Below are 56,645 nucleotides of genomic sequence, written 5' to 3'. Positions count from 1 at the left end.
GCTGACGGTCGATCCAGGGCTGGCAACGCTGCGCCTTGCTGCGCCCGGCCCAGTGGTTCTCCAGGCGCGCGAGGATGGCCGCATCGAGTACGCCATCGGCCAGCGCTTCCCAGGTCTTGACCTCCGCGCGTTCACGTCCCATCACGGGAATCAGCTTGCCCACCGGAGACAGCGTGTCCAGGTATTCGACGATCACGCGCGAATCGAACAGCGCCTCGCCGCCTTCCATCACCAGGCAAGGCACCTTGCCCAGGGGATTGGATTCGGAGATCGTGGTCTCGGTCGCCCACACGTCCTCCTGCACGAACTGATAGTCCAGCTTCTTCTCGGCCATCACGACACGCACCTTGCGCACGTAAGGGCTGGTCACCGCTCCGATCAGTTTCATGGGACTCTTGCTGTTGGGGGGCACGCGCAGATTCTAGAGGTTCGCGATGCTGCCGCTGTGGCAGCGCGACTACAGCGCGGGGCGCCGGATCGACCCGAAAACGCACGCCTACAATCCGCGTTCCCATGACGCTATCGACCATTTCGGCGCTCTCGCCGCTGGACGGCCGCTATGCCGCGCGGCTGTCCGCGCTGCGGCCGCTCATGAGCGAGCAGGGCTACATGCACCGCCGCGTGCAGGTGGAAGTCTGCTGGTTCATCGCGCTGTCCGACGCCGGCTTCTCCGAGTTCAAGCCGCTGTCGCCGGGCGCGCGCACCTACCTGCTCGGGCTGGTGAAGAACTTCTGCGAGGCCGACGCGCTCGCGATCAAGGAGATCGAGAAGACCACCAACCACGACGTGAAGGCGGTGGAGTACTGGATCAAGTCCCGCTTCGACGCGCGACCCGAACTGCGCGCGGCCAGCGAGTTCGTGCACTTCGCCTGCACCAGCGAGGACATCAACAACACCAGCCACGCGCTGCAGCTCAAATACGCCCGCGAGCAGGTGCTGCTCCCGAGCCTGGACGCCGTGATCATCCGCATGCGCGAGATGGCGCACGCGTACGCCGACGTGGCCATGCTCAGTCGCACGCACGGCCAGACGGCCAGTCCCACCACCGTGGGCAAGGAGATCGCCAACGTCGTCGTGCGCCTGGCCGTCGCGCGCGACCGCATCGCGAACGTGCAGCTGCTCGCCAAGATGAACGGCGCGGTGGGCAACTACAACGCACACCTGGCCGCCTGGCCCGCCTTCGACTGGGAGGCCTTCGCGCGCAAGGTCGTGGAGACGCCCGAGCCGCTCGGCCTGGGCCTGACGTTCCAGCCGTACAGCATCCAGATCGAGCCGCACGACTACATGGCGGAACTGTTCGATGCCGTGGCGCGCGCCAACACCATCCTGGTCGACTGGGCCCGCGACGTCTGGGGCTACATCAGCCTGGGCTACTTCAAGCAGAAGCTGCGCGAGGGCGAGATCGGCTCTTCGACCATGCCGCACAAGGTGAACCCGATCGACTTCGAGAACGCCGAAGGCAACCTGGGACTGTCCAACGCGCTGCTGCGGCACCTGTCCGAGAAGCTGCCGGTCTCGCGCTGGCAACGCGACCTGACCGACTCCACCGTGCTGCGAAACATGGGCGTCGCGCTCGGCTACGCGACCCTCGCCTACCACTCGATGGGCATCGGGCTGGCCAAGCTCGAACTCAATCGCGAGGCGATCGAAGCCGACCTCGATCAGTCCTGGGAAGTGCTGGCCGAACCGATCCAGACCGTGATGCGCCGATACGGCGTGCAGGGCGCCTACGAGAAGCTCAAGGAAGTCACGCGCGGCCGTTCGGTGCGCGCCGAGGACCTGCATGCGCTGATCCGTTCGCTGGAAATCCCGCCCGCAGAGCGCGACCGGCTGCTGGCGATGACGCCCGCCAGCTACGTGGGCAAGGCCGCCGAACTGGCGCGACGCGCCTGATGGCGCTCAAGTCGACGGTTTTCAAGGCGCAGCTGGCGGTCGCCGACATCGACCACGGCTACTACGCCGACCATGCGCTCACGCTCGCCCGTCATCCGAGCGAGACCGACGAACGCATGATGGTCCGGCTCGCGACGCTGGCGCTCAACGCGCACGCGCTGCAGACCGAGTGCAACGGCGACGGCACGCTCTCCTTCGGCGCGGGCCTGTCCGACCCGGACGATCCCGACGTGTGGCTGCGCGACTTCACCGGACGCAGCCGCTTGTGGATCGAGGTCGGCCAGCCCGAAGACAAGCCCCTGGTTCGCGCCTGCTCGAAAGCCGACCGCGTGCTGGTGTACGCCTTCTCGCATGCGGCCGAAGTCTGGTGGCGCGGCATCGAAGGCAAGCTGTCGCGGCTGGACAGGCTGCAGGTCTGGCGCATTCCCGCCGTTTCGTCGCAAGCGCTCGCGGCGCTCGCGGAGCGCAGCATGCAACTGCAGGCCACGATCCAGGAGGGCGCGTTGATGCTCTCGGGCGGCAGCGGCAGCGTCGACCTGGAACCGGTGCGCTGGAAGTGAAGCCTCAGGCCGGCATCGGCCGGCCGCAGTTCCAGCAGCTCTCGAACCCGCCTTCCACGATCTCGCCGCACGCGCAGGCCCAGCGCCGCTGCGGCGCGGACTGCAGCTGGTGCAGCAGCTCGCGCGCGCCCGCCTCCTGCGCGCTGTCGGAGATCCAGACCTCGGGCAGGCACTGGTCGGGCGGCAGTTCGCCGGCGGCAGCGCCGAGGAAATAGCGCTGGACCGAAGCGTCGTAGCCCGCCTGGCGGAGCATGTCGGCCCACAGCGTCGCGATCGCGATGTTGGGGGCGCGGGCCAGGCGCAGCATCAGCCCTGCTCTTTTTTCTGGCCCGGCGCCGCTTTCTCGGCGGCGCGCTCGGCGTAGCGGTTGAAGCGCCAGGCGTTGCCCTGCAGTGTGATGCGCCGCCAGGTCTGCCGCTTCGCCGCGGGGCTCATCTCCGGCCAGAGCTGCACTTCCTCGAAGGTGCGCCCGCATCCCTTGCAGATCTCGTCGCCCTGGCTGGTGGAGCAGATGGCGATGCACGGCGTGTCGGGCGTGCTGTCGTACCACGCCTTCCAGGCGGCATAGGCCGCGGGCGGGAAGCCGCGCTCGTCGGCCTCGTCCTCGTGGTAGTACACCATCAGCGCATACACCTCCGCCAAGGCGCGCAGCTGCGGCGCCAGCGTCACCCCGTCGGGCGAGGGCGCGCGATCGCGCCACCAGTTGATGGCGGACTCGATGTCGGTGATGTGGATTCCGGCCATGGCTGCGGGTGGGCAGGCATGATAGCCCCGGCTCGTCGGCAGCGCGGGCGAGGCGAACCCGATGCTATCCTCGGCCGCGATGAAGCTGATCACCAAGTGGCTGCTCAGCGCGATGGCGCTGCTCTTCGTGGCCTACGTGTACACCGGGGTCGAGGTCCGGAACTTCACCGCGGCCCTGGTCGCCGCCTTCGTGATCGGCCTGTTCAACATGGTGGTGCGGCCCGCGCTGGTGGTGCTCACGCTACCCGTCACGGTGCTGACGCTGGGGCTTTTCCTCTTCGTGATCAACGCCCTGATGTTCTGGGCCGCGGCCACCGTGCTCGAGGGCTTCAACGTCAAGGGGTTCCTGCCGGCCCTGGTGGGCTCGGTGATCTACTCCGCCATCGGCGTGGTGATCGATTCAGCGCTCGAGCGCCTGTTCCCGAAGAAGTGATTCCACCTGCCGCGTGCGGGTGTCGATGATCGACGCCTCGATGTGGTCGCCGCTTGCGGCGCCCCGGCGCATCAGGTCCTGTGCGGCCTTGAGCCGGTCCACCGCCGCCGCGTAATCGAGAAGCGCGACCTGCGCCTCCGCCTCCGCGCGGACGGCTCGCAGCGTCTGCCCCTGCGAGTGGTAAGCGGCGGCGAGCACCTGCCAGGCCATCGCATCCCGCGGCTGCGTCGCCACCCAGGACTGCAGCAATTGCGCGACTTCGCTCGCGCCGCCGGACGCCAGTCGCGCCTGGGCGCGCAGCAGCAGCTCCGGACGTGAACGCGAGACAGCATCCAGCAGCGTCAGCGCGCGTTCGGTGCGCCCGCCCGCCAGGGACACTTCGGCAAGGAGCAGGCGGGCCTGGCGAGCCGCGGCCGGAACCTCGCGCTGCTCGTCGAGCAGCCGCTGCGCGTACGTCACGGCGAGGCCGGTGTCACGCATGCGCGAGGCCGCGAGGCTGCCGGCATAGAGCGCGGCCGCGCGGCGAAGTGACGGCGCACCGGCCTGCAGGCTGGCCGCTTCGGACAGGAGCGCCCGCTGCCCGTCGACTCCGCCGCTGGAGAGCACACGCGCACGCGCCGCCATCAACGCATGCTCCAGGGCCGCGGGCGAGGAGACGTCGGTGCGCTCGCGCGAGGTGAGTTGCAGCCGTGCCTGCAGGTCCGCGCTGCGCTCCGTCGTCATCGGGTGGGTTCGCAGGTAGGGGTAGGCGCCGCTGTCGTTCAGGCGCGAGGCCTGCTGCAGCTTCTCGAACATGGACACGAACCCGGCGGGGTCGAAGCCGGCCTGCGTGAGCACGCCGTAGCCCACGCGGTCGGCCTCTCGCTCCATCTCGCGCGAAAAATTGAGCTGGTTCTGCACCGCCACCGCCTGGCTGCCGCTGAGCACGGCGTTGGCCGCGTCCGAGTTCTTGCGGGCCGCCAGCGCGCCCAGGATCATCGCGGCGATCATCAGCGGCGCCTGCCGCTTTTCCTGGTTGACCAGCCGCGAGATGTGCCGCTGCGTCACGTGGCTCAATTCGTGCGCGAGGACGGACGCCAGCTCATCGCGCGTCGTCGTCACGCTCACCAGCCCGAGGTGCAGCCCCAGCCAGCCGCCGGGCAGGGCGAACGCGTTGACGCTGCGGTCCTTGCCCAGCAGCACCTGCCAGGCGAAGCGCTCGTCCAGCTCGGATGTCAGCTCCCCGCGCGAGCGCGCGGCCTGCAGCAGAGGCTCCCAGATCGCCCGCACGTACTCGACCAGAACCGGGTCGTCGATGTAGTCGGGGTCGCGGTAGAGCTCGCGGGCGATCTTCTCGCCGAGGCGACGCTCGGCGGAGGTGCTCATTTCGGCGTCGCCGAGCGTCGGGAGCTGGGCCAGCGCGGGTGGCGGACCCAGCAGCGCCGCCGCCAGGAGGGCGACGGCGGCTCGGCGAACGGGTGTCAACTTCAAAAGGAATCCAGGGGCAGGTAGTCGACGATCTCGGCCGTGCGCGCGTCCAGCAGTACGGTCCAGCCTTCCGCCTTGCGGGCGATCAGCGGCAGGAACGCCAGTTGGCCCAGTGGACGGCCGGCCCGCTGCGCGGCTTGTTGCACGAGGCCCTGCTCGTTCGGGAACCGCTTGAGCAGGTCGGCGGCGGGACGGGCGGCACGCAGGATGCGATCCCTGCCGTCGGCATAAGGTTCCCACAGGTCGGGCCTGGCGGCGAGCTGCACGCCTTGCAACGCGGCCATGGTCATCTCCATGTTTTCATTCTCGTTGCGGAAGGTGCGGATCGATAGCGGCGTGGGTGCGCCGAGCGGGGCCACGTCGATTCCTGCCGGCGCTTTCGCCTCCAGCTCCGGCGGAACGTCCACGCGGTGCACGACGCGGAAGCGATCGATCTCGAAGACCAGGTGCACCGGGCGGGCCTGTTGGACGGTCCATAGGCCGTAGCCCAATCCGGCCAGTTGCAGCAGGGCGACCACCGCGATGTCGCGGCGCATTTCGGCGCGCGGCTTGCGGATGTTGAAGACCGCCAGCGTGAGCAGCGGCCCGAGGACGACGTCGACCGAGATGATCAGCAGGAAGAGGTCGCGGCCTCCAGAGACTTCGCGGTACGGGTACGGGTACCAGATCGCGAACACCAGGATCGCGACCGCGGTCGCCACGAGCAGGCTGATCCCCAGGTGCACGAGCGCAGCGCGCACACGCATGGGCCAGCCCGCGGCGGCCGTATCATGGGAAAGAACGGCAGAAGATGGTTGATTCATGGGTGAACTCACGCACTTTGATGAACAGGGCCAGGCCCACATGGTGGACGTGGCCGGGAAGGCCGCGACCCATCGCAAGGCGGTGGCTCGCGGCCGGATCGAGATGCTACCGGGGACGCTTGAGCTGATCCAGACGGGCACGGCGCGAAAAGGCGACGTTCTGGGCGTGGCCCGCATCGCCGGGATCCAGGGCGCGAAGAAGACGAGCGAGTTGATCCCTTTGTGCCATCCGTTGGCGCTGACCCGGGTGGCGGTCGAGTTTTCATCCGAGGAGGGCCGGGGCGACATCCGCCCGGCGGTCACTTGCATCGCCACGGTCGAAACGGTCGGCCCCACCGGAGTGGAGATGGAAGCGCTGACCGCCGTGCAGGTCGCGTTGCTCACCATTTACGACATGTGCAAGGCGGTGGACCGCGGCATGACGATCAGGGACGTGATGCTGCTGGAAAAGCACGGGGGCAAGTCGGGGAGCTTCGTTCAGCCCTGACGGTTGCGGGCCGCAGGCGGCGGCATGCGGCCCTGCAATTGCCGCCACGCGGCATAGTCGGTGGGAAAGGCGGCCTTGTACCGCGCCAGGTGCAGCACGGCCTCCTGCTCCCGGCCGGTCATCGTGGCGCTCTCGATCAGCCACTCGATCACGCGCGGCTCCGGCGAATAGTGCAGCAGCTCCGATGACAGCCTGTACATGCGCTCGGCGTTCTCCCGGCTCAGGTCCGCCAGGACAAGTTCGGCGAACCGCGCCTGCTTCCCGAAAAGAAAGGAACGCCGTGCATGCCCCAGCGGGTCAGCGCTCCACCGGGCGCTGCGCTGTGCGGGCTGCAGGTAGATCTGGCTGATTCGGACGTAGTCCCAGGCCGCGTAGCCGGCCGCGACGAACAAAGCGACGATCAGCGCCGCGGCCGCAGGAAACCTGCGCGCTGCAATCGCCGGCGAGGGTTCGGACGATGCGAGCAGCCAACCCAACGCCGCCCCGGTCGCGAGCTGGAACGGCCCGTACCAGAGCGGGTATTCGAGCAGGCTGTGGAGCAGGATGACCGCGAGCAGCGCCCACGCCAGTTGCTTGCGCGGGTCCCGCTCCTTCCAGGGGCGCTGCGCCAGGATCCACCAGGCCCCGCCCAGGCAGATGGCCAGCGCCGCCGGGACGCCCAACTCCACGGCCAGGTGCAGCGGCAGGCTGTGGGCGTTGTCCAGGATGTCGCAGAAGCGCTCTCCCGGGTAGAGCGTCATGAAGTGCGCGAAATCCAGCTCACCCCAACCCCACCCGGCCCAGGGCTTGACGGCGATGAGGTGCAGCACGTTGGACCACAGCACGAGGCGGCTGCTGCAGCTTTCGCCTCCACCGATGCGGCCCCACAGTGTTCGGGCCGGCAAGGCGCCGGTGGCCGCTTGCAGGGCGAAGGGCAGCATGAGCGTCGCGCCGAAATAGGCCAGGGCCGCCACCGCGCACAGCTGCAGCCGGAAGCGGCGCTGCGGCCCCGGCCACGCGGCCGACAGCACCGTCAGCACGAGCCCCTGCAGCATCCCGGTGCGCGACACCGACGCGGCGCTGCCGATCGCGAGGAGTGCGGCCAAGGCGAACGCCACCCCCCGGGGCAGGCGGTGCGCCCCCCAGAGCAGCACCGCCATGCCGAGCCAGCACAGCGACGCGTACTGGTTCGGCTGCCGCAGGTTGCCATAGGCTTCCCCTGCATCCGCGGCATTCATCCAGGGCGAGAACGGGGCGGAGAGCCCGAAGTACTGCAGCAGTCCGAAGAGCGCCGTCAGCAAAGCGGCCAGCAGCAGCCCACTGCACACTCCCCGACTCACATGGTCGTCGCGGGCGATCGCGGCGCCGACCAAGAACAGGGCCAGACCTCCTGCGAGGAACACCGTCTCCTGCTGCAGCGGCAGCTGGCGCAGCCAGGCCCAGATCAGGATCGGCGCGAGGGCCCAGGCGAGCCGCCAAGGCGGTCTCGCGCTGCTGCGCAGCGCCAGCGTCCACAGCGCAAGGCCGACGACCAGGCTGGTCAGCCAGGGCACGGCGGCGCTGATCGGCCCATGGGCAAAGGGATTGAGCCAGGGCAGGGCGGCCAGCACGGTGGCCGCGTGCACTCGCCACATCTGCGGCGCGGACAGGCGTGGAGCAGCAGCGTTCAACGGGTGGAGAAGAGGGCGGGTTCCACCGAGTCCGGGGCCCGCGACCACGCCGACCAGGCTTGGTCCAGCAGCAAGGCGAAGCCCTCGCGGAAGTGCCGCTCATCGAACCTTTCCGCCCACTCGCGGCAGGCATGCGGATCGATGGAAGCCGCATCAAAGGCTTCCACGGCGGCCGCCACGCTTTCGGGCGTCTGGTCGTCGAACAGCAGGCCGGTCGGCGAGGTGACGCTGCGCAGGTCTCGCACGGTCTCGCGCGAGCCACCGACACCGTAGGCGATGACCGGAGTGCCGCAGGCCTGAGCCTCGATCGGAGAGATGCCGAAGTCCTCGTGCGCGGCGAACAGGAAGGCCCGGGCCGAGCCCAGGTGCTGCTGCACGACGGCATCGGGCTGGTACCCGAGCATCTGGACGTTGGGAGGGCACATGGCGCGCAGGCGCGGCGCCTCGGGGCCGTCCCCGATCACCACCAGCTTGCGCTGCGGCATCCGGCGGAACGCCTCCAGCAGGAGGTCGATGCGCTTGTACGAGACTAGCCGCGACACCGTGACGTAGTGGTCGCCCTTGCGGGGTTCGAACGCGAACCGGCCGATGGCCACCGGCGGATGCAGCACCTTGGCGGGCCGGCGGTACGCGCGCCAGATCCGCCGGGCCACGTGCTGCGAATTGGCCAGGAACAGGTCGACGTTGTGGGCCGTCTGGCGGTCCCACTGCCGCAGGCGATGGAACATGTAGCGCGCCAGCAGGCCCTTGGCGCCGCGGTCCAGGCGGTAATCCGCCAGGTACTCGTGGTGCAGGTCCCACGCGTACCGCATGGGCGAGTGCACGTAACTGACGTGCAGCTGTTCGGCGGTGGTGAGCACGCCCTTGGCGAAGGCATGCGAGCTGGAGACGATCAGCTGCGCCGCGCGCACGTCGTGCGTCTCCACCGCCAGCGCCGTGACGGGCAGGTAGTTCCAGAAGCGCTTGCGGACGCCCGGCGCGCGCTGAAGGAACGTGGTGTGGATGTCACGCGGGCCCAGGCGGGCACGGTCCTGCGGCGCGAGGAAGTCGATCGTGGCGAACAGCGGCGCCTGCGGCAGGCAGGCCAGCATGGCGCGGGTGACGTCCTCGGAGCCGCCCCAGTCCGTGAGCCACTCGTGGACGACGGCGGCGGCCGGCGCGCCCGTGACGCTCACTGCGCGAGACCGGGGCAGCAGCCCCGCTCAAAAAAACGACAGTCCCGGCCGTATAGTGCGGCGGCAAATGCGATGAAGATCCTGCTCTGGAAGATCGGTGCGCTGGGCGACATTCTGATGACGACGCCCCTCGTGCGGCAACTTCGCCGCGCGCTGCCGGGCGCATCGATCGACTATCTTACCGGCCACCGCTGCAAGGCGATCCTCGCAGGCAATCCGCACATCGACCGGGTGATCGGTTTCGATGAATCCATCCTCTATGGCGGACAGGCGCGCCGCCTGCCGGAGGTGCTTCCGATGCTGCGCGGCTACGACTGCGTCTTCACGCTGGACAAGCACTGGATCTTCTCGCTGCTCGCGCGCGTGTCGCGGGTGCCGATGCGCGTCGGGTTCCGCCGTCGTGCGCACGAAGGGATGTTGCTCACGCACACGGCTCCGTACGCAGCCTTGCGGCACGAGATCGACTACTACCTGGACTTGCTGGAGGCTGCAGGTTGGCCTGTCGCGAGGGACGACGTCGCGCTGGACGGCCCGGCGCTGTCGGCGTTCACCTGTGACCCGGCCACGGTGGTCCTGATCAACAGCGGCGGTGACAACGCCAACGAGAAGTCGCAGGTGCGGCGGATGCCGGACAGCTTGTTCGGCGAACTCGTGCGAGCCTGCGCGGCGCGCAGTCCGGTCGCATTCGTGGGATCGGCTTCCGAAGCCGGGTACTACGACCGCTTCGCGGGCTCGGGGCGAACGAATCTTTGTGGGCGCACCAACCTGGCCGAGGCCACGGCGGTCCTGCGCCAAGCCGCCCGGGTGATCACGACCGACACGGGGCTGATGCACTTGGCCGCGGCCGTCAACCGACGGGTCACCGGCGTCTTCGGGCCCACGCATCCGATGCGCAAGTGCCCGCCGGGGGCGAGCTGGGTGTGGGGCGATCAAGGCATCTATGAGCCGCGGTACGAGCTGTTCGGGATCGTGCCTCGTGGCCGATTCTTCGAGTCGCTGACGGTCGAGGACATCCTGGAGAGGTCCTTGCCTTCACCTTTCATGAGATGCACCGCGGAGCCCGCATGAAGGCGGCTGCCGCCCGGCTGCCGGCTGGAACGCAACACGCGGGCGGGCTATTCCTGGGCGCCGTTTGGTTTCGAAACTATCCTGTCGAGCCTGTCAGGCGCGCCGTGTGCGGCAGTCGCCACGCAACATGCAGCCACGCCTCCGATCCATGACCTCTTTCTTTTCGTCGCCCAAGCGCGAATTTGGCCGTCTGGTCGGACGCGCCCGGTCCGCGCCCGCCCTGCAGCCCCGCCCTGTGCAACCGAACGCCAATCCGGTGGACGTCATCGTGCCCGTGTACCGGGGTTTGGCCGACACCCGACTGTGTATCGATTCGGTGCTGGCCAGTCCCGTGTGCACTCCTTACCGGCTGGTCGTCATCAACGACGCCAGTCCGGACCCCGAAATCACGGCATGGCTGCGCGAGCGGGCCGCCGCGGATCGCCGAATCGTGCTTCTGGAAAACTCAGAGAACCTGGGGTTCGTCGGGACTGTGAACCGGGGAATGGCGCTCAACCCAAGCAGCGACGTCGTGCTCCTCAACAGCGACACCGAGGTCGCGAATGACTGGCTTGACCGCATGCGCGCGGCAGCTTACGGGGACGCACGCGTTGCCTCGGTGACGCCCCTTTCGACCAATGCCACGATCTGCAGCTATCCCCGGTTTTGCCGGGACAACCGCATGCCGGCCGGTTACACCACCGCGCGCCTGGACGGCCTGTGCGCGCGCACCAACCCGGGTCTGGTGATCGATGTCCCGACGGGGGTAGGGTTCTGCATGTACATCCGCCGGGACTGTTTGCAGGAGATCGGCCTTTTCGACACCGAAAACTTCGGAAAGGGCTACGGGGAGGAGAACGACTTCTGTCAAAGGGCCGCCGCTGCGGGCTGGCGCAATCTCCACCTGCTGGACACCTTCGTTCTGCACACGGGAGGCGTCAGCTTCGGAGTCAGCAAGCGCCCCCGCGAAGAAGCTGCAATGCAGACCATGCGTCGGCTGCATCCGAACTACGAGGGCGACATCCTGGCATTCATCCGGGCTGATCCCGCCCGGCCTGCACGGTTGGCCATGGACGTGGCGCGCATCACGGAATGCGGTCTGCCCGTAGTCCTGGCGGTCACCCACGATCGGTCGGGGGGCACGATGCGCCACGTCGGCGAACTGGCCAAGCACCTTGCCGATCAGGCGATCTTCCTCGTGCTCACGCCGGCCTCGGGAAGGCGCGTCCTTCTGCGCTTGGCCGGGGACGCCGAAGAATTCGAATTGGCATTCCGGCTCCCGGACCAATACGAGAGGCTCTGCGACGTTTTGCGCGCGCTGGGTGTCCGGCATGTCCACTTCCACCACCTGATCGGCCACGACCCCTCGATCCGGGACTTGCCGCGCGTACTTGGACTGGCGTACGACTTCACCGCACATGACTACTACAGTTATTGCACGTGGATTTCCCTCACTGGCAGGCGCGACCGCTACGTCGGCGAGCTCGCCGCCGGGCAGTGCCGCTGTTGCCCACCCGACATGGCTGCGCCGGGCGGAGCCGGCACCGTGGCGCAATGGCGCGCTGCAAATGCCGAGCTATTGCGCGGCGCACGGCATGTCTTCGTGCCCAGCCACGATGCAGCGCGTCGCATCAGCGGGTTCGCGCCCGGCGCTCGCGTGGTGGTGGTCGGCCATACAGACATTCCGCCCGACGCCGATCTGCCGCAGCCGCAACCTGCCGTCCGCGCGCAACACGCGCCGCTCAGAGTGGTCGTCGTGGGGGCGCTCAGCCGCATCAAGGGCGCGGACGTGCTCGAGGCGACCGCGCACGAAGCGGCGCGACGGCGAGCTCCCATCGAGTTTCATGTACTGGGCCACGTTTACCGGCCACTGAGATCCCGTCCATCCGCCTACCTCACGGTGCACGGCAAGTACGAGGAAGAGGATCTCGCGCAGCTGCTGGCGAAACTCGATCCGGACCTGGCCTGGTTCCCGGCCCAGTCGCCCGAAACCTACTGCTATACGCTAAGTGCCGTCCTCAAGGCGGGGCTCCCGGTCGTCGTCCCCGACCTCGGCGCCTTCCCCGAGAGGGTGCAAGGCCGCGCGTGGAGCTGGATCCGTCCTTGGAACTCCAGCCCCACGCAGTGGCTGGATGACTTCATCGCGATCCACCACCGGCACTTCATGCCCGGGATCGCGCCCGCCCTCCCGGAGAGGCAGTCTTGCTGCCAGGACAGCCCTCCGCAGCAACGAGTGGCTTGGAGCTATGGCAGGGATTACTTGTTGAACCTGGGCGCTGCTGCAGGTCGGCACGCGCCGCTCCGAGCGGCCGACCTGGAGCCATTCCTGTTCCGACGGCGGATGACGCCTCGCTTGCGGCTCTTGGCCGTCCTTGATTACGTACGCACACGCCCAGTATTGAGCAGCGTTGCGCAGAGCGTGCCGACCCGATGGCGGCAACGCGTCAGCGACTGGCTGAGTGCCTGAAAAGCGAGCGGAGCAGCGCGCGCATCGGCACGCTCACTTGCCCGACGTGCCGGGCAAAGGGGGAGACATGCGTGGCGCCGAATCTCCTCATCGTGCGCAGGATGGCGATGACCGGCCGGGGCTTGGGACCCCAGCAACGCGGCTTCAATTCATCCATTGCCGCGGGGACGTCATGAGTCTGAGGACGAGCGTCGCGCGCGCCCATTCTCTGTTCCAGGACCGGTCCAGGATGACCAGCAGGAGGCTGGCCCAAACCAGCGGGAGGTACCACGGCCAGAATCTGCGCGTGATCCGCAATCGATTGATGATGCCGTACCGCTCCGACAGCAGCGACTTGTTCCGCACACCGCCGCGCGATCCCGTGCTGGCCCCCTCCTTATGACGCAGACGGCTGTGGAGCGCCACGAGCGGCCGGTAACCCCGGCGCCGGCCCCGCTCCGCCCAATCCATCTCTTCGCAATAAAGGAAGTAGCTCGGGTCCATGAGGCCGACTTCATCCAGGTATTGGGCCGTGACGAACATGGAAGCGCCGACGGGGTAATCGAGCGCCAAGCTCACGTCGCCGCCGTGCTGCGGGAGTTCCTTGTCGTGCCAGCCCACACCGAGCCAGCGGCGGTAGATTCCCCCCACCGCCTGGATTCGCTCCGGCTCGTCCCATTCGAGGAGCACCGAGCCACAAACGCCGGCGCGCGGCGTGGCACCGTGGGCTGCGACCAAGGCTTCGAGTGCTCCTGGTTCTGCAATCACATCGTTGTTCAGAAGCCAGAAGTTGCGCGACGCCCAGCGCTCCCGCGCCCAGCGGATGCCGGCATTGAGGCCACCCGCGTAGCCCGGGTTGGTGGGCAAGCGAAGCACGTGGACGGACCGTACACCCTCACCCGACGAAGTGGCGATCCAGCCCGATTCGCCCTGCGCCCGCCGCCACGATGCGAGCCGACGTTGCAGCCATCGCTCCAACTCGGCCACGGACGCGTCGGTGGACGCGTTGTCGCACACGACCAGGCGCATCGGCGGCCCATCCAGTGCCAACAGGCTTTCCAGGCAGGCGATAGTGTCACGCCAGCCGTTCCAGTTGACGATGACGACGCAAGTCGCAAGGTCGTGTTCGCGATCCACGGCTAGATCTCGCGTTGCCAGGGCAGGCCCGACCGGCCGCGGATATGGCTGCAATCGAGCTTGACCTTGCCATCGAGCAGTTCGCGAACTGTGCCGACCAGTACGGGGTTGAGGGCCCGGTAGTACTTGTAATGCACCTCGCCGCTATCGAAGACGTACGCCTTCATCTCGGCCTGCATGTAGCTGCGCATCTCGCCGTTGGCGAGCATCACGCTCGCACCATCGCCTCCTGCCGGGAAGAAGCGCGGGCACTGCGCTTCCAGCAGCTTGAACACGGCGTCGTAACGCCTGTCTTGACGCTTTGCCGGCGCACCACCCGCCTCGACGCGGGAGAGATGACACAGCCAAAACCCGCTTCGCGCACGCTCCTCCGGCGTCTTTTCGCCGAGGCCGATTTCCGCAAGCGACCGGGACGGCAGGAACCGGCAGGCCTGTGGATCCGCCATGCGCAGCCGGTATGCGGCAAGCTGCTGATCCAGCACCCTGGAGATCCTCACGTTCGGCAGGCGCTGGTCCGTCAGCATGCCGGCCACGGCAGGTGCGAGCAGCATCAGCCGCCCGGGCTGGGCAGCGGAGAGAAAAGCTTCCGTCCGTCGGGCATCCAGTGCTCCGCTGTCGAGAGCGGGCGCATTGTGAAGACTCAGCCAACGCGACTGAGGGTGGAACAGGGGAGTCACCAGCGAATAGCTGATCGCCGACATCGTCACGTAGGTGGCGGGATGTTCGCGCGATTCCAGCGGGACTTCCACGTGAAAGTACGGGGCGTCTTCCCATCGGACAAACGTCCACGCCTGCAAGGGTGCGCTTTGCAGTACCGCGAAGGCTTGCCAAGCGACCATGCCGGCACCCAGGGTCAGGCGGAGTGCTCGCGTGACGGGCAAGAGGCGGGTCAGCCCGATGCATACCGGTCCCACCATCAACAGCCCGACCACGAAGTACCGCCCGTTCCCTGTCGTCGCGAGCCACGGCACAAAGACCGCCGCCAGGGCCAGAAGCATCACGAAGACCGGCCTGGTGGCGAGCCTCGTCTCCTCGCGTCCGGCAGGAACGCTCCGGCGGCGGCGAGAGAGCACGGCTAGCCCGCCCAGCAGCACCAGCAAGACCAAGGCGAACAGGAACCGGAAATCCGGGGCCATGATCTCGACGTACACACTGGCGTCCGGCGCGGCCATGGCCACCGGGCGCAGCCAGGTTTCAAGCCAGGTGTCCGGTTGGAAGCGCATGATCGTCAGCCCGCCCAGCCCAGCCAACCACGGAGCGGCGCGAACCAGTGGTGATGGAAGGGGTAGACCGGGTTGCCGAAGTGGCGCCAAAGCAGCCAGCCCCAATGTCCGTATCCGAGCACGAAACCAACCAGGCCGGCCACGCTCCCGATCAGGACGGCGCCCACTCGGCCACGCCGCTCGCTCGCGCATAGGAGCCAGAGCCCCGGCATCAGCGCCGCCAAGGGCCCATTACTCAGCTTCAACGCCACGGACAATCCCGCGCACACGCCGGACCAAGCGACATAACGGCGCGCCCGCTGCGGCTCAATGTCGGCGTTGCGGGCCGCGGGCTCCATCGCCAGCGCGACGGCCCAGACGAGCGGCGCCGCCGCCAGGACGTCGTTGATGCTGGAACCGAAAGCCGACAACACGACGCTGGACATGAGTCCGAGTGCGACGGCCAGGGTGCGCATCGCGAGGTCGAAGACTGATGTCCCGGGCAGGCACACGCGAGCGAGCATCCAGAGCGGCCACACCGCCACCATGTGCAGCGAGACGATGACGGCTCCCGCCGAGAGGCCGGACCAGCCGCTGACCGCCATCTTGTAGAACGGCCAGTACAGGTAAGGCGACTGGAACGACTGGTAGCCGGCGCCTAGAAAATCGACGTCGAAGCGGTGCTGCTCCGCGGTCCATCCCAGGTAGATGTGGTGGTTCAGGGCGTCCCAGCCGATCCCCGTGCCTCCGAGCGAAATCGGGATGGCGAGCAGCAATGCCCACGCGATGAGACACAGGAGCGCGCCTTCCCAGCGCAGCAGCGCCGCCGGCGCGGCGCGTTCAAGCAATGTCGACTCCGAGCGGTTCACGCGAGGGCATCCCGCTCCGATGAAGTCCAGCTGAAGTTGAGAGCACCGGCGAACAGCGAACCGGCTGCCACTTGCGCTCCAAGGATCATCAGCGTCACGGCAGGAATGGCAACACGCATGGCTTGGGTCGGGTCGAGCGCTCCGAAGCCGGAGGTCCCCCAATCCCACGTCAACCAGGCAGACCACGTGAGGCCAAGCGAAATGAGCAGCACGCCGGCGACGAGGCCGTTTTCCAGCTTCAGGTACGGTGCCAGTGTGGCGAGCCAGCGTTGAGGCGGCACCACACCGGAGATGATGCCGACCCATTTGGTGAGCAGGGCCAGCTGGATCATCTGCGCCCCGAGGACGGTGGCAGCCGCCATGTACAAAAGGGAGTGGATGCCCAGCGGAAGCGGACCATGCATCCCTGTCGCACCCAAAGCGAATCCGCCCAACCCCAGAAGCATGAGGGCCCCGCCGGGATAGAGGAACAGCCAGCGCGGGCAGAACAGCAGCAGGAAGCGCAGGTGCCGCCAGCCGTCGCGCCAAGTTCGCAGATGGGGCGGCCGGTCGCGGCCGTCAGGGCGGAGGCTGGTGGGGACTTCTTCGATTCGAAGTCCGGCGAGCGCCGCCTTGGCCACCATTTCGCTCGCGAATTCCATTCCCGGAGAGACCAATCCAAGGCGCTCGATCGCGGCGCGCGGAAACGCGCGAAGCCCGCAATGGAAGTCGCCGATGTCCGTGCGGAAGAAGAGCCGCCCTACAAAGCTCAGGACGGGATTGCCCAGGTACCGGTGGAGCGGCGGCATGGCTCCCGGCGCGATACCACCTCGAAACCGGTTGCCCAAGACCAGTTGTGCACCCCCACGCAACCGGTCGACGAACGCCTGCAACTCCGAGAAGTCATAGCTGTCGTCCGAGTCGCCCATGATCACGTAGCGGCCGTGCGCTGCTGCGATGCCCGCGAGCAGGGCCGCCCCGTATCCCGTTCGCTGGACGTGGATCACGCGGGCGCCGGCTTCGCGGGCCAACTCCTGGGAGCCATCGACGGATCCATTGTCCGCTACCAGCACCTCTCCGGAGATGCCGGACGCGGCGAGGAAGCGGCGTGCCGCTGCAACGCATCTCGCCACGGTGCGGGCCTCGTTCAGGCACGGCATAAGCACCGTGAGCTCCATCGGCGGAACGTACCTTTGCGAGGACACGACGAGAGCTTCGTCCAGAAGAGCGGTCATGGCATTCGTGCGCGAAACGTTTTCAGCCTGCAAAGCAAACGAGCGGCCCGCAGGCCGCTCGTTCACAGGTTGACCCACACTCCCTCAGATAAGACCAGAGGGAGTCATGTTCTCCTGATTAGCCGCGGCAGGAACCGGGCAGGAACTTCGGGTTGACCGTGGTACCGGCCGAGTGGCCGCAGACCCACTTGCCGACCGTGGACTGGGGCGTAGGCGCCGAGGTGCCATCCGCGAGGAACGGGACCAGGGTCACGATGCCGCCCGTAGCCGGCGGGTTGGCGTTCGAGTTCTTGATCTCGCGGCTGGTCACCTGGATGGTGCCGCGGTGAGGCGTGTCGATCGTGGTGACGCTCAAAACATACTGAGAAACGCCGGTCGTTGCGGTCTGCTCGCAGCCCCAGCCGTTCGCGCCGGGCAGTTGGGCGTTGGTGGTGCCGGACGAGGACTGGATCACTTCCGTGATCGAGGTACGGCAGCTCGAGGCAGACAGGATCACTTCCGACATCTTCGCGCGGATGGTGTAGTCCTGATAAGCAGGCAGGGCCACCGCGGCCAGGATGCCGATGATCGCCACAACGATCATCAGTTCGATCAGGGTGAAACCCTTTTGCAGTTGACGCTTCATGGATACCTCCGTTGGAAAGAAGCGAGGTCTTTCCGCAATTGCTGTGCCAGCCGGGCCTGGAGTCTTTAAGTATTAAAACGGCTCCAGCGATGTGTGCGGAAGAGCGTTTTTGTCCCGATGAGCTGACAACAATGTCAGCTTACTTGATACAGACAGACCTGACTTGTTTCAGGTCTGTCAGTCCCATCATGATTTTTTCCATGCCATCCATCTTCAGTGTCCGCATTCCCGACGCGACAGCGCTTACATATAGCTCGGCAACGCGCGCCCGCTCCTGGATGAGCTTCTTGATCTCGTCGTCCCCAACCAGGAGTTCGTGCAGTCCGACGCGGCCCTTGTAGCCCGTGTTGTTGCACTTCTCGCAACCGACGGCCCGATAAAACTTCAGCTGGCCGTCATGGCCATAGCTCTCGACCCAGTCTTCGTAGAGCTTTTGCGCCTCGCCTCCGGGGTCTGCCTTCCAGGGCTCGGTCTGCTTCAGGTCCAGCGCGTATTCGGAGACGAAACTGCGCAGTTCCTCGTGCGAAGGCGTGTAGGCCTCCTTGCAGTCGCAAAGCCGCTTGGCCAGGCGCTGCGCCAGGACACCCAGCAGGGCATCGGCGAAGTTGAACGGGTCCATCCCCATGTCCAGGAGGCGGATGATGGACTCGGGTGCGGAGTTGGTGTGCAGCGTCGAGAACACCAGGTGACCGGTGAGCGAGGCTTCGATGCCCATGGACACCGTCTCCTTGTCGCGCGACTCGCCCACCATGATGATGTCCGGGTCGGCTCGAAGGAAGGCGCGCATCACCAGCGCGAAGTCGATTCCCGCCTTCCTGTTCACCTGCACCTGGCGCAATCCCCTCTGCGTGATTTCCACGGGGTCCTCCGCCGTCCAGATCTTGGTTTCGGACGTGTTGAGGAACTTCAGGATGGAGTGCAGGGTGGTCGTCTTGCCCGAACCTGTCGGCCCGCAGACGTAGAACAGCCCGTAAGGCTTGCTCACCGTCTTCTCCAGGCGCTCCTTGTTCACCGCCGTCAGCCCCAGCTTTTCCAGGGGAATCGGCTCGCCCGCCGCCAGGATACGCATCACGACGTCCTCGACGCCGCCGGCCGACGGAATGGTCGCCACGCGCAGCTCGATGTCGAGCGGCCCGAACTTCTTGAACTTGATCTTGCCGTCCTGCGGCTTGCGCTTCTCCGAGATGTCGAGGTCGCACATGATCTTCAGGCGCGTGACGAGCGCCTGTCGGAAGTGCGCGGGAACCTCGATGTAAGGCACCAGCGTGCCGTCGATGCGGAAGCGGATGCCCGTCTTGCCCTTGCCGGGCAACGGCTCGATGTGGATGTCCGAGCAGCGCTGGTTGTACGCGTCGATGATGACCTTGTTGACGAACTTGACCAGCTCGTTGTCGGAGGCGGCGGACTCCAGGCTGCCGTCCTCGCCCTCGTCGTCGGCGGGCGCGGTCAGGTCGGCGAGCAGTTCGTCGATGGATTCCCCGGCCCCGGCGCCATAGAGCTGCGCCAGCGTCTCTTCAAACTCCGCCTGCGTCGTCACGCGGTAGGTGAACCGCGAAACGCGCGAGAAGACCTGCGGAACGATGCGGGACCCGCGCACCGCTTCCGGATCCATGCACATGATCACCAGGCCGTCGGGCGACTCCTCCAGCGGAATCCAGCCCTGCTCCTCGACGAACTCCCGCTTCAGGAAGCCCTGGAGCTGCTCGGAGCGGATGCGCCCGCTGTTGAACGGCTCATAACGCACTCCGAAGAACTTGGCCAGCGACGGGCCGATCTGCGCGGGGCGGATCTGGAAATCCGCCATGAGCACATGCTCGACCGACTTGCCTTCCTCGCGCGCCTTGGCGATCGAGCGCTGCAGCTCCTCCTGCGTGAGCACGCCATCGGTCAGCAGGCCGTCGTATTTGGTGACACGCCGCCGCAGGCCTTCCTGGTCCTTCCGCATGCGCTGTCGGATGGCCGTGGCCAGGGTCTTGCACAACTGCGCGGCGCCCTCGATCTCGAGTTCGCTGAACGGCAGGTCGCTCTTGTTGTTGATCACCTGCAGCACGCCGTGCAGCACGTCGCCGTCGAGGATCGGCATCACGAGCATCTGCTTGGTGCGATAGCCGGAACGCTTGTCGACCTCCTTCAGGAAGCTGAGGGTCGGATGGATCCGCTTGAGCGCGTCGTCGTCGTAGACGTCCGCGATGTTCACCATCTCCCTGCTGAACGCCACGTAGCCCGCGATGCTCTGCGCGCTGATCGGCAGCTTCAGGTCCTTGGCGGCATTGAGGCCGGTCTTGACCTTGGAAATGATCGCCGTGCGGTCCTCATTGACGGCGTACAGCGTCAGCCGGTCGGCGTTGAACAGCTTGCAGATGTGCTGGCTCGAGTCCAGCATGATCTGGTCGATGTTCTCCGTCTCGTGGATCTTGGTGGTCACCAGCTGCAGCTGGCGGAAGAACAGCGCTTCGAAACTGACGCCGCGCTTTTCGGGCGGCAGCTGCTGGGAATCGAAGAAAGCCTGCGAATCCCGCTCTTGCTTGAGGACGGCACTCATGGGGAACTCCTGGGCCTGCTGGCGGCAGGCAATGCGCTAAAGCTCGAACTCCTGCCCGGCACGCAGGTAGCGGATGTCGTGCGAAACGTCGGCCCCGAAGGGCTGCGTCTGATCGAACCGCTTGATCTCGGCCATGATCAGGTCGGTCTCGGCCGGTTTCGTATGCGTGATGAAGATCGGGAAGGACTTGCCTTTCTCGATGCAGTCCAGTTCCTCGGCCAGGGCAAGCGGGGACAGGTGCAGGCTGCGCCGCGCGAGATCCTTCTCGCGGTTGCTGAAGGCCGTCTCGATCACCAGGGCCGCGACGTTCATGGCATTGAGGCGACGCCAGAAAGCGGGGTTGCGCTCCGTGTCGCCGGTGAACACCCAATTTCCTCCGCGCGCGGAGATGGCGTACCCGACGGCTGGGACCGTGTGTACTGCGGGCAGGACCTCGATGCGCTTGCCGCCGATCTCCAGCACCTGCCCGACCTGGATTTCGTGCAGCGTCACGAACGGCTTTTCTGGCGAGGGGATGCGGCTGAAGTCGGGCCAGATGACGTTGTTGAAGACATGCGCCTTGATGGCGCTGATGGTGCCGGGCAGCGCGTACACGCAGATGGGGCGGGTCAGCTGCGATGCGACGGAATCGATCATCAGCGGCAGCGCCGCGATGTGATCCAGGTGCGAATGCGTCAGCAGCACGTGCTGGATGCCGGCCATCTCCTCCAGCGTGAGATCCCCGACGCCGGTGCCGGCGTCGACCAGCACGTCGCCGCCGACTAGGAACGAAGTGGTGCGGCAGCCCTTGGCGATGGCGCCCGAGCAGCCCAGCACCCGCACCCGCATGTCAGCTCTCCCGCCGGCCGGGGCCGGGGCGGGCCGCCGGCGGCAGCGGCGGGAGAGGGCGGGCGTGGCGGGAGCTGGCTGTCCTCATTTGTTCTCGAAGTTGGTGGCGCCGTCCCACTCGGGATCGAACGGCAGCAGCTTCATCGAGGCTACACGCTCGCTGTAGAGCTCGTAAAGGTATTTTTTGGGATTCATGCGCAGCAGGTTCAGGAGCAGCAAGTCGCACTGCTCCCAGTCCTGCGCGCGATACGCCTTCAGGAAAGCGGCCCAGGTCTTGAGTTCCTGCGACTGCGCGGGCTCGAGGGCGTCGGCCGGGGCCACCGGCCAGAAGATCGCCACCGACTGCTCCTTGCCCTTCACGCGGACCCGGTCCAGCTCCTGCCAGGCGCAAGCGGGGGCCAGCTTGCGGGTGGATTCGCTCACCACGATGTCCACCCCGTACGTCTTGGACAACCCTTCGAGGCGGGCGCCCAGGTTGACCGCGTCGCCGATCACCGTGTAGCTGCGGCGCACCTGGGAGCCCATGTCGCCCACGCACATCATCCCGGTGTTCAAGCCGATGCCCACGCCGATGTCGGGCAGCCCTTTCTCGCGGTGCTCGTCGTTGATCAGACGCACCGCCTGCACCATTTCCATTGCGCTCTGCACGGCCAGGTGCGCGTGTTCGGCTGTATCCACCGGTGCGCCCCAGAACGCCATGACGCAGTCGCCCATGTACTTGTCGATGGTGCCGCGGTGGGAGCGGATGATGTCGCTCAGCCGGTTGAAGACGGCGTTGAGCAGCTCCTGCAGCTGCACCGGCTCCATCCTTTCGGACATCTTGGTGAAGCCCCGCATGTCGCAGAACATCACCGTCAGCTCCTTGTTGACGGCCTGCATGGTGTAGTTGTCCGGGGCCTTGACCATCTCGTCCACCAGTTCGGGCGGGACGTAGGTGCCGAACAGGTTGGCCAGTTCGCGCTTGGAGCGGCTCTCGATGAAATAGCCGTAGCTCATGTTCAGCCCGAAAGCGGTCAGGATCAACGCCAGCGCTGCCGCCATCGGGAGCACCAGCCCCACGCCCAGGAACAGCCAGAAGTTCAGGCCCACCACCGCCGCCAGCACGCCGAGGCTGACGAGCACCGCCTTCGGCGCGGAGATCAAGGGCAACGCGAGAGCCAAGGCGACGCCCGCAATGAACAGGACCACGACGTCATAGCCCACGGCGTAGTCCGGCTTGACCATTAAGCGACCGTCCAGGAGGCCCGAGATCATGTTGGCGTGCGTTTCCACGCCGGGATAGGTCTCCCCCATCGGCGTGGATCTCAGGTCCTGCAGGCCGGGGGCGGTGGTGCCGACCAGGATGATCTTGCCTTTCAGGCTGCCGGCCGGAAGGCGTTGCACGACCAGGTCCGAAGCGGAGACGTAGCGAAACGAGCCGCCTTGCGCGCCGCCGGGACCGCGAAAAGGCACGAGAGCCGCGACGCGGTTGTCGACCGGAATGCCCAGCGACTTCTGACCCAGGCGAAGCACCACGCTCTCCAGCCCCTGATAGCTGCGAGAAAAGAAGCGGTCACGCGCATACCCCGGCTCGACGGCGGGCGCCCCGAGCAGCAGCCGGAACATCGCGAGCGACAGAGATTCGTAGTAGCCGTCCTCGTATCCGGCGATCAGCGGCACCGAGCGCACGACTCCGTCGCCGTCAACGATCGGGTTGAAGAAGCCGGCCGCGGGCGCCGCCATTGCGATCTGCTCGATGTTGGCTGCGTAGCCGTTCCAGCTGGTCAGGCGGATCGGATGTCCATTAAGGTCCTGCCGGCGGATCACGGGCGCGGGCAGCACGCCGGTCCTGCCGCCGCCCCGGTCGCTGCTGAAGTAGTAGCCCAGGACCACCGGGCGCTTACGCAGCGACCGCGCGAACGCCGCGTCGTAGTCGAGGCCGGGCGCGAGCTGGTCGACGCGGGCGGCGAACCCGGGCTGGTCCTTCAGTTCGGATTCGGCGAGCTGCCGCAGGCGCTTGAGGCCCGAGCTGTCATCCGGCTCCGCGAACACCACGTCGAAACCGACGACCGCGACCTGCTGCCGGTCGAACAGTTCGTCCGTGAGCTGCGCCATGCGGTTGCGACCCCACGGCCAGCGGCCGATCTCCGCCAGGCTCTTCTCGTCGATGTCGACGATGACGATGCGTTCGTCCATCGTCTTGGGCATCGTGGCGCGCAGCCGCGCGTCGTACAGGAATTCATCGAACCGCTGCAGGAAGCCCAGAGGCATCGCGCCGCTGGCGTGCAGCAGCGCGATGACGAGCGGAATGAGGGTGACCGCGATGCGGGTCCAGTGCCTGGCGAACGTGCCCATCCAGCCCGGACCTCGCTGACGTCGCGTCGGGAGCGCCGCGCGGGCGTCAGCCCTGCACGAACTGCATCTGGGTGCCGGCGAGTTCCAGCAGGTCGCCGTTCTTGAGCGTGACCGGCTCCTGGCCAATCGCGGTGCCGTTCAGGGTGGGCTTGTTGCCGCCCTCCACGTGAGCGACCACGAAGCCCTGCGGACGCTTGGTGATCGCGGCGACGGCAACGCCCGGCTTGCCGATGGTCGTGACGACCTTCACCAGCGGCACCTCACGGCCCGCCGCGGCGCCCGAGAGAACCTTGATCGCGCCCTTGACGTCGGCGACCTCGCCGCCCGCCGCGCCCGCACCCTGGGCGGCCGGAGGCATCATCCCCGGCTTCATGATCACCGTCTTGTCGAAGGTGGCCCCGGGGACTTCGTTGATGTACTTGATCTTGTACTTGCCGATCTCGACCGTGTCGTTGTTCTGCAACAACTGCTTCTTGACGGCCTTGCCGTTGATGTAAGTCCCGTTGGTGCTGTTCAGGTCCTCGAGGTGGACCTCACTGCCGGACATCTGCAGAACTGCGTGCTCGCCGCTGACGGCGAGGTTGTCGATGACGATGTCGTTGTAAGGACGGCGGCCCAGCGTCGTGCGATCCTTCGTCAACTGCACTTCCTTGATGACGACACCGTCGATCGAAACGATCATTTTCGGCATGGCCCACTCCTCTTCCAGATCTCTTCGGGAATTTCGCTACTGACGAGCTATTTTCCCAGCAATCGGGAGATCAAGCCCTTTTTTTTCGTCCCGGCGTCTGCCTGGGCCAGCAGCACCGAGATATTGTCCCGGCCGCCGTTCGCATTCGCGGCGTCGACCAGCTGCACCACCTTCACCTCCAGCGGCGCTTCGCCCGCCAGGATGCGGCTGATGCCCTCGTCGTCGACCATGTCCGAAAGACCGTCCGAGCACATGAGATAGATGTCGCCCGGCTCGACCCGGTGCTCGTTCACGTCGAGCAGCACGGCGTCTTCCACACCGAGCGCGCGGGTGACCAGGTTCTTGTTGGTGGAGACCGCGGCCTGCTCGGGCGTGATCAGGCCGGCATCCATCTGCTCCTGCAGAAGGGAGTGGTCCTTGGTGATCTGCGCCAGCTCGCTGCCGCGCATGCGGTAGCAGCGGGAGTCGCCAATGTGCCCCAGCAGCAAGCGGCCGTCCTGGAACACGCCCACCACCAGCGTGGTGCCCATGCCGGAATACTGCGGATTGGAATTGGCCGCGTTGAAGATGGAGCGGTTGGCGTTGTCCACGCAAATCTCCATCGCCCGGCGCACTTCCTTGGCATTGGCATGGCGGCCGGCCTGCGACAGCCAGCGGCCCAGCTCGGACTTGATGAAGGTGGTGGCCATTCCGCTGGCGATCTCGCCGGCGTTGTAGCCGCCCATGCCGTCGGCCAGGATGGCCAGCCGGGTGGGCTCGTCCACAGTGACGGAATCCTCGTTGTTCTCGCGGGCGAGACCGGGATCGGTACGGATGCAGAACTCGTAATTCATAGCTGGCCGGTCATGCCTGCGGATCGGACCCGGGGGCATCAGGCTTGTTGAACACTGCGGTCTTCGCGAATGCTTCAGCGGCCCCGCCGCCCGGCGACGGGCGCGCCGCATCATATCCGGGGCGCGAGGCGGCCAGAACCAGCGTCTCCTCGGCCGCGGCCTGCGCTCGGGCAGCGTCGGCCAGGGAGATGGCCACGGTCTTCTCCGTCCCGTCGGCGGATGTCGCCGGGCTGCCGGAGAGCTGGGCCATGGCAGCACGCAGGTCGGCCGCGAAATGTTCGCCGTCCTGGAAACGCGCCTCGGGCTTCTTGGCAAGCGCCCGCACCACGAGCTCGGCGATCGCCGCGGGAAGGTCGGGGCGGATCACACGGATGTCGGGCACGTCTTCGTTGGCGATCTTGAACATCAGCTCGGCCATCGACTCGCCGCGGAACGGCAGCACGCCGGTGAGCATCTGGAACAGCATCACGCCGAGCGAGTACAGGTCCGAGCGGCCGTCCACCTTCCGGCCGGCGATCTGCTCGGGCGACATGAAGCTGGGCGTGCCGAGCACCAGGCCGGTCTTGGTCTTGCTCGAGTCGGTGATGCGCGCGATGCCGAAGTCGGTGACCTTGACGGTGTCCGAGTCCAGCTCGTACATGACGTTGGCGGGCTTGATGTCGCGGTGGACCACGTTTTGCCGGTGGGCGTAGGCCAGGGCCTCGGCCACGCGGGCAACGATGGACAGCACGCGCGGCACCGGCAGGAGCTGGCCGGCCTTGCAGAAGTCCGAGAGGTCCTTGCCGCGCAGGAACTCCATCGCGATGTAGGCGAGATCGTGCTCCTCGCCGGCGTCGAAGATGGTGACGATGTTCTGGTGCTGCAGGCGGCCGGCCGTCTCGGCCTCGCGGAAGAAGCGCTCGCGCGCGTCGGCGAGTTCCTCGCCCTCGAACTCCTGCGACAAGGCCATCGTCTTGATGGCGACCACGCGGCCGATCTTCGGGTCCTTGCCCATGTAGACCACGCCCATGGCACCCTTGCCCAGCTCCTTGTCGATTTGGTAGCGGCCGAGCATCGGCTTTTCCACCGCGCCGCCGTCCAGCAGCATCGTGCCGCCGGGATGACCGCTGGTCCCACCCAGGATGACGGTCTCGGACAGGTTTCGGGCGCGATTGAGCTTGGCCTGCAGGTCGCGGTAACCCTTGTCGTAGGTCGCCATATATTCGTAGACCGCCTGCGCCTTGTTGAACTGGCGCTTGCGTTCGAAGTCCAGCGCCAGGTTGTACAGGTTGTCCATCAGCGCATCGCCCAGCGGCACGCGGCGGAAACGGTCGAACGCCATGTCCAGCTGGCCCTGGCCTTGCAGCGCCAGGCCCATCATGCGATTGGTCTCGGCCGATTCCTCGTCGGCCCGCACCTTGCCCGCCTCGGTGAGCAGGAAGCGCTTGGTGGTGAGCGCCGCGTGGCCGATCGCGAGCAGCACGGCCGGCAGCACCAGGCGCACCCAGGTCGCGGCCGAAGACAGCAGGACGTATTCGCTGACCAGCAGCGCCAGCAGCAGCACCCCCGTCGCCGCAGCGCCCGCACCGGCCGAAAGGCGCGGCAGCACCGCGATCAGGTAGCCCGCCACGACGAGGAATGCCCCGAACGCGGCCAGATCGCCCCACGCGGGCTCCACGATGAAGTGCTCGCCGAGGATGTTTGACACCACATGGGCCATCATCTCCGCCGGGCTGAGGGCGGCGTAGCCCGGAACCGGGAAGCTCGTACCCACGCCCTGCGCCGTGGGGCCGATCAGGACGATCTTGTCCGCGTACTTGGCCGCAGGGATCTTCCCGCTCAGCACGTCGTAGAACGAGTCCTCCTGGAAGGCCGGCTTGCCGTCGCGGGCCCGGTAGAACAGCGGCAGGATGCGGCCGGCTTCGTCGGTATGGATCTGCAGCTTGCCCAGCTGCACGCCTTCCGGCACCGAGCGGATGTCGGCGGGCCCGAGGTTCAGGCTCCTGGCGGCGGCCAGCAAAGCCATCGAGGGCACGCCCCGGCCGTAGTAGTTGACCAGCAGCGGCTCGCTGCGCACGGCGCCGTCGGGATCGTTGGTGACGTTCAGGTGTCCGATGCCGGCGGCTGCATTGCCGATCGACTCCAGCGGATACTGACCGCGAACGACGGGAAGGGCGAGGCCCTGGCGCTCGTCCACCGTGTTCTTCGCCACCGCGGCCGGCAGCTCGCGATCGGGCCGGCCCAGCGGTTCGCCGAACACGTACACCGAAGGCACCAGCACGTTGCCCGCGTTGGCCAGGCTCGCGGCGAGCTTGCCGTCGGCATCCAGCGACTGCTCGGCGTCGGCCAAAACCTTGGCGACCGCCTCGTTGCCTTCGGGGCTGGCGCCAAGTGCTTCCTTGATCTTGCGGATGAACGCCAGCCCGCGATCGGTCTGCGGCTCGAAGAAGAAGGCGTTGTAGGCGATGGTCTTGGCCTTCGCCGCGGCCAGCTTGTCGATCAGCTCGGCGTGCACGTCGCGCGGCCAGGGCCAGCGGCCGATGTTGGCGATGCTCTGGTCGTCGATGGCGATGACCGCGATGCGGTCGGAGGGCTTGCGGGGGCTCTGGGTGCTGGCCGTGTCGTAGAAGCGCCGCTCCAACGACTCGAACAGGTCCGTGGACTTCCAGAGCACGAACACGGCGGCAACGATGGCGGCGCCGACAAACCAATCGGTGCGCCAGAACTGGCGGCGCCTTGCCGATGAAGATGTGCTCACTTCTGCCCCTTGCCCTCTGGTGACACTGCCCCAAGGGACAGCTTCCTCGCCCGCTCCTCTGTTGGGGCGGGTCGAACTCGACGTTAACAGAGCCCCTACAGCCGGACAAGGCAATACACGACGGCTTTTCTACGTTTCGTTGCAGATTTGCGCGGACGCGTCAGTGCCCGGCTTCGCCATGAAAAAAGCCGACGCGGTTGGCGTCGGCTTTCGTCCGGGTCAGTTGCGGGTCAGAGCAGCGACTTCAGCAGCTTGCCCATCTCGGAGGGGTTGCGCGTCACCCTGAAGCCGCACTCCTCCATGATCGCCAGCTTCGCGTCGGCCGTGTCGGCGCCGCCGGAGATCAGCGCGCCGGCATGCCCCATGCGCTTGCCGGGCGGGGCGGTCACGCCGGCGATGAAGCCCACGACCGGCTTCTTCATGTTGTCCTTGCACCAGCGCGCCGCGTCGGCTTCGTCGGGACCGCCGATCTCGCCGATCATGATCACGGCGTCGGTTTCGGGGTCGTCGTTGAAGGCCTTCATCACATCCAGGTGCTTGAGGCCGTTGATCGGATCGCCTCCGATGCCGACAGCGCTGGATTGCCCGATGCCCAGTTCCGTGAGCTGCGCCACGGCTTCATAGGTCAGCGTGCCGGAGCGCGACACCACGCCCACGCGGCCCTTCTTGTGGATGTGGCCCGGCATGATGCCGATCTTGATCTCGTCGGGCGTGATCAGGCCCGGGCAGTTGGGCCCCAGCAGCAGCGTCTTCTTGCCGCCGGCCGCCTCCTTGGCCTTCATCCGGTTGCGCACTTCGAGCATGTCGCGCACCGGGATGCCCTCGGTGATGCAGATGGCCAGATCGAGGTCGGCTTCCACGGCTTCCCAGATCGCGGCTGCGGCGCCCGCGGGCGGCACGTAGATGACGGACACCGTCGCGCCGGTCTGCGCCTTGGCCTCCTTCACCGACGCGTAGATCGGGATGTTGAAGATCTTCTCGCCGGCCTTCTTCGGGTTCACGCCCGCCACGAAGCAGTTCTTGCCGTTCGCGTATTCCTGGCACTTCTCGGTGTGGAACTGGCCGGTCTTGCCCGTGATGCCCTGGGTGATGACCTTCGTGTCCTTGTTGATGTAGATCGACATGTCTTTTCCTATCAGCCCTTGACCGCTGCGACGACCTTCTGTGCGGCTTCCGCCATCGTGTCCGCGCTGATGATGGGCAGGCCCGACTCGGCCAGCATCTTCTTGCCCAGCTCCTCGTTGGTGCCCTTCATGCGCACCACCAGCGGCACGTTCAGGTTGACCGCCTTGCAGGCGGTGATGATGCCGGTGGCGATGGTGTCGCAGCGCATGATCCCGCCGAAGATGTTCACCAGGATCGCCTTGACCTTGGGGTTCTTCAGCATGATCTTGAAGGCCTCGGTCACCTTCTCCGGCGTGGCGCCGCCGCCGACGTCGAGGAAGTTGGCCGGCTCGGCGCCGAACAGCTTGATGGTGTCCATGGTGGCCATCGCCAGGCCCGCCCCGTTGACCAGGCAGCCGATGTTGCCGTCCAGGCTGATGTAGGCCAGGTCGAACTTCGAAGCCTCGATCTCCGCCGCGTCCTCTTCATCGAGGTCGCGCAGGGCCACGATCTCCGGATGCCGGAACAGCGCGTTGGAATCGAAGTTGAACTTCGCATCCAGCGCGATGATGTTGCCCTTGCCGTCGCGATTGAGCGGGTTGATCTCCACCAGCGAAGCGTCGGTGTCCATGTAGCACTTGTAGAGCTTCTTGAGCACGTCGGCGGCTTGCGCGGTCGACCCCGAGGGGATGCCGATGCCGTCGGCGATCTCCTTGGCCTGCGCATCCGTCAGCCCCTTGAGCGGGTCGACGAACACCTTCTTGATCTTCTCGGGCGTGCTGTGCGCCACTTCCTCGATGTCCATGCCGCCTTCGCTCGACGCGATGAAGGCGACCTTCTGCGTGCCGCGGTCGGTCACGACGGAGACGTAGTACTCCTTCTGGATGTCCGCGCCGTCCTCGATGTACAGGCGCCGCACCTTCTGGCCTTCCGGGCCGGTCTGGTGCGTCTTGAGCTGCATGCCCAGGATCTGACCGGCGAGCTTCTTCACGTCGTCGATCGACTTGGCCACCTTCACGCCGCCGCCCTTGCCGCGTCCGCCGGCGTGGATCTGGGCCTTGACCACCCAGACGGGCCCCCCGAGCTTCTGCGCGGCCTCGACCGCCTCCTGGACCGTGAACGCCGCGACGCCGCGCGGCACGGGCACGCCGAAGCTGCGCAAGATCTCCTTGCCTTGGTACTCGTGGATCTTCATGGGATGTATTTCGAGGGGTCGTGGACGGGGCCAGGTGCGGGGCGCCGCAACGGCGTTGCGCCTGCGCAGTGCAGCCGCGAACTGTATCATGGTGCATTGCACAAATCTGACGTCCAGCCTGTGCTGGGCGGCGTTGGTCAACAGGAAAAACCATGGCCAAGGTCTTCATCGACGGCGAGGCCGGCACCACCGGCCTGCAGATCCGAGAGCGGCTCCTCAGGATGCCGCAGGTCGAGCTCGTGAGCATCGCGCCCGAACGCCGCAAGGACCTGTCGGCCAAGCGCGAACTGATGGCCGGTGTCGACCTGGTCATCTTCTGCCTGCACGACGATGCCGCGCGCGAGTCGGCCGCCATGGTCGAGGAGATCGGCCGCATCGGCGGCCGCAAGCCACGCATCATCGATGCGTCGACCGCCCACCGCACGGCCGAGGGCTGGGTGTACGGGTTTCCCGAACTGTCTCCCGGCCAGCGCGAGTTGGTGGCGAAGGCCGAGCGTGTCAGCAACCCAGGCTGCTATGCCACCGGCGCCATCGCGCTGCTGCGGCCGTTGGTCGATGCCGGCGTGCTGCCGCGCGACTACCCGGTGGCGCTGCCTTCGGTCAGCGGCTACTCCGGTGGTGGCCGCACGATGATCGAGGCCTACGAAGCGGGCTCCGCGCCGGCGTACGAGCTGTACGCGCTCGGCCTGAAGCACAAGCACCTGCCGGAGATCATGAAGTACACCGGCCTGACGCGCCGGCCGATCTTCATTCCGTCGGTGGGCAACTTCCGCCAGGGCATGCTGGTGCAGCTGCCGCTGCACCTGGACACGCTGCCGGGCAAGCCGACGCCGGACGACCTGGAGAAGGTCTTCAAGCGCCACTACGAAGGCAGCGAGTGGGTGACGGTGGAGCAACCCACCGGGGACGGGAAGCTGGAGCCTTCGGCGCTCAACGAAACCAACAAGATGGAACTGCGCGTCTACCGCAACATGGACTACGCCCATGCCGTGCTGGTCGCGCGCCTGGACAACCTGGGCAAGGGCGCCAGCGGCGCGGCGGTGCAGAACCTGAAGCTGATGCTCGGCCTCTGAGCCGGCTTCAGCGCGGCTTCACTCCTCGTCCGCTCCACCGGCGAGAATGCGCCGGATCACCTCACCGCCGAAACCCCGAGACGCGAGGAACCGCGCCTGCCGTGCGCGTTCCGCCGCGTCCTGGGGGATCTCGCCGAACTTGCGACGCCACACTTCGCGAGCGCGTTCGAGCTCCGTGCCGCGCAACTGCTGCATGGCCTGGCCGACCAGCTCGGCGCCCAAGCCCTTTTCCATCAGCTCCTGCCGGATGCGCCCGGCGCCCAGCTTGGCCGCGCGCCGGTTCAGCACCGACTCCATCACCCGCTCCTCGCAGATGAAGCCCTTGGCCTGCAGCTCGTCCAGCACGCGCTGCAGCTGGCCGGGCTCCTGCTCGTGCGGGGCGAGCTTGCGCTCCAGCTCGGCGCGCGAATGTTCCCGGCCACCGAGCAGGCGCAGGGCCCTTCCCTTGAGCGACAGCTGGCGGACCTGCATTTCGCGGTGTGCGCGGGCGGCTTACTCCTCGCCCAGGTCCGCGGGGGCGGGCAGCAGGGCGATGTTGAGGGACTCCCGGACCTTGTTCTCGATCTCGCGCGCCAGCTGCGGGTTCTCGCGCAGGAACTCGCGCGCGTTGTCGCGGCCCTGGCCGATCTTCTCGCCGTTGTAGGCGTACCAGGCGCCGGACTTCTCCAGGATGCGCGCCGTGACGCCCATGTCGATGATCTCGCCTTCGCGGCTGATGCCCTCGCCGAACAGGATGTCGAACTCCGCCGTCTTGAAGGGCGGCGACACCTTGTTCTTGACCACCTTCACCTTGGTCTCGTTGCCGATGGCCTCCTCGCCCTTCTTGATGGTGCCGGTGCGGCGGATGTCCAGGCGCACCGAGGCGTAGAACTTCAGCGCGTTGCCGCCGGTGGTGGTCTCGGGGCTGCCGAACATCACGCCGATCTTCATTCGGATCTGGTTGATGAAGATGACCATGCAGTTGGTCTTCTTGATCGTGGCCGTGAGCTTGCGCAGCGCCTGGCTCATCAGGCGGGCCTGCAGGCCGGGCAGCGAATCGCCCATCTCGCCTTCGATTTCCGCCTTGGGCACCAGGGCGGCGACCGAGTCGATCACGATCAGGTCCACTGCGCCGGAGCGCACCAGGCTGTCGACGATCTCCAGGGCCTGCTCTCCCGTGTCCGGCTGGCTGATCAGCAGTTCCTGCAGGTTCACGCCGAGCTTCTGGGCGTACTGCGTGTCCAGCGCGTGTTCGGCATCGACGAAGGCGCAGGTGCCGGCCTGGCGCTGCATCTCGGCGATGACCTGGAGGGTGAGGGTGGTCTTGCCCGAGGATTCCGGGCCGTAGATCTCGACCACCCGGCCACGGGGCAGGCCACCGACGCCCAGAGCGATGTCCAGGCCGAGCGAACCGGTGGAGACCACCTGGATGTCCTCGATCTTCTCGCCCTCGCCCAGGCGCATGATCGTGCCCTTGCCGAACTGCTTCTCGATCTGCGCCAGCGCCGCCTGGAGCGCCTTGGACTTCTCGCTGTCCGCCGCCGCGATCTTGCTGCCCTTGACCTGTGCATCCATGGAAATCTCCTTGTGAATCAATGGGTTGGCTCTACCGGCACCCGCTGTTCCGATTCACAGGCTGGATGCATGGCCAGTACTTTAACGCGACGGGTTGTGCCGCGTAAACGCTGTTTTTCGTCAGTTTGCCTTACCATTCGCCGATGCTCCTCCAAGCAGATGACGCGTGGCGGCAGACCCACTTGGGCCGCCTGCTGGGCCACGCGATGCGCCGCTTCGACGACCGCGTCCTCCACCTCATGGCGCACGACCCCGAGGTGCCGCTGGCCCTGTCCAACCTCGCCGCGCGAGCCCAGGTCGGCGCGGCCCACATCCACATCACGCGCCACCTCGCGCTGCAGGGTTCGCGCCTGACCGACCTGGCCGACCGCGCCGGCATGACCAAGCAGGCCATGGGCGACCTCGTCACCCAATGCGAGGCCTGGGGGCTGGTGGTGCGCGAACCCGACCCGCAGGACGCCCGGGCGCGCCAGGTGCGGTTCACCGCGACCGGACTGGCCTGGCTGAACGCCTTCAAGGCCGCCGTGCAGCAGGCCGAAGCCGAATTCCGGGCCGAGGTCGGCGAGGAAGTCGCCACGGTCGTGGCGCTCGGGCTGGAGGCCTACGCCGGCCCGGCGGCCTGATGCGCGTCAGCGCCGGGTAGGGTGGCCGAGCCTAGAATTTCAGCAGCAGCGCCCCGCGTGACGGCGCCAGCACACAAGGAGACAACGTCATGCGCATCCTCATCGCCGAAGACGACCAGGTGCTGGCGGACGGCCTGCTGCGCACCCTGCGCGGCTCCGGCGCCGCGGTGGACCACGTGAGCAGCGGCAGCGAAGCCGATGCGGCGCTCATGACCAACAACGAGTTCGACCTGCTGATCCTGGACCTGGGCCTGCCGCGCATGCACGGGCTGGAGGTGCTGCGAAAGCTGCGCGGCCGCGGCTCCTCGATGCCCGTGCTGATCCTCACTGCGGCCGACAGCGTCGAAGAGCGCGTCAAGGGCCTGGACCACGGCGCCGACGACTACATGGCCAAGCCGTTCTCGCTGCAGGAGCTGGAGGCCCGCGTGCGCGCGCTCACCCGGCGCGGCATGGGCGCGACCAGCGGCACGATCAAGCACGGCCCGCTGGTGTACGACCAGGCCGGCCGCGTGGCCACGATCGACGGCAGGATGGTGGAACTCTCCGCGCGCGAGCTTGGGCTGCTCGAGGTGCTGCTGCAGCGCGCGGGGCGCCTGGTCAGCAAGGACCAGCTGGTGGAGCGCCTGTGCGAGTGGGGCGAAGAGGTGAGCAACAACGCGATCGAGGTCTACATCCACCGCCTGCGCAAGAAGATCGAGAAGGGCCCGATCCGCATCGCCACCGTGCGCGGCCTGGGTTACTGCCTGGAGAAGATCCCGGGCTAGCGGCCCGCTCAGCCGATGAAGATCTTCCAGCGTGAGCAGCGCTCGCTCTTCGGCGAGATCCTCGACTGGATGCTCACGCCGCTGCTGCTGCTGTGGCCCGTGAGCCTGGCGCTCACCTGGCTGGTGGCGCAGAGCATTGCCGGCAAGCCTTTCGACCGCGCGCTCGAATACAACGTGCAGGCGCTGGCGCAGCTTGTCACCGTGCAGAACCAGCGCGCGGTGTTCTACCTCCCGCAGCCCGCGCGCGAACTGCTGCGCGCCGACGACTCCGACCACGTCTACTACCAGGTGCGCGGCCCGGGCGGCGAGCTGCTCAGCGGCGAACGCGACCTGCCGCTGCCCGACGAGGACGAGCGGCCCGCCATCGGCGAGGTGCGCCTGCGGGACGCCGAGATGCGCGGCCTGGACGTGCGCGTGGCCTACACCTGGGTGCACATCGACGTGCCCGGCGCCGAGCCGGCCCTGGTGCAGGTGGCGGAGACGCGCGAGAAGCGCTCGGTGCTGGCCACCGAGATCATCAAAGGCGTGATGCTGCCGCAGTTCGTGATCCTGCCGCTGGCGGTGCTGCTGGTGTGGCTGGCGCTCGTGCGCGGCATCAAGCCGCTGTCGCAGCTGGAGGAGCGCATCCGCGCGCGCAAGCCCGACGACCTGTCGCCGCTGGACGACCGCGCCGTGCCGCTGGAAGTCGCGCCGCTCGTGTCCTCGGTGAACGACCTGCTCACCCGCCTGAAGCATTCGATCGCCACGCAGAAGCGCTTCCTCGCCGACGCGGCGCACCAGCTGAAGACGCCTCTCGCCGGCCTGCGCATGCAGGCCGACCTGGCGCAGCGAGAAGACTCCAGCGCCGACGAGCTGAAGCAGTCGCTCAAGCAGATCGGCCGCTCCAGCGTGCGCGCCACGCACACCGTCAACCAGTTGCTGGCGCTGGCGCGCGCCGAGAGCAGCGGCAAGACCTTGCCGCGCCAGCCCTGCGACCTGGCCCAGATCACGCAGGAAGCGGTGCGCGACCTGGTGCCGCGGGCGATGGACCGCCGAATCGATCTGGGCTACGACGGCGCGATGCCGGGGGCGCCCGGCGTGGTGGTCACCGGCAATCCCACGCTGCTGAAGGAACTGATCCGCAACCTGCTGGACAACGCGATCAACTACACGCCGTCGACTTCATCCCACCCGGGCGTCATCACCGCACGCGTGCTGGTCGACACCATCGGCGGCGTGCTGCTGCTGCAGGTGGAGGACTCCGGCCCGGGCATCCCGGAGGCCGAGCGTGAGCTGGTCTTCCAGCCGTTCTACCGGTCGCTCGGAACCAACGTCGACGGCTCGGGCCTGGGCCTCCCCATCGTGCTGGAGATCGCGCGTCAGCACGGCGCCGAGGTGTGGCTGGAGGATGCGCATCCCGGCGCGCACCCGCCGGGCACGCGCGCAGTGGTGCGCTTCATGGCCGCGGTGACCGTCGCGCGGTCAGAAGAAACCGCTCAGGCGGAATCTTGAGCCCCCACGCTCCCCACTTCGTGGCTCGCTGCCCCCCGAGGGGGCGCAGCCGCTAGGGGCGGCCCGTCGCCGGCTGGTAGACGTTCAACTGCAGCCGCTCGCGCTCGATCGCGCGCGCCACCGGCGGCAGCTGCGCCACCTTCTGCACGTGCGACCACAGCGCCGGGAAACCGGCGGGGTCGATGCCCGCGAAGCCGCCCCAGCGCAGCAGCGTCAGGGCGTAAGCGTCCAGCGGTCCGAAGTCCTGCCCGCCGAGGAAAGGCCTGCCTTCCTTCGCCGCCTTCTGCGCCATCGCCTCGATGTCGGCCAGCATCGGCCGGTACAGCTGCGCGTTGTAGGCCTTGATCTCGGCCTGCGCCTCCGGCTTGTCGGTGAACTTGAACGGCATGAAGACGTGGGTGAACGTCGGGTGCACCGTGTTGTTCATCCAGGCCAGCGTCTCCATCACCTTGGCGCGAGCGAGCGGCTCCTTGGGCAGGAAGTTGGCCTGCGGGAAGCGGTCGTTCAGGTAGCCGACGATGGCCAGGATCTGCGTGATGACGGTGTCGCCGTCCACCAGCACCGGCACCTGGCCGCGCGGGTTGATGGCGCGGTACTCGGGCGAGTTCTGCTCGCCCTTGTGCAGCTTGACCAGCACGGGCTCGAACGGCGCGCCGGCCGCTTCCAGCAGCGAATGCGGCACGAACGAGCAGGCGCCGGTGGCGAAGTACAGCTTGAGGGTCATCGTCGCATTCTCCTTGCATTCAGCGGCAGGGCCGCAGCGGTCTGCCGTTCAGTGCGGCGCGCAGCTCTTCCACGCGGGGCCGCAGCGTTTCGTCGACCGCCGGAAAGGTCAGGCGCAGGCCTTGCTGCTCGGGGCGCTCCTGCACGACGCGGGCGGTACGCACGCCGCGCGTGACGAGCTGGTCCAGCTGCTGTTCTGCGGCCTGCTGCGTGGGGTGTCCGCCCAGCGAGAGGCCCGGCTCGAGATCGGCGTTGGTCAGCGCCTCGAAGGCCACGCCGATCTGGCGCAGCTGGCCCTTCTTGCGCTCGACGCTCTGGGTGTCGGGGTACTTGCCCATGTAGACGATCCAGCGGCCGGGCTCGGCCACCGGCTCCAGCCGCCACGACGCGCTTGGCCAGGGGGCGAGGGTCTGGCGCAGCGGCTCCGCCATCGCCTCGTCGAACGGCCCCATCTGCAGGCATTCGGCCGGCCGGCCCGCGCCGCCTGCGGATTCGATCCGCCGCGCCTCGTCGGGCGGCAGCACGCGGATGTCCTCGGGGCGGATCTGCTGGGCGATGCGGTGCGGCTCGCGCTGCGGCAGCGGGCCGAAGCCCCATTGCAGCAGCAGGCCTTCGGCCCAGGCGTAGTAGACGCCGTTGGCGAGCAGCAGCAGGACGACGAAGAGGCGCAGCATCAGGGCATCCGGGCTCCGGCCGGCCGCACGCTCACCTCGGCGCTCGCGACCGCCTTCATGCCGCCGGCAGTATGCACGAGCAGGGCGCCGTACTCGTCCACCCCATGCGCCGTCCCGGCCGTGCCGTCGCTGAGGGTCACCGCCCGGTCCGCCAGCGCGTCGCGCGCCGCGAAGCGGGCGCGGAAGGGCGCGAAACCGAACTGCTCGAAAGCCTGCAGCGTGCGCACCAGCGGCGCGGCAATCCGCAGCAGCACGTCGCCCGCCTGCGCGTCCGGCAGCAGCTCACGCAGGCCGAACGGCGGCGTGGCGTAGCCGGCGACCTCGGGCGGCGTCAGGTTGATGCCGACGCCCACGATGGTGTAGCGGCCTGCGCCGCCATCGGGCGGCGCCGCGGTCTCGATCAGGATCCCGGCGAGCTTGCGATCACCCACCCACAGGTCGTTGGGCCACTTCAGGCGGATCTGCGGATGCAGCGCCTCGGCCAGCGTGGCGCCCACCGCGAGCGACAGCCCGGACCAGTCAGCCGGCGCCAGCAGCACGCCCAGCGAAAAGGTCAGCGAGGCCTGCGCCCCGCTGTGCCACTGGCGGCCGAGCCGGCCGCGGCCGGCGGTCTGCCGCTCAGCCACCAAGAGCACGGGATCAGTGCGCCCGGCGCGGGCGCGCCGCATCAGCTCGGTGTTGCTCGAGTCGACTTCCGGCAGCACTTCGACCGTGAAGCCGGGCAGCAGGGGCGCCACCTGCTCCCAGACCGCTTCGGCCGGCCACCGCATCGCCAGCCTTTTAGCGGCGCCGCTTGGGCGCCAGCAGCGTGCCGCGGCAGTTCTTCGCGCCGCACCAGCACGGATACTCGGCCTTGAGCTTCTTCGTGTAGGGCTCGTCGATGATGAGCCCGTAGTCGTAACTGAGCTCCTCGCCGGCCTTGATGTTGCGCAGCGCCTTGATGAAGACGCGCCCGTCCTCCTCGTCGGCCTCGCAGTTCGGATCGCACGAGTGGTTGATCCAGCGCGCGGAGTTGCCCCCGTACAGCGCGTCGATCACCCGCTCCTCGTCGATGTGGAAATAGAAGGTGTGGTTCGGATCGCTGGGATCGTGGGGATGGCGGCGCTGCGCTTCCTTCCACGTGATGACCTCGCCCACATACTCGATGATGGTCTCGCCTTCGGGGATGTCCTGCACGGCGAACACGCCCTTGCCGTGGACGCCCGACCTGCGGGTCTGGATTTTCCGGCCGCCGTTGCGGTCCGCTTTTTCTGGCATCGGGAAAACTCTGCTAAGTTGAATATGCACACACGCGTGCGCGTACGCGCGCGTGAGGACCCGGGATTGTAGGAACATGGGAAAGACACTGGTCATTGCCGAGAAGCCCTCCGTTGCGCAGGACATCGTCCGCGCGCTGACGCCGGCCGTCGGCAAGTTCGACAAACACGACGAGTACTTCGAGAACGAGCGCTACGTCGTCACCAGCGCCGTGGGGCACCTGGTGGAGATCCAGGCGCCCGAGGAGTTCGACGTCAAGCGCGGCAAGTGGAGCTTCGCCCACCTGCCGGTGATCCCGCCGTACTTCGACCTGAAGCCGGTGGACAAGACCAAGTCGCGGCTGAACGCGGTGGTCAAGCTCGCCAAGCGCAAGGACGTCAGCGAGCTGGTGAACGCGTGCGACGCGGGCCGCGAGGGCGAGCTGATCTTCCGGCTGATCGAGCAGTTCGCGGGCGGCGGCAAGCCGCTGGGCAAGCCTGTCCGGCGGCTGTGGCTGCAGTCGATGACGCCGCAGGCCATCCGCGACGGTTTCGACCAGCTGCGCACCGACCGGCAGATGGAGGGCCTCGCCTCGGCGGCGCGGTCGCGCTCGGAAGCCGACTGGCTGGTGGGCATCAACGGCACCCGCGCGATGACGGCCTTCAACTCGCGCGACGGCGGGTTCTTCCTCACGACGGTCGGCCGCGTGCAGACGCCGACGCTGGCCGTGGTGGTCGAGCGCGAGGAGCAGATCCGCAAGTTCGTCAGCCGCGACTACTGGGAGATCCACGCCACCTTCCTGGCGCAGGCGGGGGAGTACCAGGGCAAGTGGTTCGATCCCAAGTGGAAGAAGAACCCGGAGGACCCCGAGCAGAGGGCCGACCGCCTCTGGACCCAGAAGGAGGCGCACGACATCGCCGAGGCGGTACGCGGCAAGGCCGCCACGGTCACCGAGGAATCCAAGCCCAGCACGCAGGCTTCGCCGCTGCTGTTCGACCTGACGTCGCTGCAGCGCGAGGCCAACGGCCGCTTCGGCTACTCGGCCAAGACCACGCTGGCGCTGGCCCAGTCGCTCTACGAGCGTCACAAGGCGCTCACCTATCCGCGCACCGACTCGCGCGCGCTGCCGGAGGACTACCTCGCCACGGTCAAGCAGACCATGGGCGTGCTGGCCGGCTCCGACATGAAGCACCTGGCCCCGTTCGCGCGGCAGGCGCTGGACAACGGCTACGTCAAGCCGAGCAAGCGGATCTTCGACAACAGCAAGGTCAGCGACCACTTCGCGATCATCCCGACGCTGCAGGCGCCCCACGGCCTCTCGGACGCGGAGCAGAAGCTGTACGACCTGGTGGTGCGCCGGTTCCTGTCGGTGTTCTTTCCCAGCGCCGAGTACATGCTCACCACGCGCATCAGCCAGGTCGTGGGCCACAGCTTCCGCACCGACGGCAAGGTGCTGGTCAAGGCGGGCTGGCTGGCCATCTGGGGCAAGGAAGCCAACGTCGAAGGCGAGGAGAACGACAAGACGCTGGTGCCGGTGCAGCCCAATGAGATGGTGCGGGCCGAAGTGGTCGAGCCCAAAGGCCTGAAGACGCGGCCGCCGGCGCGCTACTCCGAAGCCACGCTGCTGGGCGCGATGGAAGGCGCCGGCAAGCTGGTGGAGGACGACGAGCTGCGGGAGGCCATGCAGGAGAAGGGGCTGGGCACGCCGGCCACCCGCGCGGCCATCATCGAAGGCCTCATCAACGAGAAGTACATGCTGCGGGACGGCCGCGAACTGATCCCCACGGCCAAGGCGTTCCAGCTCATGACGCTGCTGCGCGGCCTGGGCGTGGAGGAACTGACCAAGCCCGAGCTCACCGGCGAGTGGGAATACAAGCTCGCCCAGATGGAGCACGGCAAGCTCTCGCGCGACGCCTTCATGCAGGAGATCGCCGAGATGACGAAGCACATCGTCAAGAAGGCGAAGGAGTACGACCGCGACACCGTGCCGGGCGACTACGCGACGCTGAGCACGCCTTGTCCCAACTGCGGTGGCGTCGTGCAGGAGAACTACCGGCGCTACACCTGCGTCGGCAAGCCCAAGGCCCAGCCCTGCGGCTTCTCGTTCACCAAGATTCCGGCCGGCCGCGCGTTCGAGCTCGACGAGGTGGAGACCTTCCTGCGCGACAAGCGCATCGGGCCGCTGGAAGGCTTCCGCTCGAAGGCGGGCTGGCCCTTCACCGCCGAGATCGCGCTCAAGTTCGACGAGGAAGAGAAGAACTGGAAGCTGGAGTTCGATTTCGGCGACGAGCAGGACCCGGCCGAGACCGGCGAACTGATCGACTTCAGCGGCCAGGATCCGCTCGGCCCCTGCCCGAAGTGCGGCGCGCGGGTCTTCGAATGGGGCAAGAACTACGTGTGCGAGCGTTCGGTGCCCACGACCGGGCAGCCGGCGCCCAGCTGCGACTTCAAGAGCGGCCAGATCATCCTGCAGCAGCCCGTCGAGCGCGAGCAGATGAAGAAGCTGCTGGCGACCGGCAAGACCGACCTGCTGGACAAGTTCGTGTCGATGCGCACGCGCCGGCCGTTCAAGGCCTTCCTGGCCTGGGACGCGGAAGCGGGCAAGGTGAACTTCGAGTTCGAGCAGCGCGAGAGCAAGTTCCCGCCACGCAAGGGCGCGGCGGGCCGCCCCGCACGCGAGGCCGCAGCCAAGTCCGCGCCGGCAGCCAAGGCCGCTGCGAAGAAAGCGCCCGCTGCGAAGAAAGCCGCACCCGCGGCCAGGAAGGCGGCGGCACCCAAGACGCCCCGCAAGTCCGGTCCGGGCCTCACGCCCAGCCCCGAACTAGCGGCCGTGGTCGGCAGCGAGCCGCTGGCCCGCACGGAGGTGATCAAGAAGCTGTGGGACTACATCAAGGCCCACGGCCTGCAGGACGCGAAGAACAAGCGCGCCATCAACGCCGACGACAAGCTGAGCAAGGTGTTCGGCAAGCCGCAGGTGACGATGTTCGAGCTGGCCGGCATCGTCGGCAAGCACCTGAGCTGAAGCCCATGCCGTCCGCGGAGACCCTGGAGCGCTTCATCGCCCGCGTGGAGGCCAACGCCCACGTGGAGGCGATACGCGAGTTCTATGTCGAGCACGCCACGATGCAGGAGAACCTGGATCCGCCGCGGGTCGGGCGCGACGCGCTGATCGCCAACGAGGAGCGGGCGCTCGCGATGGCCGCTTCGGTGCGGTCGCAGTGCGTGCGGCCGGTGTTCGTTCACGGCGACCACGTGGTCATCCGCTGGATCTTCGAATTCACCGGCCACGACGAAACCGTGCGGCGCATCGAGGAACTGGCCTGGCAGCGCTGGGAAGGCGAGCGCATCGTGCAGGAGCAGTTCTTCTACGACCCGAAGCAGTTCGCGCCGCAACGGCGCTGACGGGATTCGAGGACGACGGGCTCAGCCGGCCCGGTCCTCGCGCGGCGTCGAGGAAGGCGAAGTCGAATCCGCGTGGTGGTCCGCCGAGCCGCGCGTATCGGGCGTGGGCATCTGGCGGCGCAAGCCCCGCGAAGACTCAGGCGCGCGCGGCTTTCCGCGCGGAGCCGGCGCAGCGGGAACGGCTCGCGGTTTGAGGGCGGCTCGCGTGCTCATGCGGCGACGATAGCCGCCACGCGCGAGGTGTCTGTAGGACGGCTACGCGACGGCCCGGGCCTGTTCGACACCCACTAGCCAGTAGGTGAGCAGCCGGCCGCGGCCGCGCAGTTCCACCAGCCCGCGCGCATGGAAGGCGAATGCGTCGCCCGCCTGACGCACGACCGCTTCGCTCACCTGGATGCCGCCCGCGTGGCCGGTGGACTCCAGCCGGCTGGCGACGTTCACGGTGTCGCCCCACACGTCGTAGAGAAAGCGCTGAACGCCCAGCACGCCCGCCACGGCCGGCCCGGCATGAATGCCGATTCGCATCGCCATCTCCGTGCCCTTCTCCCGGTTGTACTGCTCGAGGGCCTCGCGCATGTCCAGCGCCAGCCGGCACAGCGAGCCGACACTGCCCGAGGACACGGCCATGTACGCGTCGCCGATGGTCTTGATCTTCTCCACGCCGTGCCGCGCCGACAGCGCATCGAAGGCCGAGAAGATCTCGTCGAGCACGAGCACCAGCGCGTCCGGGGGCAGGCGGCTGGAGAACTCGGTGAACCCGGCAATGTCGGCGAACAGCACGCCGAGGTTGTCGAATTTGCGCGCCCGCACCTTGCGATGCTGCTTGAGCTCCTCGGCGATCGCGGGCGGCAGCGCGTTGTGCAGCACCTCGTCGGCACGCGCCCGCTCGGCCTCCGCCCGGCGCGTCTGGCCATAGAGCGCCGAGTCGCGCGCATAGGTGAACCGGTCCAGGCCGAGGCAGAGCATCACCACGCAGAACGGATTGACCATGAAGCCGATGAAAGCCTTGAGCCCGTCGAGCCGCTCCCAGGCGGCCGCCGAGAGCGCCGCGAGGCTGAGCACGTACATGGGCGCCCGCACCGGCAGCGGCGTGGCGATGACGGCCGCCATGAAGGTGCTGCACGCCGCGTAGAGCAGCAGGCCGGTGCCCTGCGTGCGCACGCCCGTGACGCCGGCCCAGGTGATCATGGCCATGAACAGTCCGCAGGCGACGTACAGCGCGATCTCGCGGCCGCGCACGCGGGGCAGGAAGCGGTCCGCCGCGACCACGCCGTAGACCACCGCAGCAATCGCGCCCTGCCAGACGAGCAGCCCGGGAATGCGCCGCAGCTGCGAGGGATCGCTGGAGAGCCACAGCGGGATGTCCTTGGCGAGCACCCCGATCGGCAGCAGCCAGCCGACCACGCGGCAATAGCGCACCATGAGACCCCAGCTCCTCGCGGTGAGCCACTGGCGGAACTCGGAATCGATCATCACGCTCCTGGCGCCCGCAGCGGGCAAAGGAGCGGGACCTTAAGGAGGCCGCGTCGTCGGCGCAACGCACGCCCCAATGAAGAACGCGCCCGGCGGGCGCGTTCTTCATCCGATCAGGGGAGCGCTGACTTGCGCCGACAGCGCTTTATTTGGCGCCGACCACGCGGACCATCTCCAGCACCTTGTTGGAGTAGCCCCACTCGTTGTCGTACCAGCTCACCAGCTTGACAAAGGTGCTGTCCAGCGCGATGCCGGCTTCCGCGTCGAAGATCGAGGTGCGCGCATCGCCGCGGAAGTCGGTGGCCACCACCTTGTCCTCCGTGTAGCCCAGGATGCCCTTGAGCGCGCCTTCGCTCTGCGCCTTGAACTCGGCGCAGATGTCCTTGTAGCTGGCTTCCTTGTTCAGCTCGACGGTCAGGTCCACCACCGACACATCGGACGTCGGCACGCGGAAGGCCATGCCGGTGAGCTTCTTGTTCAGCTCGGGGATCACCACGCCCACCGCCTTGGCCGCGCCGGTGGAGGAGGGAATGATGTTCTCCAGGATGCCGCGGCCGCCGCGCCAGTCCTTGTTGCTGGGGCCGTCCACGGTCTTCTGCGTGGCGGTGGCGGCGTGCACGGTGGTCATCAGGCCGCGCTTGATGCCCCACTTGTCGTTCAGCACCTTGGCCAGCGGCGCCAGGCAGTTGGTGGTGCAGGAGGCGTTGGAGATGATCGCCTCGCCCTTGTAGGTCTTGTCGTTGACGCCGAAGACGAACATCGGCGTGTCGTCCTTGGATGGCGCCGACATGATCACCTTCTTCGCGCCGGCGGCGATGTGCTTCTGCGCGCCATCCTTGGTCAGGAAGATGCCGGTGGACTCGACCACCACATCGGCACCGACAGCGCCCCAGTTGAGCTCGGCGGGGTCCTTCACGGCAGTGAGCCGGATCTTCTTGCCGTTGACCACCAGGGTGTTGCCGTCGACGGCGACGTCGCCCTCGAACTTCCCGTGCACGCTGTCGTAGCGCAGCATGTAGGCTAGGTAGTCGGGCTCGAGCAGGTCGTTGATGCCGACCACCTCGATGTCCTTGAAGTTCTGCACTGCCGCGCGGAACACCATGCGGCCGATGCGGCCGAAACCGTTGATCCCGATCTTGATGGTCATCTTGCTTTCCCGAGGGTTGTGAAATCGTTCAGGCGCGCCGGCCGCGAGTGTGGAGACTCCGATTTTCCGCGAGCGACGCGCTCAGGTGGTGCTCGGCGCTTCGGACGGGGCCCGAAAGCGCCATGCGTTCAACGCGACAGTGCCGCGCGGACCGTGTCCGCGACGTTCTCCGGCGTGAAGCCGAAGTGCTTGAACAGCACGTTGGCCGGCGCCGATTCGCCGTAGGTGTCGATGCCCACCACCGCGGCGCAGCCGTACTTCCACCAGAAGTCGGTGACGCCCATCTCGACCGCGATGCGCGGCAGTCCGGCGGGCAGCACTTCCTGCTTGTACGCGGCGCTCTGGCGGTCGAAGGTCGTGGTGCTGGGCATGGAGACGACGCGCACCGCGATGTTGTCCCTGGCCAGCAACTCCTGCGCCTTGAGCGCCAATTGCACCTCGGAGCCGGTGGCGATGATCACCGCCTGTGCGCGCTGCAGGCCCACTTCGGCGGGCTCGGCCAGCACGTAGCCACCCTTGCTGATGTCCTCCAGCCCGGCCTTCGGCGCATACGGCAGGTTCTGGCGCGACAGCAGCAGCGCCGTCGGCCGGTTCACGTTCTGCAGCGCCACCGCCCAGGCCACCGTCGTCTCCGCGGTGTCGCAGGGACGCCAGACGTCCAGGTTGGGCATCAGCCGCAGGCTGGCCGCGTGTTCGATCGACTGGTGCGTGGGGCCGTCCTCGCCGAGGCCGATCGAATCGTGCGTGAAGACGTGGATCACGCGCTTCTTCATCAGCGCCGCCATGCGGATCGCGTTGCGGCTGTAGTCGCTGAACGTGAGGAACGTGCCGCCGTACGGGATGTAGCCGCCATGCAGCGCGATGCCGTTCATGATGGCCGCCATGCCGAACTCGCGCACGCCGTAGTTGATGTGGCGGCCCACGCGGCCGTTCTCGTCACGCTTGACGTTGCCGGCGAGGTCGAACCGCAGCGGCGGCGTGCTCCTGGTGTTGGTGAGGTTGGAGCCGGTCAGGTCGGCGCTGCCGCCCAGCAGCTCGGGCAAGGCCGCCGTGAACGCTTCCAGCGCCAGCTGCGAAGCCTTGCGCGAGGCCACGGTCTCGGCCTTGGCGTGCGCGGCGACCGCAGCGTCGACGGCGACCTGCGCGAAGTTGCGCGGCAGCTCGCCCTTCATGCGGCGGGTGAACTCCGCAGCCTGCTCGGGATATGCCGCCTTGTAGGTGGCGAAGCGGCCTTCCCATTCGGCCTGGGCGGAGCGGCCCTTGGCCTTGGCGTCCCACGCGCCATAGATCTGGCGCGGCACGACGAAGGGCTCGTGCGGCCAGCCCAGCGCCTCGCGGGTCAGCTTCACTTCCTCCAGGCCCAGCGCCTCGCCGTGCGCCTTGGCGGTGTTGGCGCGGTTCGGGCTGCCCTTGCCGATCTGCGTCTTGGCGACGATCAGCGTCGGCCTGTCCGCGCTGCGGCGCGCATCGGCGATGGCGCGGTCGACCGTGTCCACGTCGTGCCCGTCGATCGGGCCGATCACGTTCCAGCCGTAGGCCTTGAAGCGGGCCGGCGTGTCGTCGACGAACCAGGGCGTGACCTGGCCGTCGATGGAGATGCCGTTGTCGTCGTAGATGGCGATCAGCTTGTTCAGCTTCCAGGCGCCGGCGATCGCGCAGGCCTCGTGGCTGATGCCCTCCATCAGGCAGCCGTCGCCCAGGAACACGTAGGTGAAGTGGTCGACGATGGCGTGGCCGTCGCGGTTGAACTCGGTGGCGAGCAGCTTCTCGGCGAGCGCCAGGCCCACGGCATTGGTGATGCCTTGGCCGAGCGGGCCGGTGGTGGTCTCGACGCCGGGGGTGACGCCGACTTCCGGATGGCCCGCGGTCTTGCTGTGCAGCTGGCGGAAATTCTTCAGCTCTTCCAGCGGCAGGTCGTAGCCGGTGAGGTGCAGCAGCGAGTAGACCAGCATCGAGCCGTGGCCGTTGGACATCACGAAGCGGTCGCGGTCGAACCAGTGCGGATCGGCCGGGTTGTGCTTCAGGTGCCGGTGCCACAGGGCCACCGCGATGTCGGCCATGCCCATGGGCGCGCCGGGATGGCCGGAGTTCGCCTGCTGCACCGCATCCATGGCCAGGGCGCGGATCGCATTGGCCATCTGCTGGGCGTCGGCAGTCGCCGCGGGTGTGTGTTCGGCCGGGGAGGAGACAGCGGAGAGGAAGGACATGGGCGCGGCTTGGGGGAAACCCGTAATTTTAGCGGTTGGGCTCGACGTCCCCGGCCGCTCCAGGGTTGGGCGGCGGCCATCGTCTACAGTCGCACGGATGCGAGGCCTGCACCTCACCGCCGACCTGTACCAGTGCCGCTGCGACGAGCAGTGGCTGACGGACGCGCAGCAGCTCGGCGCGTGGTCGTGCCAGGCGGCCGAGGCGGTGGGGCTGGCGGTGGAGCGCGCGATGTTCCATGTCGACGAAGGCGGCGGCGCCAGTGCCGCCCTGCTGCTGTCCGGCTCTCATGTCTGCCTGCACACCTGGCCGCAGCAGCGCGGCGTGACGGTGGACGTGTGCCTGGCCCATGCGCAGGAGGATTTCTCGGCCAAGGCGCGCGGCCTGATGTTCGCGCTGGTGCAGCGCTTCCAGCCGGAGTGGACCGAGCAGCGATCCCTGGACCGCGGGGACGGCGAGTGACGCGCGCGCAGGCCATGGTGCTGGCGGCCGGCCGCGGCGAGCGCATGCGGCCGCTGACGGACAGCTGCCCGAAACCGCTGCTGGAAGTGCGCGGCCAGCCGCTGATCGCCTGGCATCTTCAGGCGCTGGCGAAATCCGGCTGCACGCAGGCGGTGATCAACACGGCGTGGCTGGGCGAGCAGATCGAGCAGCGCTGCGGCGATGACTTCGAAGGCCTGCGCATCGCGTACTCGCACGAGGGCCGCGACTTCGGCGGCGCGCTGGAGACGGCCGGCGGCATCGCCCGCGCACTGCCGCTGCTGGACGACGTGTTCTGGCTGGTGGGGGGCGACGTGTACGTGCCGGGCTTTTCATTCAACCGCCAGGCATTCGATCGCTTCGCCGGCGGACCGCATCTGGCGCACCTGTACCTGGTGCCCAACCCGGAACACAACCCGCGCGGCGATTTCGCGCTGGGCGCCGACGGCAAGGCGCTGAACGACGGCCAGCCGCGCTTCACCTATTCGACCATCGGCCTGTACCGCAAGGCCTTCTTCGCCGAACTGCCGGCCGGCAATCCGCAGGGCCTGAAAGTCCCGCTCGCGCCCATGCTGCGCCGCGCGATGGACAATGGACAGGTCACCGCCGAGATCCACACCGGCCCCTGGACCGACGTCGGCACGCCGCAGCGGCTGGCCCAACTGAACGCAACATGAGCCCATCCCTCTTCGCCGAGCGCCGCGCGCGCGTCGCCTCCGCCATCGGGGCCAATGGCATCGCCCTGGTCCCCACCGCGCCGGAGCGGCCGCGCAACCGCGACACCGACTTCCTCTACCGGCACGACAGCTACTTCTACTACCTCACCGGATTCGGCGAGCCCAACGCCTTCCTGGTGATCACGGGCGACGGCAAGAGCACGCTGTTCTGCGCGCCCAAGGACGCCGAACGCGAGATCTGGGACGGCTACCGGCTCGGACCGGCCGCCGCGCCGCAAGCCCTGGGCGTGCAGGCCGCGCATTCGAGCGACGAACTCGAAGCGATGATGCCGCGCCTGCTGGAGAACCGCGACGCGGTGTGGTACCCCTTCGCGATCCACGCCGGCCTCGAGGCGCGTGTGGGCGCGTGGCTCAACCAGGTGCGGGCGCGCGTTCGTTACGGAGCTCTGTGTCCCCAGGAGCAGCGCGACCTGTGCGGCGTTGTCGACGAGATGCGGCTGGTGAAGGACGCGCACGAGCAGGACGTGATGCGCCGGGCGGCGCAGATCAGCGCTCGCGCGCATGTGCGCGCCATGAAGCTGTCGGCCCGCATGCTTCGCGAGGGCCGCGAGGTGCGCGAGTACCACCTCGACGCCGAACTGCTGCACGAGTTCCGGCTCGCCGGCTCGCAGTACCCGGCCTACAACTCCATCGTGGCGGCCGGCGCCAATTCCTGCGTGCTGCACTACCGCGCGGCCGACACGCCGGTTCGCGCGGGCGAGCTGGTGCTGATCGACGCGGGCTGCGAGCTGGACGGCTACGCCAGCGACATCACGCGTACCTTCCCGGCCGACGGCAAGTTCAGCGGACCGCAGCGCGAGCTGTACGAGCTGGTGCTGGCCTCGCAGGAGGCGGCGGTGTCCGCGACGCGCCCCGGCGCCCGTTTCAACGATCCGCACGAGGCCACCGTGAAGGTGCTGGCCCAGGGCATGCTGGACGTCGGCCTGCTGGACCGCAACAAGGTCGGTTCGGTGGATGACGTGATCGAGCAGCGGGCCTACTTCCAGTTCTACATGCACCGCACCGGCCACTGGCTGGGGATGGACGTGCACGACTGCGGCAGCTACGTGGAGCCGGGCGAAGTGGGCGAGGTGAGCGAACGCAAGGACCCGCTCTCCGGCGAGGTGATCAAGAACCGTCCCAGCCGCGTGCTGCGGCCCGGCATGGTGCTGACCATCGAGCCGGGGCTGTACGTGCGGCCGGCTGAAGGCGTGCCGGAGAAGTTCCACGGCATCGGCATCCGCATCGAGGACGACGCCATCGTCACGGCAAATGGCTGCGAGCTGATCACGCGTGGCGTGCCGGTGAAGCCGGACGAGATCGAAGCGGTCATGCGCGGCTGACGCGGCCGCGCAGCTCTAGCCCTCGGCGAAGCCGAGCACCTTTTCGACCCAGCGCGGGCGCTGCACGGTGTGCAGCTGCATCTGGTTGGCCATGACCGTGGCGATCAGGCGAGGCCCGCCCTCTTCGGCGTCGCAGCCGTCGATCAGCAGCGACAGGTCGGCCATGAACACCGCGTGGCGCAGGTTGTGCAGGCAGCGCGTGTACCGGGACAGCAGCTTGTGCGAAGGCACGGGGTGGCCGCCCTCTCGCACGCGCTGGTTGACCCGTTGCAGGAGCTTGCGCGGCTCGTCCGACGCGATCGCATACAGCACCACCTCGAAGCCGAGCGTGCGCGCCTGCGCGATCAGCGCCACGCGCGAAGGATGCGAGAACGCGGTCTCGGTGACGAAGGATGCGTGCTGGCGCAGCAGGTCCTGCCACTGCGCGTCGCCCCACTCGCGGGCGGCCGCCAGGCGCGCCTGTGGATCTTCCACGTCGTGCAGGTGGGCTTCGCAGTACGCCTGGACATCGATGAACGGCAGCGCGGGATAGCGCGGCGCGATCAGGTAGCGGTAGAGCGCCGTCTTGCCGGCGCCGTGCGGCCCCGCGATCAGATGCAGGACCGGCATCGGCCTTGCCTCATGCGGATTTGCGCCCTTTGCCGCGGCCGGTGCGCGCCTTGCTGCCGGCCACCGCCTCCTGCGCTCGCGCCGACAGCGCGCCCGACTTGGACAGCGCGAGCACGTGGGCCTGCAGGTCGTCCAGCTCCGGGGAGACCGGCATCGTCGCCCTGGGATTGCCGTAGGCGGCGCGCTCCTGCCGCGCGATGAGCGCCCGGCTGTCGCTGGTGGACAGCCCCGCGTGCTCCAGCGCCATGCCGAGCGTCGCCCAGTACTCGATCTGGCTGGCCACCGATCGGCGCATGGTCTGCGCCGCTTCGCGGGCCTGCGTGACGAGCCCGCCCGGCAGCTTGACGGAGACGAATGCAGGTGTGTCGGACATGGGTCGGCTCCCGGGAAACGCAGCGGAGTGGCGCAAATGTCGCCAGAACGCGCCACTCCGACCACTGACTTCCGGCTGCCGCCGAGGCTCGGGTTTACCCGCAGTTCTACAATCGCCCACCCCAACGGACCGGTCCGCCGCGAGGCGCGGACGCGAGAGGAGACACCCGCCGATGCCCCCCACCGAGTCGATGAATTCGGCCGACAAGCGCGAGGAACTGCGCCAGGCCGCGCTCGAGTACCACGAGCACCCCACGCCGGGGAAGGTGGCGATCCACGCCACCAAGCAGTTGATCAACCAGCACGACCTGGCGCTGGCGTACTCGCCCGGCGTCGCCGCGCCGTGCGAGGAGATCGTGAAGGACCCGGCCGCGGCCTTTCGCTACACCGCGCGCGGCAACCTGGTGGCCGTGATCACCAACGGCACCGCGGTGCTGGGCCTCGGCGACATCGGGCCGCTCGCCTCCAAGCCGGTGATGGAGGGCAAGGGCGTGCTGTTCAAGAAGTTCGCCGGCATCGACGTCTTCGACATCGAGATCAACGAGAAGGACAACCTGGACAAGCTGGTCGACGTGATCGCGGCGCTGGAGCCCACCTTCGGCGGCATCAACCTCGAGGACATCAAGGCGCCCGACTGCTTCTACGTGGAGCGCAAGCTGCGCGAGCGGATGAAGATCCCGGTGTTCCACGACGACCAGCACGGCACCGCGATCGTCGTGGGTGCGGCCATCCTCAACGGCCTGAAGGTCGTCGGCAAGGAACTGCACAAGGTCAAGCTGGTGACCTCGGGCGCCGGCGCGGCCGCGCTCGCCTGCCTGAACCTGCTGATCAAGCTCGGCCTGCCGCGCGAGAACATCTTCGCCACCGACCTGGCGGGCGTTGTCTACGAAGGCCGCAGGGAGCTGATGGACGAGGACAAGGTGCAGTTCGCGCAGAAGACCGCGGCCCGCACCTTGTCCGACGTGATCGAAGGCGCCGACATCTTCCTGGGCCTGTCCGCCAGCGGCGTGCTCAAGCCCGAGATGGTCCGCAAGATGGCCAAGGCCCCGCTGATCCTGGCGCTGGCCAACCCGAACCCGGAAATCATGCCGGAGGACGCCAAGGCGGTCCGGCCGGACGCGATCCTGGCGACGGGCCGCACGGACTATCCGAACCAGGTCAACAACGTCCTGTGCTTCCCGTACATCTTCCGCGGTGCGCTGGATTCCGGCGCGACGACGATCACGGTGGAGATGGAGATCGCGGCGGTGCACGCCATCGCCGAACTGGCGCAGGCCGAGCAGAGCGAGGTCGTGGCAGCGGCCTACGCGGGCCAGAAGCTCGCCTTCGGGCCGGAGTACCTGATCCCCAAGCCGTTCGACCCGCGCCTGATGATGAAGATCGCGCCGGCCGTGGCCCAGGCCGCGGTCGACAGCGGTGTCGCCCTGCGGCCGATCAAGGACATGGACGCGTACCGCGAGAAGCTGCAGAGCTTCGTCTATGCCTCGGGTACGACGATGAAGCCGATCTTCACCGCGGCGAAGGCGGCGGCCCGCAAGCGCGTCGCCTATTGCGAGGGGGAGGAAGAGCGCGTCCTGCGCGCCGCCCAGATCGTGGTGGACGAAGGCCTGGCCCGGCCGACCATCATCGGCCGGCCGGCGGTGATCGCGCAGCGCATCGAGAAGTTCGGGCTGCGGATGGAGCAGGGGCGCGACTACGACATCGTCAACGTCGAGCAGGACGACCGCTACCGCGACTTCTGGCAGACGTACCACCGCATGACCGAGCGCAAGGGCGTGACCATGCAGATGGCCAAGATCGAGATGCGCCGCCGGCTCACGCTCATCGGTTCCATGCTGCTGCACAAGGAGCAGGTCGACGGGATGATCTGCGGCACCTGGGGCACGACGCAGTTGCACCTGCACTACATCGACCAGGTCATCGGCAAGCGCGAGGGCGTTTGCACCTACGCGTGCATGAATGCGCTGGTGCTCCCGAATCGGCAGGTGTTCCTGGTCGACACGCATGTGAACTACGACCCCACTGCCGCGCAGCTGGCCGAGATCACCGTGATGGCCGCCGAGGAGATGATGCGGTTCGGCATCAAGCCCAAGACCGCGCTGTTGTCGCATTCCAACTTCGGCTCGAGCAACCAGCCCAGCGCCGTGAAGATGCGAGAGACGCTCAGGCTGGTGCAGGAGAGCGCGCCTTGGCTGGAGATCGACGGCGAGATGCACGGAGACGTCGCGCTGGACGGCGCTTCGCGGGCCCAGCTGATGCCGCACAGCACGCTGGCCGGCGACGCCAACCTGCTCGTCTGTCCGAGCATGGACGCGGCCAACATCTCCTACAACCTGCTGAAGACGGCGGCGGGCGGCAACATCGCCATCGGCCCGGTGCTGCTGGGCGCCGCCAAACCGGTGCATATCCTGACGGCCAGCACGACCGTTCGCCGGATCGTCAACATGACAGCGCTGACCGTGGCCGACGCGAACGCCGCACGGCAACATCAGGCGCGACAGCTGGCACTAACTTAGCCAACGGCCGGCCGCCCCGCGATGCCCTTGCCCTCTGCCCAAAATTTGGGCAGCGACTTGCCTTTTGTGACTGGATGGTTCACACTAGCGCCCTTGAATTTCCGGGTTAACCCGAAGGGCTGCCAAGCCCGAGGGTGATCCGGACGGCGTCCGCAAGGTCACCCCAGAAGGTCCGAAGTTGTTCATGGCGCGTGTCGCCGCAATCAAGTTAGCGCTCACAAGCGTCTTGTTCGCGGTCTCGTTGGCCGGCCCCGTGCCGGCGGCAGCCAAGGGCCCGACGGAACGCCCCGCTGACGGCGTCGAGACCACCATCCGGTGGACCGAACTGCCGTGGCAAGGCCGGGAAACCTACGAACTGATCCGCCAGGGCGGACCGTTCCCGTACGACAAGGACGGATCGGTGTTCTTCAACCGCGAGCGTTTGCTCCCGGCCGGAAAACGCGGCTATTGGCGCGAATACACCGTGAAGACGCCGGGATCGCGCGACCGGGGGGCCCGGCGCATCGTGTGCGGCGGCCCGCCCCGGCAGCCGGACGCCTGCTACTACACCGCTGACCACTACGCCAGTTTTCGCAAGATCGTGGAGTGAACCCTGAAATGAAGCGGGACATGTTTTTGACATCCATGGAAAGAGACGCGGAGATGGATCAATCCCTTCGCCCCAACATCGCTGACACGCCGCTCAAGGGGGTGCGCAGCAACATCGTGCAGTCCATCCGAGCGTTCCGCGTGCAGGACCTGCAGGACACGGCGCGCTCGCTCGGCCAGCACTTCCTGTACGCCAACCTGGCCAACGCCCAGAGCAAGCAGGACGTGCTGGACCTGATCGCCCAGCAGTTCATGCTGCCGGCCCACTTCGGCAAGAACTTCGACGCCCTGTACGACTGCATGACCGACCCGCTGCACAAGTCGGGCCCGCAGCCGGGCTTCATCGTGGTGCTGGAGCAGATCCCCGCCACGGCCAAGTTCGACAAGGAAGCGCGCGAGCAGCTCCTGGACATCTTCCGCGACACGGCCGACTACTGGGCGGACCGGAAGATACCGTTCCGGTGCTTCTATTCTTTTCTGTAGCCCGTTCTGCACAAGCTGGCCAAGCAGAACGGGCGACCGAGGCCCAGGGCAACGAAGCCGCTCCCGCGGCGCCCGCCGTCACCGAATCCGGCGAGAAGATGCCGACCGACAAGCTGGTCGACGTCTCCCCGCTGGCGCTGCGAATGAGCAGCCCGTTTAACGCGGGCTACTGGCTCGCGGCCGCGTAAAGCGCTCCGTCATTCCCACGCAAGGCGGGAATACGGTGCTTCCAGAGAATCCCCGCGCTGCGGGGATTTTTCATTTCAGGAGCCCACTGGAGCGACCTGCGCCGCAAGCACGAGGTACTCGTCCACCGGCACCTCCTCGGCCCGCCGCTGCACGTCGAAATTCCCCGCGAAGCCGCGCTGCTCCAGCCACCGCCCGAGCGTGTGCCGCAACAGCTTGCGCCGCTGGCTGAACGCGACCTGCACGAGCTCGGACAGCAGCTTCGGATTCACCGGCGCGGGCTCCGCGCGCGGCACCATGCGAACCACCGCGCTGTCCACCTTCGGCGGCGGATCGAACGCTTCGGGCGGCACGTCGAGCACGTTCTCCATCTCGTAGCGCCACTGCAGCATCACCGAGAGCCGCCCGTAGTCCGCCGTGGACGGCTCCGCCACCATCCGGTCGACCACTTCCTTCTGCAGCATGAAGTGCTGGTCCTCGACCACGCCCACGAACTCGAGCAGGTGGAACAGGATCGGCGTGGAGATGTTGTACGGCAGGTTCCCCGCGACGCGTAACAGTGGCGCGTCCAGGCGCTGCGCAAGCTGGCCGAAGTCCACCTGCAGCACGTCGCTTTCGACCACGTCCAGCTGTGGATGCCGCCGCAGCCGCTGCGCGAGGTCCCGATCAAGCTCGATCACGGTCAGCCGCCCCAGCCGCTCGACCAGCGGCTGTGTCAGTGCGGCCAGGCCCGGCCCGATCTCCACCACGGCCTGCCCCGCGCGCGGCGCGATCGCGCGGACGATCGCGTCGATGACCGAGAGGTCGGCCAGGAAATGCTGGCCGAAACGCTTGCGGGGCCGGTGTTCCAACTACTGGGGAGGCTCACGCAGGTCGACGAAGGCGCGGCCGCGCACGTCCTGCGCCCAGCGCTCGTAGGCTTCGTCGAGCTTCTTCTCGCGCAGCAGGTTGCGCGCGACGTCGCGCTGCTCGCGCGGCGACAGTGTGGCGACGCGGCGCTCGAGCAGCTGCACGAGGTGCACGCCGAAGCGGGACACCAGCGGCTCGGCGATCTGGCCCGGCGACAGGCTGCCCAGCGCGTCCTCGAACTCCGGCACGAACATGCCGGACGAGGACCAGCCCAGGTCGCCGCCGCGCTGCGCGCTCGCGTCCTGCGAATGCTCGCGCGCGAGCTGGGCGAAGTCGGCCTGGCCAGCCTGGATGCGCCGCTTGAATTCGGCCAGCCGCTCGCGCGCGGCCGCCTCGGTGAGCTGCGGCCCGGGCCGCAGCAGGATGTGGCGCGCATGCGATTGCGTGACGGTCGCGCCGGGCATGCCGCCCTTGCGCCGGTCCACCACCTTGAGCACGTGGAAGCCGGCGCCCGAGCGCAGCACGTTGCTCACGCCGCCTTGCGGAAGGGACTGCACTGCCTCGAGGAACAAGGGCGGATAGCGGTCGCTGCTGCGCAATCCCATCAGGCCGCCAGTCTGCGCGGCGCCGGGCGCATCGGAGGCTTCGCGCGCGAGCTTGGCGAAATCCTCTCCCGCCCGGGCCTGCTCCATCACGCGATCGGCCTTGGCGCGCGCATCGCGCACCTGCTGCTCGCTGGCGTTCTCGGGCACGGCCACGAGGATGTGGCCCAGGTTCAGCTCCAGCGGCCCTTGCGCCGAAGCCGCCTGCTCGCGCATGAACTGCTCGACTTCCTGGTCCGTGACCTTGACACGCTGCTCCACTTCGCGCTCGCGCAGCCGCCCGAGCAACAGTTGATTGCGCATGTCTTCGCGGAACGCGGCGACGTCGATGCCTTCCCCCGGTAGGCGCCGGCGCAGTTCCGCGACGTCCATGTCGTTCTGCCGCGCGAAATGCTGCTCGGCCTGGTCGACCATCGCGTCGCTGACGCGGATGCCGACCTCGCGCGCGTATTGCAGCTGCGCCTTCTCGCTGATCAGGCGCTCCAGCACCAGCCGGGCCAGCTCACCGCGCGGCGGAATGGCCGCGCCCTGCTGGGCGAGCTGCCGCTCGAAGCGAACCAGGCGCGTTCGCACCTCGTTGTTCGTGATCGGCTCGGAGTTGACCACCGCGACGATGTAGTCCGCCGATCGCTGCGGGCCGGTCGAAGGCGCAGGCCGGCCACCGCCCAGTTGCGGCGTGGCGCGCAGCTGCGCCATGGCCGGGGGTGCGGCCACGGCTGCGGCAGCCAGGGCAAGAAGGAGGACGCGGGCTTTCATCAGGGACGGTCTCAGTCGTAGTTCGTGAAGCGGCTGGGCGCGGGCAGGTTGGGATCGCGCAGCAGCTGGTAGCGCGGGATATTCTGGCGCAGCGTGCCGAGCGCGTTCGAACCCAGGCGGCTGAAGCCGATGAACTCCAGCTGGAACATGATGCGCTTGTTCGAAGTATTGATGTTGCTCTGCAGCCGCTCCACCACCACGCGGCCGATCCAGCAGCAGGCGTCGTATTCCAGCCCCAGGACCGAGTCGACCACGCGCTTGTCGCGCAGGCTGAAGTTCAGCCGGCCCACCGAGTACCAGCGCCCGCCGCCCTGGCCGCGGCCGGGCCCGAGTTCCAGCCCGCGGTCGCCCCACAGGTCGTTCAGCGGCCATTGCCATCCGACGTCGATCTGCTCGGAGAGTTCGCGCTGCAGGCGGTACGCGGCGCTGACCACGCGGTACGGGCTCGGGTTGTAGCGGCCGCCCACGGTGACGCGCTCCGATCGCCGCGTCTTCGGGTTGTATTGCACCGTGCCGTCGAACGTCCAGCGCGGGTCCCAGTTGATCGAAGCGCCGAACAGCAGGTCCGACAGCCGCTCGCTCACCGGCTGGCCACCCGGCAGCGTGACGCGCTGGTCCTTGAAGCGCAGGCGCTGGGCGATCGCGAACTTGGCCGCTTCGGCGCCCGTGTCCGGATCGACCAGCCGCGTGGTCGCGCCCACCGTCAGCAGGTTGTTGTCGGCGATGCGGTCGTGGCCGCCGAACGAGTTCTCGGTGAAGATGGTC

At 67.7% G+C, this 56,645-nt stretch carries 50 protein-coding genes and 2 pseudogenes (2 of these 52 only partly in view); 18 read left to right on the top strand and 34 right to left on the bottom strand.

Annotated features, from left to right (window positions below; all coding sequences use genetic code 11):
* On the bottom strand, positions 1-388 hold the 5' portion of the coding sequence (locus EZ313_RS09560) for a glutathione S-transferase N-terminal domain-containing protein (protein WP_135262933.1). It extends 227 nt beyond the left edge of the window; only the first 388 of its 615 coding nucleotides appear in the window; the start codon lies at positions 386-388; its stop codon lies beyond the left edge, outside the window.
* A gap of 125 nt (positions 389-513) precedes the next feature.
* Between EZ313_RS09560 and purB the strand changes: the two genes are divergently transcribed.
* Together purB and EZ313_RS09550 are read left to right on the top strand one after the other, a co-directional pair.
* Positions 514-1,893, top strand: a complete 1,380-nt coding sequence (gene purB / locus EZ313_RS09555; protein ID WP_135262932.1) for an adenylosuccinate lyase — start codon at positions 514-516, stop codon at positions 1,891-1,893.
* Entirely contained in the window at positions 1,893-2,453 is a 561-nt protein-coding gene (locus EZ313_RS09550; RefSeq protein ID WP_135262931.1) for a YaeQ family protein, read from the top strand. Before purB ends, EZ313_RS09550 begins: the two co-directional genes overlap by 1 nt.
* A 4-nt stretch (positions 2,454-2,457) precedes the next feature.
* Here the strand turns inward: EZ313_RS09550 and EZ313_RS09545 are convergent, their stop codons facing one another.
* Complete coding sequence (locus EZ313_RS09545) at positions 2,458-2,760, bottom strand: DUF2007 domain-containing protein (protein WP_135262930.1); 303 nt, start codon at positions 2,758-2,760, stop codon at positions 2,458-2,460.
* Entirely contained in the window at positions 2,760-3,197 is a 438-nt protein-coding gene (locus EZ313_RS09540; RefSeq protein ID WP_135262929.1) for a DUF3717 domain-containing protein, read from the bottom strand. The genes EZ313_RS09545 and EZ313_RS09540 overlap by 1 nt, the downstream gene beginning before the upstream one ends.
* Before the next feature lie 79 nt (positions 3,198-3,276).
* Between EZ313_RS09540 and EZ313_RS09535 the strand changes: the two genes are divergently transcribed.
* Positions 3,277-3,630, top strand: a complete 354-nt coding sequence (locus tag EZ313_RS09535; protein WP_135263629.1) for a phage holin family protein — start codon at positions 3,277-3,279, stop codon at positions 3,628-3,630.
* On the opposite strand, the gene EZ313_RS09530 is transcribed toward EZ313_RS09535, so the two are convergent.
* Positions 3,598-5,100 carry a M48 family metalloprotease gene (locus EZ313_RS09530; protein ID WP_420849285.1) on the bottom strand — a complete coding sequence of 501 codons (1,503 nt, stop codon included), beginning with the start codon at positions 5,098-5,100 and terminating at the stop codon, positions 3,598-3,600. The two genes, EZ313_RS09535 and EZ313_RS09530, sit on opposite strands and share 33 nt — an antisense overlap.
* Positions 5,097-5,843: a TfpX/TfpZ family type IV pilin accessory protein gene (gene tfpZ / locus EZ313_RS09525; RefSeq protein ID WP_240788576.1), complete on the bottom strand. Its 747-nt coding sequence runs from the start codon at positions 5,841-5,843 to the stop codon at positions 5,097-5,099. Before tfpZ ends, EZ313_RS09530 begins: the two co-directional genes overlap by 4 nt.
* Positions 5,844-5,898: 55 nt before the next feature.
* Between tfpZ and moaC the strand changes: the two genes are divergently transcribed.
* Complete coding sequence (moaC, locus tag EZ313_RS09520) at positions 5,899-6,387, top strand: cyclic pyranopterin monophosphate synthase MoaC (RefSeq protein WP_135262927.1); 489 nt, start codon at positions 5,899-5,901, stop codon at positions 6,385-6,387.
* Here the strand turns inward: moaC and EZ313_RS09515 are convergent.
* Positions 6,378-7,991 (bottom strand): PglL family O-oligosaccharyltransferase, encoded by a 1,614-nt coding sequence (locus EZ313_RS09515; protein ID WP_167772553.1) that lies wholly within the window; start codon positions 7,989-7,991, stop codon positions 6,378-6,380. The two genes, moaC and EZ313_RS09515, sit on opposite strands and share 10 nt — an antisense overlap.
* A 41-nt stretch (positions 7,992-8,032) precedes the next feature.
* On the bottom strand, positions 8,033-9,211 hold the full coding sequence (locus EZ313_RS09510; protein ID WP_205960352.1) for a glycosyltransferase: 1,179 nt from the start codon (positions 9,209-9,211) through the stop codon (positions 8,033-8,035).
* 72 nt (positions 9,212-9,283) lie between these two features.
* Between EZ313_RS09510 and EZ313_RS09505 the strand changes: the two genes are divergently transcribed.
* Both EZ313_RS09505 and EZ313_RS09500 read left to right on the top strand, forming a co-directional pair.
* Complete coding sequence (locus EZ313_RS09505; RefSeq protein WP_135262925.1) at positions 9,284-10,279, top strand: glycosyltransferase family 9 protein; 996 nt, start codon at positions 9,284-9,286, stop codon at positions 10,277-10,279.
* Between the two features lie 172 nt (positions 10,280-10,451).
* A pseudogene (locus EZ313_RS09500) lies at positions 10,452-12,725 on the top strand (glycosyltransferase); the annotation flags it as partial.
* Between the two features lie 144 nt (positions 12,726-12,869).
* Here EZ313_RS09500 and EZ313_RS09495 read toward each other — a convergent pair.
* The 13 genes from EZ313_RS09495 to sucC form a co-directional block, all read right to left on the bottom strand.
* Entirely contained in the window at positions 12,870-13,841 is a 972-nt protein-coding gene (locus tag EZ313_RS09495) for a glycosyltransferase family 2 protein (RefSeq protein WP_167772552.1), read from the bottom strand.
* 2 nt (positions 13,842-13,843) lie between these two features.
* Positions 13,844-15,064, bottom strand: a complete 1,221-nt coding sequence (locus EZ313_RS09490; protein WP_135262922.1) for a hypothetical protein — start codon at positions 15,062-15,064, stop codon at positions 13,844-13,846.
* Between the two features lie 5 nt (positions 15,065-15,069).
* Complete coding sequence (locus EZ313_RS09485; RefSeq protein ID WP_135262921.1) at positions 15,070-15,891, bottom strand: hypothetical protein; 822 nt, start codon at positions 15,889-15,891, stop codon at positions 15,070-15,072.
* A gap of 17 nt (positions 15,892-15,908) precedes the next feature.
* Positions 15,909-17,126, bottom strand: coding sequence for a glycosyltransferase family 2 protein (locus EZ313_RS09480; protein WP_240788575.1), 1,218 nt, complete (start codon positions 17,124-17,126; stop codon positions 15,909-15,911).
* A 118-nt stretch (positions 17,127-17,244) separates the two neighbouring features.
* On the bottom strand, positions 17,245-17,751 hold the full coding sequence (locus EZ313_RS09475; protein WP_135262920.1) for a pilin: 507 nt from the start codon (positions 17,749-17,751) through the stop codon (positions 17,245-17,247).
* Between the two features lie 139 nt (positions 17,752-17,890).
* The gene (locus EZ313_RS09470) at positions 17,891-20,293 is read right to left on the bottom strand and encodes a GspE/PulE family protein (protein ID WP_135262919.1); all 2,403 of its coding nucleotides are present in this window, start codon (positions 20,291-20,293) and stop codon (positions 17,891-17,893) included.
* Positions 20,294-20,329: 36 nt separating this feature from the next.
* Entirely contained in the window at positions 20,330-21,121 is a 792-nt protein-coding gene (locus tag EZ313_RS09465; RefSeq protein ID WP_135262918.1) for a 3',5'-cyclic-nucleotide phosphodiesterase, read from the bottom strand.
* A gap of 84 nt (positions 21,122-21,205) precedes the next feature.
* Complete coding sequence (locus EZ313_RS09460) at positions 21,206-23,455, bottom strand: CHASE2 domain-containing protein (RefSeq protein WP_135262917.1); 2,250 nt, start codon at positions 23,453-23,455, stop codon at positions 21,206-21,208.
* Between the two features lie 46 nt (positions 23,456-23,501).
* Positions 23,502-24,146, bottom strand: a complete 645-nt coding sequence (locus EZ313_RS09455) for an FHA domain-containing protein (protein ID WP_135262916.1) — start codon at positions 24,144-24,146, stop codon at positions 23,502-23,504.
* A 47-nt stretch (positions 24,147-24,193) separates the two neighbouring features.
* Positions 24,194-24,979 (bottom strand): Stp1/IreP family PP2C-type Ser/Thr phosphatase, encoded by a 786-nt coding sequence (locus EZ313_RS09450; RefSeq protein WP_135262915.1) that lies wholly within the window; start codon positions 24,977-24,979, stop codon positions 24,194-24,196.
* A gap of 10 nt (positions 24,980-24,989) precedes the next feature.
* On the bottom strand, positions 24,990-27,716 hold the full coding sequence (locus EZ313_RS09445) for a CHASE2 domain-containing serine/threonine-protein kinase (RefSeq protein ID WP_135262914.1): 2,727 nt from the start codon (positions 27,714-27,716) through the stop codon (positions 24,990-24,992).
* 230 nt (positions 27,717-27,946) lie between these two features.
* Complete coding sequence (sucD, locus tag EZ313_RS09440; RefSeq protein WP_135262913.1) at positions 27,947-28,840, bottom strand: succinate--CoA ligase subunit alpha; 894 nt, start codon at positions 28,838-28,840, stop codon at positions 27,947-27,949.
* Positions 28,841-28,851: 11 nt separating this feature from the next.
* Positions 28,852-30,015, bottom strand: coding sequence for an ADP-forming succinate--CoA ligase subunit beta (gene sucC, locus EZ313_RS09435; RefSeq protein WP_135262912.1), 1,164 nt, complete (start codon positions 30,013-30,015; stop codon positions 28,852-28,854).
* 152 nt (positions 30,016-30,167) lie between these two features.
* Here sucC and argC point away from each other — a divergent pair, with 152 nt between their 5' ends.
* A complete protein-coding gene (gene argC, locus EZ313_RS09430) occupies positions 30,168-31,088 on the top strand; it encodes an N-acetyl-gamma-glutamyl-phosphate reductase (protein WP_135262911.1) in 921 nt (306 codons plus the stop codon).
* Between the two features lie 18 nt (positions 31,089-31,106).
* On the opposite strand, the gene recX is transcribed toward argC, so the two are convergent.
* On the bottom strand, positions 31,107-31,559 hold the full coding sequence (gene recX, locus EZ313_RS09425) for a recombination regulator RecX (RefSeq protein ID WP_135262910.1): 453 nt from the start codon (positions 31,557-31,559) through the stop codon (positions 31,107-31,109).
* Positions 31,560-31,580: 21 nt separating this feature from the next.
* Positions 31,581-32,642 (bottom strand): recombinase RecA, encoded by a 1,062-nt coding sequence (gene recA, locus EZ313_RS09420; protein ID WP_135262909.1) that lies wholly within the window; start codon positions 32,640-32,642, stop codon positions 31,581-31,583.
* A gap of 143 nt (positions 32,643-32,785) precedes the next feature.
* Here recA and EZ313_RS09415 point away from each other — a divergent pair, with 143 nt between their 5' ends.
* The 3 genes from EZ313_RS09415 to EZ313_RS09405 all read left to right on the top strand — a co-directional run bounded on the left by EZ313_RS09415 (position 32,786) and on the right by EZ313_RS09405 (position 35,520).
* The gene (locus tag EZ313_RS09415; protein WP_135262908.1) at positions 32,786-33,265 is read left to right on the top strand and encodes a MarR family winged helix-turn-helix transcriptional regulator; all 480 of its coding nucleotides are present in this window, start codon (positions 32,786-32,788) and stop codon (positions 33,263-33,265) included.
* A gap of 89 nt (positions 33,266-33,354) precedes the next feature.
* Positions 33,355-34,029 (top strand): response regulator, encoded by a 675-nt coding sequence (locus EZ313_RS09410; RefSeq protein WP_135262907.1) that lies wholly within the window; start codon positions 33,355-33,357, stop codon positions 34,027-34,029.
* Positions 34,030-34,044: 15 nt separating this feature from the next.
* Positions 34,045-35,520 (top strand): sensor histidine kinase, encoded by a 1,476-nt coding sequence (locus tag EZ313_RS09405; RefSeq protein WP_135262906.1) that lies wholly within the window; start codon positions 34,045-34,047, stop codon positions 35,518-35,520.
* A gap of 52 nt (positions 35,521-35,572) precedes the next feature.
* Here the strand turns inward: EZ313_RS09405 and EZ313_RS09400 are convergent, their stop codons facing one another.
* The 4 genes and pseudogenes from EZ313_RS09400 to EZ313_RS09385 form a co-directional block, all read right to left on the bottom strand.
* The gene (locus EZ313_RS09400) at positions 35,573-36,244 is read right to left on the bottom strand and encodes a glutathione S-transferase family protein (RefSeq protein ID WP_135262905.1); all 672 of its coding nucleotides are present in this window, start codon (positions 36,242-36,244) and stop codon (positions 35,573-35,575) included.
* A 19-nt stretch (positions 36,245-36,263) separates the two neighbouring features.
* Positions 36,264-36,917 (bottom strand): SPOR domain-containing protein, encoded by a 654-nt coding sequence (locus EZ313_RS09395; protein WP_135262904.1) that lies wholly within the window; start codon positions 36,915-36,917, stop codon positions 36,264-36,266.
* Complete coding sequence (locus EZ313_RS09390) at positions 36,917-37,687, bottom strand: biotin--[acetyl-CoA-carboxylase] ligase (RefSeq protein WP_135262903.1); 771 nt, start codon at positions 37,685-37,687, stop codon at positions 36,917-36,919. Before EZ313_RS09390 ends, EZ313_RS09395 begins: the two co-directional genes overlap by 1 nt.
* Before the next feature lie 19 nt (positions 37,688-37,706).
* Positions 37,707-38,174: pseudogene (locus tag EZ313_RS09385) on the bottom strand (SET domain-containing protein); the annotation flags it as partial.
* Positions 38,175-38,250: 76 nt separating this feature from the next.
* Here EZ313_RS09385 and EZ313_RS09380 point away from each other — a divergent pair.
* Together EZ313_RS09380 and EZ313_RS09375 are read left to right on the top strand one after the other, a co-directional pair.
* Positions 38,251-41,175, top strand: coding sequence for a DNA topoisomerase III (locus EZ313_RS09380; protein ID WP_135262901.1), 2,925 nt, complete (start codon positions 38,251-38,253; stop codon positions 41,173-41,175).
* A 5-nt stretch (positions 41,176-41,180) separates the two neighbouring features.
* Positions 41,181-41,555, top strand: coding sequence for a nuclear transport factor 2 family protein (locus EZ313_RS09375; protein WP_135262900.1), 375 nt, complete (start codon positions 41,181-41,183; stop codon positions 41,553-41,555).
* Between the two features lie 255 nt (positions 41,556-41,810).
* Here EZ313_RS09375 and EZ313_RS09370 read toward each other — a convergent pair whose 3' ends face one another.
* From EZ313_RS09370 to tkt, 3 genes are all read right to left on the bottom strand, one after another.
* Positions 41,811-43,028 (bottom strand): adenylate/guanylate cyclase domain-containing protein, encoded by a 1,218-nt coding sequence (locus EZ313_RS09370; protein WP_135262899.1) that lies wholly within the window; start codon positions 43,026-43,028, stop codon positions 41,811-41,813.
* 145 nt (positions 43,029-43,173) lie between these two features.
* Positions 43,174-44,175 carry a type I glyceraldehyde-3-phosphate dehydrogenase gene (gene gap, locus EZ313_RS09365; protein ID WP_135262898.1) on the bottom strand — a complete coding sequence of 334 codons (1,002 nt, stop codon included), beginning with the start codon at positions 44,173-44,175 and terminating at the stop codon, positions 43,174-43,176.
* Positions 44,176-44,303: 128 nt separating this feature from the next.
* Positions 44,304-46,382, bottom strand: a complete 2,079-nt coding sequence (gene tkt, locus EZ313_RS09360) for a transketolase (protein WP_135262897.1) — start codon at positions 46,380-46,382, stop codon at positions 44,304-44,306.
* Positions 46,383-46,479: 97 nt separating this feature from the next.
* Between tkt and EZ313_RS09355 the strand changes: the two genes are divergently transcribed.
* The 3 genes from EZ313_RS09355 to EZ313_RS09345 are packed head-to-tail and all read left to right on the top strand — an operon-like array spanning position 46,480 to position 48,919.
* A complete protein-coding gene (locus tag EZ313_RS09355; protein ID WP_135262896.1) occupies positions 46,480-46,842 on the top strand; it encodes an S-adenosylmethionine decarboxylase family protein in 363 nt (120 codons plus the stop codon).
* A gap of 14 nt (positions 46,843-46,856) precedes the next feature.
* Entirely contained in the window at positions 46,857-47,537 is a 681-nt protein-coding gene (gene murU, locus EZ313_RS09350) for an N-acetylmuramate alpha-1-phosphate uridylyltransferase MurU (RefSeq protein WP_135263625.1), read from the top strand.
* Entirely contained in the window at positions 47,534-48,919 is a 1,386-nt protein-coding gene (locus EZ313_RS09345) for an aminopeptidase P N-terminal domain-containing protein (protein ID WP_135262895.1), read from the top strand. Before murU ends, EZ313_RS09345 begins: the two co-directional genes overlap by 4 nt.
* A 15-nt stretch (positions 48,920-48,934) precedes the next feature.
* Here EZ313_RS09345 and EZ313_RS09340 read toward each other — a convergent pair whose 3' ends face one another.
* Both EZ313_RS09340 and EZ313_RS09335 read right to left on the bottom strand, forming a co-directional pair.
* Positions 48,935-49,528, bottom strand: coding sequence for an ATPase (locus EZ313_RS09340; RefSeq protein ID WP_135262894.1), 594 nt, complete (start codon positions 49,526-49,528; stop codon positions 48,935-48,937).
* Between the two features lie 10 nt (positions 49,529-49,538).
* Positions 49,539-49,901, bottom strand: coding sequence for a TA system antitoxin ParD family protein (locus tag EZ313_RS09335; RefSeq protein ID WP_135262893.1), 363 nt, complete (start codon positions 49,899-49,901; stop codon positions 49,539-49,541).
* A 172-nt stretch (positions 49,902-50,073) separates the two neighbouring features.
* Here EZ313_RS09335 and EZ313_RS09330 point away from each other — a divergent pair, with 172 nt between their 5' ends.
* The 3 genes from EZ313_RS09330 to EZ313_RS09320 all read left to right on the top strand — a co-directional run bounded on the left by EZ313_RS09330 (position 50,074) and on the right by EZ313_RS09320 (position 53,487).
* Complete coding sequence (locus tag EZ313_RS09330) at positions 50,074-52,416, top strand: NADP-dependent malic enzyme (protein ID WP_135262892.1); 2,343 nt, start codon at positions 50,074-50,076, stop codon at positions 52,414-52,416.
* 184 nt (positions 52,417-52,600) lie between these two features.
* Positions 52,601-53,005, top strand: a complete 405-nt coding sequence (locus EZ313_RS09325; protein WP_135262891.1) for a guanyl-specific ribonuclease — start codon at positions 52,601-52,603, stop codon at positions 53,003-53,005.
* Positions 53,006-53,058: 53 nt separating this feature from the next.
* Positions 53,059-53,487 (top strand): barstar family protein, encoded by a 429-nt coding sequence (locus EZ313_RS09320; RefSeq protein ID WP_135262890.1) that lies wholly within the window; start codon positions 53,059-53,061, stop codon positions 53,485-53,487.
* A 263-nt stretch (positions 53,488-53,750) separates the two neighbouring features.
* Here EZ313_RS09320 and rsmA read toward each other — a convergent pair whose 3' ends face one another.
* The 3 genes in view from rsmA to EZ313_RS09305 are tightly spaced (at most 11 nt apart) and all read right to left on the bottom strand, a layout consistent with a single transcriptional unit that may run on beyond the window.
* A complete protein-coding gene (rsmA, locus tag EZ313_RS09315) occupies positions 53,751-54,524 on the bottom strand; it encodes a 16S rRNA (adenine(1518)-N(6)/adenine(1519)-N(6))-dimethyltransferase RsmA (RefSeq protein WP_135262889.1) in 774 nt (257 codons plus the stop codon).
* On the bottom strand, positions 54,525-55,880 hold the full coding sequence (locus tag EZ313_RS09310; protein ID WP_135262888.1) for a peptidylprolyl isomerase: 1,356 nt from the start codon (positions 55,878-55,880) through the stop codon (positions 54,525-54,527).
* 11 nt (positions 55,881-55,891) lie between these two features.
* Positions 55,892-56,645, bottom strand: the 3' portion of a protein-coding gene (locus tag EZ313_RS09305) for an LPS-assembly protein LptD (protein ID WP_205960350.1). It continues 1,601 nt past the right edge of the window; only the last 754 of its 2,355 coding nucleotides appear in the window; its start codon lies off the right edge, out of view — the gene reads right to left on this strand; the stop codon is at positions 55,892-55,894.

It is taken from the genome of Ramlibacter henchirensis (genome assembly GCF_004682015.1).
In the GTDB taxonomy this organism is placed as follows: domain Bacteria; phylum Pseudomonadota; class Gammaproteobacteria; order Burkholderiales; family Burkholderiaceae_C; genus Ramlibacter; species Ramlibacter henchirensis.
This window is presented reverse-complemented; position numbering and strand designations above follow the sequence as displayed.

Excerpts from the sequence above, each read along its gene's own strand:
- EZ313_RS09450 (WP_135262915.1), bottom strand. The coding sequence starts at position 24,979 with ATGAATTACGAGTTCTGCATCCGTACCGATCCCGGTCTCGCCCGCGAG.
- EZ313_RS09540 (WP_135262929.1), bottom strand. The coding sequence starts at position 3,197 with ATGGCCGGAATCCACATCACCGACATCGAGTCCGCCATCAACTGGTGG.
- EZ313_RS09345 (WP_135262895.1), top strand. The coding sequence starts at position 47,534 with ATGAGCCCATCCCTCTTCGCCGAGCGCCGCGCGCGCGTCGCCTCCGCC.
- EZ313_RS09545 (WP_135262930.1), bottom strand. The coding sequence starts at position 2,760 with ATGCTGCGCCTGGCCCGCGCCCCCAACATCGCGATCGCGACGCTGTGG.
- EZ313_RS09400 (WP_135262905.1), bottom strand. The coding sequence starts at position 36,244 with ATGACCCTCAAGCTGTACTTCGCCACCGGCGCCTGCTCGTTCGTGCCG.
- EZ313_RS09355 (WP_135262896.1), top strand. The coding sequence starts at position 46,480 with ATGCGAGGCCTGCACCTCACCGCCGACCTGTACCAGTGCCGCTGCGAC.
- argC (WP_135262911.1), top strand. The coding sequence starts at position 30,168 with ATGGCCAAGGTCTTCATCGACGGCGAGGCCGGCACCACCGGCCTGCAG.
- EZ313_RS09320 (WP_135262890.1), top strand. The coding sequence starts at position 53,059 with ATGGATCAATCCCTTCGCCCCAACATCGCTGACACGCCGCTCAAGGGG.
- EZ313_RS09405 (WP_135262906.1), top strand. The coding sequence starts at position 34,045 with ATGAAGATCTTCCAGCGTGAGCAGCGCTCGCTCTTCGGCGAGATCCTC.
- EZ313_RS09455 (WP_135262916.1), bottom strand. The coding sequence starts at position 24,146 with ATGCCGAAAATGATCGTTTCGATCGACGGTGTCGTCATCAAGGAAGTG.
- EZ313_RS09475 (WP_135262920.1), bottom strand. The coding sequence starts at position 17,751 with ATGAAGCGTCAACTGCAAAAGGGTTTCACCCTGATCGAACTGATGATC.
- EZ313_RS09375 (WP_135262900.1), top strand. The coding sequence starts at position 41,181 with ATGCCGTCCGCGGAGACCCTGGAGCGCTTCATCGCCCGCGTGGAGGCC.
- purB (WP_135262932.1), top strand. The coding sequence starts at position 514 with ATGACGCTATCGACCATTTCGGCGCTCTCGCCGCTGGACGGCCGCTAT.
- recX (WP_135262910.1), bottom strand. The coding sequence starts at position 31,559 with ATGCAGGTCCGCCAGCTGTCGCTCAAGGGAAGGGCCCTGCGCCTGCTC.
- EZ313_RS09325 (WP_135262891.1), top strand. The coding sequence starts at position 52,601 with ATGGCGCGTGTCGCCGCAATCAAGTTAGCGCTCACAAGCGTCTTGTTC.
- EZ313_RS09480 (WP_240788575.1), bottom strand. The coding sequence starts at position 17,126 with ATGACCGCTCTTCTGGACGAAGCTCTCGTCGTGTCCTCGCAAAGGTAC.
- sucD (WP_135262913.1), bottom strand. The coding sequence starts at position 28,840 with ATGTCGATCTACATCAACAAGGACACGAAGGTCATCACCCAGGGCATC.
- recA (WP_135262909.1), bottom strand. The coding sequence starts at position 32,642 with ATGGATGCACAGGTCAAGGGCAGCAAGATCGCGGCGGCGGACAGCGAG.
- EZ313_RS09465 (WP_135262918.1), bottom strand. The coding sequence starts at position 21,121 with ATGCGGGTGCGGGTGCTGGGCTGCTCGGGCGCCATCGCCAAGGGCTGC.
- EZ313_RS09460 (WP_135262917.1), bottom strand. The coding sequence starts at position 23,455 with ATGGGCACGTTCGCCAGGCACTGGACCCGCATCGCGGTCACCCTCATT.
- EZ313_RS09390 (WP_135262903.1), bottom strand. The coding sequence starts at position 37,687 with ATGCGGTGGCCGGCCGAAGCGGTCTGGGAGCAGGTGGCGCCCCTGCTG.
- EZ313_RS09330 (WP_135262892.1), top strand. The coding sequence starts at position 50,074 with ATGCCCCCCACCGAGTCGATGAATTCGGCCGACAAGCGCGAGGAACTG.
- gap (WP_135262898.1), bottom strand. The coding sequence starts at position 44,175 with ATGACCATCAAGATCGGGATCAACGGTTTCGGCCGCATCGGCCGCATG.
- EZ313_RS09335 (WP_135262893.1), bottom strand. The coding sequence starts at position 49,901 with ATGTCCGACACACCTGCATTCGTCTCCGTCAAGCTGCCGGGCGGGCTC.
- EZ313_RS09550 (WP_135262931.1), top strand. The coding sequence starts at position 1,893 with ATGGCGCTCAAGTCGACGGTTTTCAAGGCGCAGCTGGCGGTCGCCGAC.
- EZ313_RS09380 (WP_135262901.1), top strand. The coding sequence starts at position 38,251 with ATGGGAAAGACACTGGTCATTGCCGAGAAGCCCTCCGTTGCGCAGGAC.
- tfpZ (WP_240788576.1), bottom strand. The coding sequence starts at position 5,843 with ATGCGTGTGCGCGCTGCGCTCGTGCACCTGGGGATCAGCCTGCTCGTG.
- EZ313_RS09310 (WP_135262888.1), bottom strand. The coding sequence starts at position 55,880 with ATGAAAGCCCGCGTCCTCCTTCTTGCCCTGGCTGCCGCAGCCGTGGCC.
- EZ313_RS09395 (WP_135262904.1), bottom strand. The coding sequence starts at position 36,917 with ATGCTGCGCCTCTTCGTCGTCCTGCTGCTGCTCGCCAACGGCGTCTAC.
- EZ313_RS09370 (WP_135262899.1), bottom strand. The coding sequence starts at position 43,028 with ATGATCGATTCCGAGTTCCGCCAGTGGCTCACCGCGAGGAGCTGGGGT.
- EZ313_RS09470 (WP_135262919.1), bottom strand. The coding sequence starts at position 20,293 with ATGAGTGCCGTCCTCAAGCAAGAGCGGGATTCGCAGGCTTTCTTCGAT.
- moaC (WP_135262927.1), top strand. The coding sequence starts at position 5,899 with ATGGGTGAACTCACGCACTTTGATGAACAGGGCCAGGCCCACATGGTG.
- tkt (WP_135262897.1), bottom strand. The coding sequence starts at position 46,382 with ATGTCCTTCCTCTCCGCTGTCTCCTCCCCGGCCGAACACACACCCGCG.
- EZ313_RS09490 (WP_135262922.1), bottom strand. The coding sequence starts at position 15,064 with ATGCGCTTCCAACCGGACACCTGGCTTGAAACCTGGCTGCGCCCGGTG.
- murU (WP_135263625.1), top strand. The coding sequence starts at position 46,857 with ATGGTGCTGGCGGCCGGCCGCGGCGAGCGCATGCGGCCGCTGACGGAC.
- EZ313_RS09505 (WP_135262925.1), top strand. The coding sequence starts at position 9,284 with ATGAAGATCCTGCTCTGGAAGATCGGTGCGCTGGGCGACATTCTGATG.
- EZ313_RS09535 (WP_135263629.1), top strand. The coding sequence starts at position 3,277 with ATGAAGCTGATCACCAAGTGGCTGCTCAGCGCGATGGCGCTGCTCTTC.
- EZ313_RS09415 (WP_135262908.1), top strand. The coding sequence starts at position 32,786 with ATGCTCCTCCAAGCAGATGACGCGTGGCGGCAGACCCACTTGGGCCGC.
- EZ313_RS09410 (WP_135262907.1), top strand. The coding sequence starts at position 33,355 with ATGCGCATCCTCATCGCCGAAGACGACCAGGTGCTGGCGGACGGCCTG.
- sucC (WP_135262912.1), bottom strand. The coding sequence starts at position 30,015 with ATGAAGATCCACGAGTACCAAGGCAAGGAGATCTTGCGCAGCTTCGGC.
- EZ313_RS09340 (WP_135262894.1), bottom strand. The coding sequence starts at position 49,528 with ATGCCGGTCCTGCATCTGATCGCGGGGCCGCACGGCGCCGGCAAGACG.